This is a genomic window from Amycolatopsis sp. 3B14 (genome assembly GCF_050958625.1).
Lineage (GTDB): Bacteria > Actinomycetota > Actinomycetes > Mycobacteriales > Pseudonocardiaceae > Amycolatopsis_E > Amycolatopsis_E thermoflava.
This window is the reverse complement of record NZ_JBHZEN010000057.1, coordinates 1-56,041: the sequence shown is the minus strand read 5'-3', so window position 1 is coordinate 56,041 and position 56,041 is coordinate 1. Positions and strand designations below refer to the sequence as shown.

General features: G+C 71.1%; 53 protein-coding genes, 1 tRNA gene and 2 pseudogenes (1 of these 56 cut by a window edge). 30 read left to right on the top strand and 26 right to left on the bottom strand.

Going from position 1 to position 56,041, the window contains the following annotated elements:
* The 4 genes in view from paaB to paaE are tightly spaced (at most 7 nt apart) and all read left to right on the top strand, a layout consistent with a single transcriptional unit that may run on beyond the window.
* Positions 1-57, top strand: the final stretch of a protein-coding gene (gene paaB, locus ACCP09_RS30035) for a 1,2-phenylacetyl-CoA epoxidase subunit PaaB (RefSeq protein WP_017984160.1). It extends 231 nt beyond the left edge of the window; 57 of the gene's 288 nt are visible here — the last part of the coding sequence; its start codon lies beyond the left edge, outside the window; it ends in the stop codon at positions 55-57.
* Positions 58-64: 7 nt separating this feature from the next.
* Positions 65-949: a 1,2-phenylacetyl-CoA epoxidase subunit PaaC gene (paaC, locus tag ACCP09_RS30030; protein ID WP_433752014.1), complete on the top strand. Its 885-nt coding sequence runs from the start codon at positions 65-67 to the stop codon at positions 947-949.
* Complete coding sequence (gene paaD / locus ACCP09_RS30025; RefSeq protein WP_123685294.1) at positions 943-1,434, top strand: 1,2-phenylacetyl-CoA epoxidase subunit PaaD; 492 nt, start codon at positions 943-945, stop codon at positions 1,432-1,434. Before paaC ends, paaD begins: the two co-directional genes overlap by 7 nt.
* Position 1,435: 1 nt before the next feature.
* The gene (paaE, locus tag ACCP09_RS30020; RefSeq protein WP_123685295.1) at positions 1,436-2,518 is read left to right on the top strand and encodes a 1,2-phenylacetyl-CoA epoxidase subunit PaaE; all 1,083 of its coding nucleotides are present in this window, start codon (positions 1,436-1,438) and stop codon (positions 2,516-2,518) included.
* On the opposite strand, the gene ACCP09_RS30015 is transcribed toward paaE, so the two are convergent.
* On the bottom strand, positions 2,496-2,714 hold the full coding sequence (locus ACCP09_RS30015) for a hypothetical protein (RefSeq protein WP_020486725.1): 219 nt from the start codon (positions 2,712-2,714) through the stop codon (positions 2,496-2,498). The two genes, paaE and ACCP09_RS30015, sit on opposite strands and share 23 nt — an antisense overlap.
* 242 nt (positions 2,715-2,956) lie before the next feature.
* Here ACCP09_RS30015 and ACCP09_RS30010 point away from each other — a divergent pair, with 242 nt between their 5' ends.
* Both ACCP09_RS30010 and ACCP09_RS30005 read left to right on the top strand, forming a co-directional pair.
* Entirely contained in the window at positions 2,957-4,246 is a 1,290-nt protein-coding gene (locus ACCP09_RS30010) for an MFS transporter (RefSeq protein WP_433751998.1), read from the top strand.
* A 2-nt stretch (positions 4,247-4,248) separates the two neighbouring features.
* Positions 4,249-4,611, top strand: coding sequence for an RNA-binding S4 domain-containing protein (locus ACCP09_RS30005; RefSeq protein WP_027934700.1), 363 nt, complete (start codon positions 4,249-4,251; stop codon positions 4,609-4,611).
* Between the two features lie 181 nt (positions 4,612-4,792).
* On the opposite strand, the gene ACCP09_RS30000 is transcribed toward ACCP09_RS30005, so the two are convergent.
* From ACCP09_RS30000 to ACCP09_RS29990, 3 genes are read right to left on the bottom strand one after another with little or no spacing between them, the layout of a single operon-like run.
* Positions 4,793-5,029 (bottom strand): hypothetical protein, encoded by a 237-nt coding sequence (locus tag ACCP09_RS30000; protein ID WP_433751995.1) that lies wholly within the window; start codon positions 5,027-5,029, stop codon positions 4,793-4,795.
* A gap of 51 nt (positions 5,030-5,080) precedes the next feature.
* Complete coding sequence (locus ACCP09_RS29995) at positions 5,081-6,202, bottom strand: amidohydrolase family protein (RefSeq protein WP_433751993.1); 1,122 nt, start codon at positions 6,200-6,202, stop codon at positions 5,081-5,083.
* Positions 6,199-7,488 (bottom strand): glutamine synthetase family protein, encoded by a 1,290-nt coding sequence (locus tag ACCP09_RS29990; protein WP_433751991.1) that lies wholly within the window; start codon positions 7,486-7,488, stop codon positions 6,199-6,201. The genes ACCP09_RS29995 and ACCP09_RS29990 overlap by 4 nt, the downstream gene beginning before the upstream one ends.
* Positions 7,489-7,582: 94 nt before the next feature.
* Between ACCP09_RS29990 and ACCP09_RS29985 the strand changes: the two genes are divergently transcribed.
* From ACCP09_RS29985 to ACCP09_RS29975, 3 genes are all read left to right on the top strand, one after another.
* Positions 7,583-8,428 carry an SGNH/GDSL hydrolase family protein gene (locus ACCP09_RS29985; RefSeq protein WP_433751989.1) on the top strand — a complete coding sequence of 282 codons (846 nt, stop codon included), beginning with the start codon at positions 7,583-7,585 and terminating at the stop codon, positions 8,426-8,428.
* Positions 8,429-8,535: 107 nt separating this feature from the next.
* Positions 8,536-9,339 carry an acyl-CoA thioesterase gene (locus tag ACCP09_RS29980; RefSeq protein WP_027934703.1) on the top strand — a complete coding sequence of 268 codons (804 nt, stop codon included), beginning with the start codon at positions 8,536-8,538 and terminating at the stop codon, positions 9,337-9,339.
* A gap of 10 nt (positions 9,340-9,349) precedes the next feature.
* Positions 9,350-10,348, top strand: coding sequence for a TIGR03617 family F420-dependent LLM class oxidoreductase (locus ACCP09_RS29975; protein ID WP_433751986.1), 999 nt, complete (start codon positions 9,350-9,352; stop codon positions 10,346-10,348).
* 11 nt (positions 10,349-10,359) lie between these two features.
* On the opposite strand, the gene ACCP09_RS29970 is transcribed toward ACCP09_RS29975, so the two are convergent.
* The 4 genes from ACCP09_RS29970 to ACCP09_RS29955 all read right to left on the bottom strand — a co-directional run bounded on the left by ACCP09_RS29970 (position 10,360) and on the right by ACCP09_RS29955 (position 13,766).
* Positions 10,360-10,533 carry a hypothetical protein gene (locus ACCP09_RS29970; RefSeq protein WP_157360735.1) on the bottom strand — a complete coding sequence of 58 codons (174 nt, stop codon included), beginning with the start codon at positions 10,531-10,533 and terminating at the stop codon, positions 10,360-10,362.
* Between the two features lie 123 nt (positions 10,534-10,656).
* Positions 10,657-10,989, bottom strand: coding sequence for a YnfA family protein (locus tag ACCP09_RS29965; RefSeq protein WP_378365243.1), 333 nt, complete (start codon positions 10,987-10,989; stop codon positions 10,657-10,659).
* A 277-nt stretch (positions 10,990-11,266) separates the two neighbouring features.
* Positions 11,267-13,000, bottom strand: a complete 1,734-nt coding sequence (locus ACCP09_RS29960; protein WP_027934706.1) for a pyruvate dehydrogenase — start codon at positions 12,998-13,000, stop codon at positions 11,267-11,269.
* 100 nt (positions 13,001-13,100) lie between these two features.
* The gene (locus ACCP09_RS29955) at positions 13,101-13,766 is read right to left on the bottom strand and encodes a FadR/GntR family transcriptional regulator (RefSeq protein ID WP_027934707.1); all 666 of its coding nucleotides are present in this window, start codon (positions 13,764-13,766) and stop codon (positions 13,101-13,103) included.
* Between the two features lie 92 nt (positions 13,767-13,858).
* Here ACCP09_RS29955 and ACCP09_RS29950 point away from each other — a divergent pair, with 92 nt between their 5' ends.
* Positions 13,859-15,253 carry a sialate:H+ symport family MFS transporter gene (locus tag ACCP09_RS29950; protein ID WP_433751983.1) on the top strand — a complete coding sequence of 465 codons (1,395 nt, stop codon included), beginning with the start codon at positions 13,859-13,861 and terminating at the stop codon, positions 15,251-15,253.
* A 718-nt stretch (positions 15,254-15,971) separates the two neighbouring features.
* On the opposite strand, the gene ACCP09_RS29945 is transcribed toward ACCP09_RS29950, so the two are convergent.
* Positions 15,972-18,257, bottom strand: coding sequence for an ATP-binding protein (locus ACCP09_RS29945; RefSeq protein WP_433751981.1), 2,286 nt, complete (start codon positions 18,255-18,257; stop codon positions 15,972-15,974).
* Between the two features lie 103 nt (positions 18,258-18,360).
* Here ACCP09_RS29945 and ACCP09_RS29940 point away from each other — a divergent pair, with 103 nt between their 5' ends.
* From ACCP09_RS29940 to ACCP09_RS29930, 3 genes are all read left to right on the top strand, one after another.
* The gene (locus ACCP09_RS29940) at positions 18,361-19,314 is read left to right on the top strand and encodes a helix-turn-helix transcriptional regulator (protein ID WP_433751979.1); all 954 of its coding nucleotides are present in this window, start codon (positions 18,361-18,363) and stop codon (positions 19,312-19,314) included.
* A 96-nt stretch (positions 19,315-19,410) separates the two neighbouring features.
* Positions 19,411-20,268, top strand: a complete 858-nt coding sequence (locus tag ACCP09_RS29935; RefSeq protein ID WP_027934710.1) for a Ku protein — start codon at positions 19,411-19,413, stop codon at positions 20,266-20,268.
* A 93-nt stretch (positions 20,269-20,361) separates the two neighbouring features.
* Positions 20,362-20,565, top strand: a complete 204-nt coding sequence (locus ACCP09_RS29930) for a hypothetical protein (RefSeq protein ID WP_027934711.1) — start codon at positions 20,362-20,364, stop codon at positions 20,563-20,565.
* Here the strand turns inward: ACCP09_RS29930 and ACCP09_RS29925 are convergent, their stop codons facing one another.
* Entirely contained in the window at positions 20,566-21,456 is an 891-nt protein-coding gene (locus tag ACCP09_RS29925; protein WP_027934712.1) for a 2-hydroxyacid dehydrogenase, read from the bottom strand.
* Positions 21,453-22,751 carry an MFS transporter gene (locus ACCP09_RS29920; protein ID WP_433751975.1) on the bottom strand — a complete coding sequence of 433 codons (1,299 nt, stop codon included), beginning with the start codon at positions 22,749-22,751 and terminating at the stop codon, positions 21,453-21,455. The genes ACCP09_RS29925 and ACCP09_RS29920 overlap by 4 nt, the downstream gene beginning before the upstream one ends.
* Before the next feature lie 110 nt (positions 22,752-22,861).
* On the opposite strand from ACCP09_RS29920, the gene ACCP09_RS29915 reads away from it, so the two are divergent.
* On the top strand, positions 22,862-23,593 hold the full coding sequence (locus ACCP09_RS29915; protein ID WP_433752012.1) for an IclR family transcriptional regulator: 732 nt from the start codon (positions 22,862-22,864) through the stop codon (positions 23,591-23,593).
* A 500-nt stretch (positions 23,594-24,093) separates the two neighbouring features.
* On the opposite strand, the gene ACCP09_RS29910 is transcribed toward ACCP09_RS29915, so the two are convergent.
* The gene (locus tag ACCP09_RS29910) at positions 24,094-24,444 is read right to left on the bottom strand and encodes a VOC family protein (protein WP_027934715.1); all 351 of its coding nucleotides are present in this window, start codon (positions 24,442-24,444) and stop codon (positions 24,094-24,096) included.
* A 106-nt stretch (positions 24,445-24,550) separates the two neighbouring features.
* On the opposite strand from ACCP09_RS29910, the gene ACCP09_RS29905 reads away from it, so the two are divergent.
* Positions 24,551-26,302 carry a proline--tRNA ligase gene (locus ACCP09_RS29905; protein ID WP_027934716.1) on the top strand — a complete coding sequence of 584 codons (1,752 nt, stop codon included), beginning with the start codon at positions 24,551-24,553 and terminating at the stop codon, positions 26,300-26,302.
* A gap of 155 nt (positions 26,303-26,457) precedes the next feature.
* Here the strand turns inward: ACCP09_RS29905 and ACCP09_RS29900 are convergent.
* Positions 26,458-26,695, bottom strand: a pseudogene (locus ACCP09_RS29900) (IS481 family transposase); the annotation flags it as partial.
* A 166-nt stretch (positions 26,696-26,861) separates the two neighbouring features.
* Positions 26,862-27,569, bottom strand: coding sequence for an HAD family hydrolase (locus ACCP09_RS29895; protein ID WP_123685308.1), 708 nt, complete (start codon positions 27,567-27,569; stop codon positions 26,862-26,864).
* Between the two features lie 109 nt (positions 27,570-27,678).
* Between ACCP09_RS29895 and ACCP09_RS29890 the strand changes: the two are divergent.
* Positions 27,679-28,760 (top strand): annotated as a pseudogene (locus ACCP09_RS29890) (YhgE/Pip domain-containing protein); the annotation flags it as partial.
* Here the strand turns inward: ACCP09_RS29890 and ACCP09_RS29885 are convergent.
* Positions 28,701-29,111 (bottom strand): secondary thiamine-phosphate synthase enzyme YjbQ, encoded by a 411-nt coding sequence (locus ACCP09_RS29885; RefSeq protein WP_433752010.1) that lies wholly within the window; start codon positions 29,109-29,111, stop codon positions 28,701-28,703. The pseudogene ACCP09_RS29890 and the gene ACCP09_RS29885 sit on opposite strands and share 60 nt — an antisense overlap.
* Before the next feature lie 89 nt (positions 29,112-29,200).
* Here ACCP09_RS29885 and ACCP09_RS29880 point away from each other — a divergent pair, with 89 nt between their 5' ends.
* Positions 29,201-30,310, top strand: a complete 1,110-nt coding sequence (locus ACCP09_RS29880; protein WP_027934720.1) for an LLM class flavin-dependent oxidoreductase — start codon at positions 29,201-29,203, stop codon at positions 30,308-30,310.
* Complete coding sequence (locus ACCP09_RS29875) at positions 30,307-31,635, top strand: NtaA/DmoA family FMN-dependent monooxygenase (protein WP_027934721.1); 1,329 nt, start codon at positions 30,307-30,309, stop codon at positions 31,633-31,635. The genes ACCP09_RS29880 and ACCP09_RS29875 overlap by 4 nt, the downstream gene beginning before the upstream one ends.
* 184 nt (positions 31,636-31,819) lie before the next feature.
* Here ACCP09_RS29875 and ACCP09_RS29870 read toward each other — a convergent pair whose 3' ends face one another.
* Positions 31,820-32,674, bottom strand: coding sequence for an Lsr2 dimerization domain-containing protein (locus tag ACCP09_RS29870; RefSeq protein ID WP_433751971.1), 855 nt, complete (start codon positions 32,672-32,674; stop codon positions 31,820-31,822).
* An 84-nt stretch (positions 32,675-32,758) separates the two neighbouring features.
* Here ACCP09_RS29870 and ACCP09_RS29865 point away from each other — a divergent pair, with 84 nt between their 5' ends.
* Together ACCP09_RS29865 and ACCP09_RS29860 are read left to right on the top strand one after the other, a co-directional pair.
* Positions 32,759-34,153, top strand: coding sequence for a dihydrolipoyl dehydrogenase family protein (locus ACCP09_RS29865; RefSeq protein WP_400988185.1), 1,395 nt, complete (start codon positions 32,759-32,761; stop codon positions 34,151-34,153).
* A gap of 41 nt (positions 34,154-34,194) precedes the next feature.
* Complete coding sequence (locus ACCP09_RS29860) at positions 34,195-35,016, top strand: alpha/beta fold hydrolase (RefSeq protein ID WP_433751969.1); 822 nt, start codon at positions 34,195-34,197, stop codon at positions 35,014-35,016.
* Here ACCP09_RS29860 and ACCP09_RS29855 read toward each other — a convergent pair.
* Positions 35,013-36,356, bottom strand: coding sequence for a hypothetical protein (locus ACCP09_RS29855; RefSeq protein WP_433751967.1), 1,344 nt, complete (start codon positions 36,354-36,356; stop codon positions 35,013-35,015). The two genes, ACCP09_RS29860 and ACCP09_RS29855, sit on opposite strands and share 4 nt — an antisense overlap.
* A gap of 210 nt (positions 36,357-36,566) precedes the next feature.
* Here ACCP09_RS29855 and ACCP09_RS29850 point away from each other — a divergent pair, with 210 nt between their 5' ends.
* From ACCP09_RS29850 to ACCP09_RS29840, 3 genes are all read left to right on the top strand, one after another.
* Positions 36,567-38,021: a S8 family serine peptidase gene (locus tag ACCP09_RS29850; protein ID WP_433751965.1), complete on the top strand. Its 1,455-nt coding sequence runs from the start codon at positions 36,567-36,569 to the stop codon at positions 38,019-38,021.
* Positions 38,022-38,186: 165 nt separating this feature from the next.
* Complete coding sequence (locus ACCP09_RS29845) at positions 38,187-38,678, top strand: DUF3145 domain-containing protein (protein WP_027934727.1); 492 nt, start codon at positions 38,187-38,189, stop codon at positions 38,676-38,678.
* Positions 38,679-39,201: 523 nt separating this feature from the next.
* Positions 39,202-39,750 carry a hypothetical protein gene (locus ACCP09_RS29840; protein WP_037323019.1) on the top strand — a complete coding sequence of 183 codons (549 nt, stop codon included), beginning with the start codon at positions 39,202-39,204 and terminating at the stop codon, positions 39,748-39,750.
* Positions 39,751-39,810: 60 nt separating this feature from the next.
* Here the strand turns inward: ACCP09_RS29840 and ACCP09_RS29835 are convergent, their stop codons facing one another.
* From ACCP09_RS29835 to ACCP09_RS29815, 5 genes are all read right to left on the bottom strand, one after another.
* Positions 39,811-41,058, bottom strand: coding sequence for a beta-ketoacyl-[acyl-carrier-protein] synthase family protein (locus ACCP09_RS29835; protein ID WP_017984122.1), 1,248 nt, complete (start codon positions 41,056-41,058; stop codon positions 39,811-39,813).
* Positions 41,059-41,100: 42 nt separating this feature from the next.
* Entirely contained in the window at positions 41,101-41,346 is a 246-nt protein-coding gene (locus ACCP09_RS29830; RefSeq protein ID WP_017984121.1) for an acyl carrier protein, read from the bottom strand.
* 61 nt (positions 41,347-41,407) lie between these two features.
* Positions 41,408-42,385 (bottom strand): beta-ketoacyl-ACP synthase III, encoded by a 978-nt coding sequence (locus tag ACCP09_RS29825; RefSeq protein ID WP_020422496.1) that lies wholly within the window; start codon positions 42,383-42,385, stop codon positions 41,408-41,410.
* Positions 42,382-43,302: an ACP S-malonyltransferase gene (locus tag ACCP09_RS29820; RefSeq protein ID WP_433751961.1), complete on the bottom strand. Its 921-nt coding sequence runs from the start codon at positions 43,300-43,302 to the stop codon at positions 42,382-42,384. Before ACCP09_RS29820 ends, ACCP09_RS29825 begins: the two co-directional genes overlap by 4 nt.
* A gap of 140 nt (positions 43,303-43,442) precedes the next feature.
* Positions 43,443-44,684: a PucR family transcriptional regulator gene (locus ACCP09_RS29815; RefSeq protein WP_027934731.1), complete on the bottom strand. Its 1,242-nt coding sequence runs from the start codon at positions 44,682-44,684 to the stop codon at positions 43,443-43,445.
* A 248-nt stretch (positions 44,685-44,932) separates the two neighbouring features.
* Between ACCP09_RS29815 and ACCP09_RS29810 the strand changes: the two genes are divergently transcribed.
* Positions 44,933-45,562, top strand: coding sequence for a nicotinamide mononucleotide transporter family protein (locus ACCP09_RS29810; RefSeq protein WP_433751959.1), 630 nt, complete (start codon positions 44,933-44,935; stop codon positions 45,560-45,562).
* Here the strand turns inward: ACCP09_RS29810 and ACCP09_RS29805 are convergent.
* Together ACCP09_RS29805 and ACCP09_RS29800 are read right to left on the bottom strand one after the other, a co-directional pair.
* On the bottom strand, positions 45,543-47,156 hold the full coding sequence (locus tag ACCP09_RS29805; protein ID WP_433751957.1) for an L-lactate permease: 1,614 nt from the start codon (positions 47,154-47,156) through the stop codon (positions 45,543-45,545). The genes ACCP09_RS29810 and ACCP09_RS29805 overlap by 20 nt on opposite strands.
* Positions 47,157-47,248: 92 nt before the next feature.
* The gene (locus tag ACCP09_RS29800) at positions 47,249-47,623 is read right to left on the bottom strand and encodes a hypothetical protein (RefSeq protein ID WP_433751955.1); all 375 of its coding nucleotides are present in this window, start codon (positions 47,621-47,623) and stop codon (positions 47,249-47,251) included.
* Between the two features lie 24 nt (positions 47,624-47,647).
* On the opposite strand from ACCP09_RS29800, the gene ACCP09_RS29795 reads away from it, so the two are divergent.
* Positions 47,648-48,949 carry a restriction endonuclease gene (locus ACCP09_RS29795; protein ID WP_433751953.1) on the top strand — a complete coding sequence of 434 codons (1,302 nt, stop codon included), beginning with the start codon at positions 47,648-47,650 and terminating at the stop codon, positions 48,947-48,949.
* A gap of 272 nt (positions 48,950-49,221) precedes the next feature.
* On the opposite strand, the gene ACCP09_RS29790 is transcribed toward ACCP09_RS29795, so the two are convergent.
* Positions 49,222-50,433 (bottom strand): alpha-hydroxy acid oxidase, encoded by a 1,212-nt coding sequence (locus tag ACCP09_RS29790; protein WP_027934733.1) that lies wholly within the window; start codon positions 50,431-50,433, stop codon positions 49,222-49,224.
* A 75-nt stretch (positions 50,434-50,508) separates the two neighbouring features.
* Complete coding sequence (aceE, locus tag ACCP09_RS29785; RefSeq protein ID WP_433751950.1) at positions 50,509-53,316, bottom strand: pyruvate dehydrogenase (acetyl-transferring), homodimeric type; 2,808 nt, start codon at positions 53,314-53,316, stop codon at positions 50,509-50,511.
* Between the two features lie 368 nt (positions 53,317-53,684).
* On the opposite strand from aceE, the gene ACCP09_RS29780 reads away from it, so the two are divergent.
* From ACCP09_RS29780 to ACCP09_RS29760, 5 genes are all read left to right on the top strand, one after another.
* Positions 53,685-54,116 (top strand): DUF3052 domain-containing protein, encoded by a 432-nt coding sequence (locus tag ACCP09_RS29780; RefSeq protein ID WP_017984111.1) that lies wholly within the window; start codon positions 53,685-53,687, stop codon positions 54,114-54,116.
* A 62-nt stretch (positions 54,117-54,178) separates the two neighbouring features.
* A complete protein-coding gene (locus ACCP09_RS29775) occupies positions 54,179-54,643 on the top strand; it encodes a peroxiredoxin (RefSeq protein ID WP_017984110.1) in 465 nt (154 codons plus the stop codon).
* A gap of 43 nt (positions 54,644-54,686) precedes the next feature.
* Positions 54,687-54,758, top strand: a tRNA-Val gene (locus ACCP09_RS29770).
* Positions 54,759-54,912: 154 nt separating this feature from the next.
* A complete protein-coding gene (locus ACCP09_RS29765) occupies positions 54,913-55,122 on the top strand; it encodes a hypothetical protein (RefSeq protein WP_027934735.1) in 210 nt (69 codons plus the stop codon).
* A gap of 80 nt (positions 55,123-55,202) precedes the next feature.
* A complete protein-coding gene (locus ACCP09_RS29760) occupies positions 55,203-55,919 on the top strand; it encodes an SAM-dependent methyltransferase (protein ID WP_433751947.1) in 717 nt (238 codons plus the stop codon).
* Positions 55,920-56,041 lie beyond the last annotated feature (122 nt).

The following is a 56,041-nucleotide window of genomic DNA, read 5'->3' as shown; positions in this document are numbered from 1 at the left end:
AAGGTGTACCGGCACCCGACGTTCTACGACATCCCCGACAACGTTCCCCACATGTGAGCTGATGATGTCCTTTGACAACGCCTACGAGGCTTTGATCGACGCTCACGACGACTCGCGGTGGGCGTTCGGCACCGGGTTCGAGGACCCGCTCGCCGGGGTCGACACCTCGGTGCCGTCCGGTGTGGACGGTGATGACCTGGCGCGGTACTGCCTGATGCTGGGCGACGACGCCCTGGTGTTCTCGCACCGGCTGCAGCAGTGGTGCACCCGCGCGCCCGAGCTGGAGGACGAGGTCGCGATCGCCAACATCGGCCTCGACCTGCTCGGCCAGGCGCGGCTGCTGCTGGCGCGCGCGGGCAAGGCCGATGGTTCAGACCGCGGCGAGGACGACTACGCGTTCTTCCGCGACGAGCACGAGTTCCGCAACGTCCGGCTCGCGGAGCTGGAGCGCGGCGACTTCGGGCAGCTGATCGCGGTGCTGCTGGTGTTCTCGACCTGGCGGCTGGCGCTGTTCCAGCGGCTGCGGTCGTCGGTGGACCCGGTGCTCGCCGCGATCGCCGACAAGGGCGTCAAGGAGCTGACCTACCACCGCGACTACGCGGCGCAGTGGGCCGTGCGGCTCGGTGACGGCACCGCGTTCTCGCACGAGCGGATGCAGGCCGGGCTGGACGGGATCTGGCCGTTCGTGGACGAGCTGTTCGTGCCGCACGAGACCGAGTCGCGGCTGGCCGCGGCCGGTGTCGCGGTCGACCCGGCGTCGGTGCGCGAGGAGTTCGACGACGTGCTGGCGCAGGTGTTCGCCGCCGGTTCCCTGTCCCGCCCGGAGATCGCGGGCAAGGCCGGGGTCAACGGGCAGACCGGACGGGGCGGCCGGCACACCGAGGCGATGGGCTACCTGCTGGCCGAGCTGCAGAGCGTCGCCCGCGCCCATCCGGAGGCGACATGGTGAGCGCCCGCGCCGTCGCGGAAACGGTCCGCGATCCCGAGCTGCCCATGCTGACGCTGGCCGACCTCGGCGTGCTGCGCGAGGTGTCCGAACAGGACGGTGCGGTGACGGTGTCGATCACGCCCACCTACACCGGGTGCCCGGCGATGGACACCATGCGCGACGACCTGGTGCACGCGCTGCAGGGCGCCGGCTACTCGCGCGTCGAGGTCCGCACGGTGCTGCAGCCGGCCTGGAGCACCGACTGGATCAGCGAGCGAGGGCGCCGGGCGCTGGCCGAGGCGGGTATCGCGCCGCCGGGCAGCGCGCCGCGACGGCCGTCCGGGCCGGTCCCGCTGACGCTGAGCCCGCCGGTGCGCCGGGTGTCCTGCCCGCGGTGCGGGTCGGCGGACACCGAGCTGGTGTCGGAGTTCGGCGCCACCGCCTGCAAGTCGTTGCTGCGCTGCCGGTCCTGCGACGAACCCTTCGAGCACGTCAAGGAGATCTGAGGTGACCGCGAGCACCAAATCGAGGCTGCGGGGCGACTTCCACACGCTGACCGTGGCCGAGGTGACGCCCCTGTGCGACGACGCCGTCGCGGTCACCTTCGACGTGCCGGAGGAGCTGGCGGAGGCCTACGCGTTCCGCGCCGGGCAGTCGCTCACGCTGCGGCGGACGATCGACGGGCGCGAGGAGCGCCGGTCGTACTCGATCTGCTCACCCGAGGGCAGCAAGCCGCGCATCGGGGTGCGCGAGGTGCCGGACGGGCTGTTCTCGACGTGGCTGGTGCACCAGGTGCGGCCGGGCGACGAGATCGAGGTCGGCACGCCGACCGGGAACTTCACGCCCGACCTGTCGGTGCCGGAGCACCACGTGCTCATCGCGGCCGGCTCGGGCATCACGCCGGTGCTGTCGATCGCGGCGACGGTGCTGCGTGACCCGGCGGCGACGGTCACGGTGCTGTACGGCAACCGCCGCACGGACACGGTGATGTTCGCCGACGAGCTGGCCGACCTGAAGGACCGCTACCCGGACCGGCTCGAGCTGGTGCACGTGCTGTCCCGCGAGCCGCGCGAGGCGGAGCTGTTCACCGGACGGCTCGACGGCGAGAAGCTGTCCGCGTTGCTGGCGCTGTTCCCGGACGTGTCGGCGGTCGGGCACTGGTGGCTGTGCGGGCCGTTCGGGATGGTCACGGTGGCGCAAGAACGGTTGCGTGCCGCCGGAGTGCCGTCATCGCGGATCCACCAGGAACTGTTCTATGTGGACGACGTGCCGCCGGAGCCGGTGCGGCACGAGGAGAAGCCGCTCGACGGAGTCGTCACCCAGGCGACGATCATCCTCGACGGCCGCGCCACGACGCTCGCTGTGCCGCGGGACGTGCCGGTGCTGGACAGCGCTCAGCGCGCGCGGCCGGATCTGCCGTTCGCGTGCAAGGGCGGCGTGTGCGGCACGTGCCGGGCGAAGGTGACCGCCGGGGCGGTGGACATGCGCCGCAACTTCGCGCTCGAGGAGAGCGAGGTCGCCGACGGGTTCGTACTGACCTGCCAGTCGCTGCCGGTGTCCGACGCGCTCACGGTCGACTTCGACGTGTGATCGGCACCGCCTTCGCCGCGGCGGCCAGTGACCCCGCCGCGGCGAAGGCGAGCACGATCGCCAGAACGCCGGACAACCACACCGACATGGCGAGTGCCAGGTAGACCTGCACCGCCGCGGTCGCCGCGAACACCGCCGTCAGGACAAGCCAGACCGGACGGTCGGTGACCGGAGTCTTGGACTGGCCCAAACTCACTGCGAAACCCCTCCCGCGATCTTTCGGATACCCCTGGTATCGCCAATTGGGCCGTCCGGGTTACCGCTGGGCACCATCCGTGACGTTGTCAACATTTGCCAGTCGGCGCGCTTCCCGCGGCGGACTTGCTGCGTGGAGTGGCCGAGCCATTGCCGAGAGTGCGCAGCCCCAGCCCCGTCACCGCGTGACGCCGTTCACCCGGCCGGGCGGAGCGGTTCATCCGGCTCGTGGACAATCATGCCGTGACCGTCACCGCCAAGGCCTCGCCGGGCGCGCGCAAAGCCGTGCTGAGCTGGGCGTTCTGGGACTGGGGAGCGTCCGCGTTCAGCGCCGTCATCCTCACGTTCGTCTTCTCCGTCTACCTCACCGACGGTGTCGCCGCCGACACGGAAAGCGGGTCGCAAGCGCTTGGCGTCGCGCTGACGATCGCCGGTGTGGCGGTGGCCCTGCTGGCTCCGGTCACCGGGCAGCGCAGCGACGTCGGCGGCAGGCGCAAGCTCTGGCTCGGGATCCACAGCGCCATCGCGATCGCCTGCACGGCCGGGCTGTTCTTCGTCCAGGACGAGCCGTCCTACCTGCTGGCCGGGCTGCTCCTGCTCGCGGTCGGCAGCGTGTTCTTCGAGTTCGCCGAGGTCAACTACAACGCGATGCTCGTGCAGGTGTCCACGCCGAAGACGATGGGCCGCGTGTCCGGCTTCGGCTGGGGCATGGGCTACTTCGGCAGCGTCATCGCCCTCGCGATCGTGTTGTTCGCGTTCGTGCAGCCGGACGTCGGGCTGTTCGGCGTGACCTCCGAGGACGGCCTGAACATCCGCGCGGTGGCCCTGTTCGTCGCGGTGTGGTTCTTGGTGTTCGCCCTGCCGGTGCTGCTGTTCGTGCCGGAGAACCCGCCGTCCCGCGAACAGGCCAGGGGCAACTTCTTCGCCGGCTACAAGGTGCTCGTCAAGCGGCTGGCGCACCTGTGGCGGACCGACCGGCGGACGCTGTGGTTCCTCGCCGCGAGCGCGATCTACCGCGACGGCCTGACCGCGATCTTCACGTTCGGCGGCGTGGTCGCGGCCGGGACGTTCGGGTTCAGCCAGACCGAGGTCGTGATGTTCGCGATCGTGGCGAACGTGACCGCCGGGATCGGCGCGGTCAGCGGTGGCAGGCTGGACGACCGCCTCGGGCCCAAGACCGTGATCGTGACGTCGCTGATCGCGCTGGTGATCATCGGTGTCGCGCTGACCGTGCTGCCCGGCAAGGCGACGTTCTGGGTGTGCGGGCTGGCGCTGTCGGTGTTCCTGGGCCCGGCGCAGGCCGCGAGCCGGACGTTCCTGGCGCGGATCGTCGAGCCGGAGCGGGAGGGCGAGGCGTTCGGCCTGTACGCGACCACCGGGCGGGCGGTGAGCTTCCTGGGGCCGCTGGCGTTCAGCGGGTTCATCGCGATCTTCGACAGCCAGCGCGCCGGGATGGCGGGGATCGTGCTGATCCTCGCAGCCGGGCTGGCGGCGATCCTGCCGGTCAAGGCGCCGGCGAGGCAAGATGGATGACCATGGAGTCCACGCGCGTGGACCGCTGGCTGTGGGCGGTCCGTCTGACGAAGACCCGATCCGACGCGGCCGCGGCCTGTCGCGGCGGGCACGTGCGGGTCAACGACCGCCCGGCGAAGCCCGCGACGGGCGTACACCCCGGCGACACGGTGCGGGCGCGCGTCCATGACCGGACGCGGATCGTCGAGGTCGTGCGGGTCATCGAAAAACGGGTGGGCGCCCCCGACGCGGCCACGTGCTACATCGACCGCACCCCGGCGCCCCCGCCGGAGGCCCTGACGCCGGTCGCCCGCCGCGAGCGCGGAGCGGGCCGCCCGACGAAGCGGGACCGCCGCCTGCTCGACCGGCTGCGCGGCCAGGGCTGATGAGCTGCAGGGCTGGTGCTGGCCGCACAGGGTCTGCTCAGCTCGACTTAATGGCTCTTTCCGAGCCCTGGCAAGCCGCCGGAGATCGTCCGAACCGAACTGCCGTCCTGGCGGGTGGCTCGATCGAGTTCGATCGCGGCCCGACGACGTGCTTGTGGCGAAATTTCGGCGGTACGTTTGTTCACGCGAGCGGCACGCCGTTTCGGCGGGCCTGCTTGGAGCCGTCGAGATCGGTGAGCAACTCGTCGATCACGTCCTCGATCCTTCTCAGGCGGTGGACGACGATGCCAGCGGTCTGTGACGGGACTTCAGCGCCACGGACGACGCTCCCAGCGGAGATGGCAACTGTTGGTTCCTCGGGCGTTTGGCGTTCAGGCACCCGTCCCGCCAAAGTGATCCCTTCGGCTGGTTCGATCACGCTGACGGGAAGGCCGCGGCAAGCGTGAGTCCAGTTACAGCACCGCGCCGCTCAAAGCCGGTACACGCGCCGCGCGTTGTCGCGCGCGATCATGGTCACCACGCGCCGCGCGTCGGCTTCCGGCCAGTCGCCGTCGGTGACCCACCGGCCGAACGTCGTGGTCACCGCGCGGCGCCACAGCAGCGCGCCGAGGTAGTGCAGCTCCGGCGGCCCCCACGCGTCCGACGAGTACAGCTGCTTCGCGAACGGCGCCAGCTCGAAGGACTCCGCCACCACCGCCACGCTGCGCACCCCCGTGTGGTTGATGCCCAGCCCCACGTCGAAGTGCACGTTCGGGAACGCCTGCGCCAGGTACCCGGCCTCCCGGTGGTACGGGTAGCAGTGCAGCAGCAGAACCGGCACGTCCGGCGTCGCGCGCAGGAAGTCCAGCAGGTGCAACGGGTTGACGCGACGCAGGTCGAGGTCCCGGTCGCCGATGCCGGTGTGCAGCTGCAGCGGCAGGCCCCGCTCGATCGCCGCGTGCAGGCCGAACCGGATCAGCACCTCGTCGTCCATCCGCGGCTCGTCGCCCGCCGTGTCCAGCCACCGGTCCGCCGCCGCCGTCACCTCGGCCGGTGACGGCGGGGTCAGGTCGATGTCGAATCCGGTGCGGTAGGCCAGGATCGACTTGGCCCCCACCGCGTTCTCGGCGCGCGCGGCCAGCCGGGCGGTGAACGCGTCGGCGTAGTCGCGCCCGGACACGTTCTCCAGCGCAAGCTCCTCGGCCAGCGCCTCGAGCCGCACCACCTCGTGCGCCCGCGCGCCGGAGGCCGACTCCATGCCCTCCAGCCCGAGCAGCGAACTGGTGGCGTACCCGGTGTCGACGATCCAGTCGCTCACGCCGGCGCCGCCGAGGAACCGCCGCGTCACCTCGGCCACGCCGAGCTCCGTGCGGCGCTTCCAGTACTCGTCGGCCGGGGCGTGCTCGGGCAGGTCGAGCACCGGCGCGCACCACCGCCGCACCGCGAACCCGAGCTGCGAGTCGAACTGCGTCATCCACGGCGGGATCGGGTCGGGCGAACCCTCGTTGAGGTGCCCCTCGAACTCGGCCCGCTCCAGCTCGACCGTGAAGGCGCCGTGCACGTGGTGGTCCACGAGCGGCGCGGCGGCGACGTGCTCGGCGAGCGCGCTCACCACGTGAACCTGAACTTCCCGGTCAGCACGTCGATCTCCGCCTTGCCGTAGGTGTCCAGTTCGTGGCGGCGCACCGCCGTCAGCGCACTGGCGATTTCCGGGCCGAGCAGCCGCCGCGCGAGCGGGGACGCCACGAACGCGTCCAGTGCGGTGGCCGGATCGGGCAGCCGGGGCACCTCCGGCAGTTCCGACGGGTTGCGGGTGACCTCCCGGGGCAACGGCAACCGCCGGGTGATGCCGTCGAGGGCGAGCCCGAGCAGCGTCGCCAGCGCGAGGTACGGGTTGGCCGACGGGTCCGCGCACTTCAGCTCGACGCTCGCGCCGTGCGGGTTGCCCGCGGTGGCGGCGCAGAACCGCACGGCCGCCTCCCGGTTCTCCCAGCCCCAGCACGCGTGGGCGCCGGACCAGGTGTCCGGCTGGAGCCGGTGTCCGGACAGGACGGATCCGGCGAACACCGCGAGGGTTTCCGGCAGACCGGTCACGATCCCCGCGATGGCGGCGCCACCGTCGGCGGTCAGGCCGTGCGGGCCGTCGCCGCCGGAGAGCAACGGAACGCCGTCGCGCGCGAGGGACACGTGCAGGTGCGCGCCGTTCCCGCTGCCGCCGGCGTAGGGCAGCGGCGAAAAGGAGACCGACAACCCGTGCCGGCGCGCGATGCGGCTGGTCAGCAACCGGGCGAGCACGACCTCGTCCGCGGCCTCGACCGGGCTCGCCGGCGCGAGGGAGAACTCGAACTGCCCGTCGCCGTACTCGCTGTGGATCTGCTCGACGGGCAGGCCGGCGTCGGCCAGGTCGGCGAGGAACGGCTCGGCGGCGAGGTTGAGGCCGTAGGCGTTCCAGTGCGGGAAGGCGTCGGTGACCACGAACTCCAGCTCGCACCCGGCGCGCGCGACGATGCCGTGGTCGGCGAGCGCGTTTTCCACCTCGCGCAGGGCTTTCCGGGCGCACAGTCCGCTCGGCTCACCGTCCTGTGTGGACACCTCGGCAGGCGCCCAGGCCAACCCGTCGCCGAGGAGCCGGAGCGCGTCCAGGTCGGCACGCAGCCGCAGGTCGCCGACCACGCCCAGCTCTGGGGTGAACGCGATCGCGTTGTCGATGCAGAACACGTGCCAGCTGGGGGAGGCGCCCAGACCCGCGCGGTGGAAGTCTCGCGCCCGGTGCGGCGGCACGAACTTCGCCCGCGTCACCCCCGCGGGATCCACCAGGGTGCCCGCGAGCAGACGGCAACCGGCGTCGGCCAGGCGGCGCTCGACCGCGGCCAGCTGGGCGTCGTCGAGCTGCCGCATGAGGATCAGTGTCCCACCGAGCGCGATGCCCTGCGCGACTCGGCGAGGTGAGCGAAAATGGAGGGCCATCGCAACGCGGCGAGGAGGTTTCGTGATGCGACGCTTCGGGTGGATCGGCGCGGCGCTCCTGCTGGTCCTGTTCTCGGTCACGCCCGCCTCGGCCGCGCAGCACGACTACCTCGCCCTCGGCGACTCGGTCGCGTTCGGTTACCGTCCGCCGGCGGTGACTCCACCCGCCGACTACTTCGACGCCTCGAACTTCGCCGGCTACCCGGAGCGGTACTCGCCCAATGTGACGAACGCGTCCTGCCCGGGTGAGACGACCGCCAGCATGATCATCCCCGGTGCGCAGAGCAACGGCTGCGAGAACTCGGTCGGGTCCCCGTTCGGCTACCGGACGATCTACCCGTTGCACGTCAGCTACTCCGGCACCCAGCTGGAGTACGCCGTGTGGTTCCTCAAGACGCACCCGCGCACCCGGCTCGTCACGATCGACATCGGCGCGAACGACCTGCTCGTGTGCCAGCAGACCACGCCCGACCAGTGCACCGGGGCCAGTTTCCCGGTCGCGCTGCAGCGGATCAGCCGCAACCTGACCACCATCTTCGCGGCTCTGCGCGGTGCGGCCCGGTACCGGCACGACCTGGTGCTGGTGTCCTACTACGCGCTCGACTACCGCGATCCGGTCGCGGTCGCGCAGGTCCAGGCCCTCAACGCCGCACTCGCCGGGCCCACCCTCCGGTTCGGTGGCGTAGTGGCTGACGGCTTCGGCGCGTTCCAGGAGGCGTCCCGGGCCACCGGCGGCGACCCGTGCGCGGCCGGCCTGCTGATCGCACTGCCCACCGGCGGCTGCGACGTCCACCCCACCGCCAAGGGCCACGCCGTGCTGGCCGGCGCCGTCGAGGACGCCGTCGCGAAGGGACAGCGTCACGCCGCCTGACCCAGGTTCAGCAGCGGCCGCGCCGCCCCGCGCTCGGCCGCCACTTCCGTTGTGATGCCTGTCTACCAGCGCCTGGCCGCGTGTGCCTCCTGTATTACCGTGCGGTAATGCACGCCGTCAGTGAGAAAGCGGTGGACGAGCCCACCCTGGCCGACCTGCTCGACCTCGAGGAGATCGACCGCGACCTCTACCGCGCCAACCTCGTGTTCGACGACCCCCTGCCGCTCTACGGGGGCCAGGTCGCCGCGCAGGCGCTCGCCGCGGCCGGGCGCACGGTGCCGGAGGACCGGCTGCCGCACTCGCTGCACGGCTACTTCCTCCGCCCGGGTGACGCGACGCGCCCGACGATCTTCCACGTCGACCGGGACCGCGACGGCGGCTCCTACTCCGCCCGCCGGGTGGTCGCCGTGCAGAACGGCGAGGTCATCTTCAACATGTCGGCGTCCTTCCACCGCCGCGAGGAGGGCGTCGACCGCGAGGCCCACCCCGAGCGTCCCGAAGGCGACCCGGAGCAGCTGCCCGGTGGCGGCATGCCGCGGCTCTTCTCGATGCAGGGCGCGCTGCCGCCGCAGCCCTATCCGGACGGCCAGTGGCCGACCCGCTTCTGGGCACGCTGCGAGCTCGACCTGCCCGACAACCCGCTCATCCACGCCTGCGTCCTGACCTACCTCTCGGACATCTCGTCCGGCGTCGCGGCCTTCGGCAACGACGAGGCGTCCGCGTCGTCGAGCCTGGACCACGCGGTGTGGTTCCACCGGCCGGGCCGCCTCGACGAGTGGGTGCACATGGACCTGGTGCCGCAGAGCGTCGCGGGCGGCCGCGGCTGGTACACCGGCACCGTCCGCACCCGGGACGGCGTGCTGCTGGCGAGCCTCGCGCAGGAGTGCCTGTTCCGGAACCGCAGGCGGTAGCGTTCGTAGGGTGAAGGTCGATTTCGCGGTCCCGTTCGAAAGTCCGGCCGACTGCCGGGAGACGATGCGGCGGGCCGAGCGCGACGGTTTCGACGGCGTGTGGACCACCGAGGTCAGGCACGACCCGTTCCTGCCGCTCGCGCTCGGCGCGACGGTCACCGAGCACGTCACGCTCGGCACGGCGATCGCGGTGGCGTTCGCGCGCAACCCGATGACGGTCGCGCAGACCGCGAACGACCTGCAGGAACTCTCCGGTGGACGGCTGCTGCTCGGCCTCGGCACGCAGATCAAGACGCACGTCACCCGGCGGTTCTCGATGCCGTGGTCGCAACCGGCCGCCCGGATGCGCGAGTTCGTGCTGGCGCTGCGGGCGATCTGGGACAGCTGGCAGACCGGTGGGCGCCTCAACTTTCGGGGCGAGTTCTACACCCACACGGTGATGACCCCGATGTTCACGCCGCCGCCGCACCCGTACGGTCCGCCGAAGGTGCTGCTCGCCGGTGTGGGGGAGGGCATGACACGTGCGGCGGGCGAGGTCGCGGACGGCTTCCTGTGCCACGGGTTCACCACCGAGCGGTACCTGCGCGAGGTGACGGTGCCTGCGCTGCGGTCCGGGCGGAGCTCACTGGACGGCTTCGAACTGGTCGGCTCGCCCATGGTGGTGACCGGCCGGACGGACGCCGAGATCGCCGCCGCGCTCGCGGGCACGCGGCGGCAGATCGCGTTCTACGGATCGACGCCGGCCTACCGCGGGGTGCTGGAGCTGCACGACCGCGGCGAGCTGGGTGACGAGCTGCACCGGCTGTCCCGTCGTGGCGAGTGGGAGCGGATGGGCACGCTCGTCGACGACGAGCTGCTGGCCGCGATCGCGGTGGTGGGCAAGCCCGACGAGGTCGCGGCCGAGGTGCGGCGCCGCTACGGCGATCTGTTCACGCGCGCGACGCTCTACCTGCCGTACGAGGCGGAGCCGGGCCTGGTGGCCGAGGTCGCGGCGGCGGTGCGCTCGTAGGCCGCGGGCCCTCAGGAGGGGGAGAAGTGGTCGTCGTCCTCCTGGTGGGGCGGGTGTTCGGCCGGGGCGCCCTCCTGCTCGGCCTGCTCGTGGGGCCGCGTGAGCTTCGCGTCCCGCGCCGCTTCCTTCGCCTCGGCCAGCGCCTGCCTCGACTCGGCCAGCTCGTCGTGCTTCTCGTCCGGCACGATCGCCTCCCTTCGTCCGCTCCCGGCTACCACTTCCGCCGTCCCGCAAACCAGTAGCGTGACGGGCCGAACACCGTGACCGACGGGGTGCCGAAGGCGTAGGCGAGGTGCACGAAACGATGTTCAGCCGCGCGGGGCGTACATGATGACCGCGACGCCCGCGAGGCAGATGAGCGCGCCGATCACGTCGAACCGGTCGGGCCGGTACCCGTCGGCGACCACGCCCCAGGCCAGCGAGCCGGCGACGAACACACCGCCGTAGGCGGCGAGGATGCGGCCGAAGTTGGCGTCCGGCTGCAGCGTGGCGACGAAGCCGTACAACCCGAGCGCGATCACGCCCGCGCCGATCCAGATCCACCCGCGGTGCTCGCGGACGCCCTGCCAGACGAGCCAGGCGCCACCGATCTCGGCGAGCGCCGCCAGCACGAACAGACCGATCGAACGCAGAACCAGCACGAGCCGACCCTAGCTGCGGGCTGCCAGTCCCACATGCGGCACTTCGGTCAACCGGCGGCCCGCGCTCGCCCACTCGGTGGAAGTTGTTGCGAACGGTCCGACGGGCAGGGTAGCGGCAGCCGTTCTTGGCGGGTGATTTGTGCGACCCCGCCGCCCCGGGCGGTTGCGACCAGGGTGGTCCCAGACCCACCCGATCGACTCGGCCCGTCGGAACCAAGCCGGGCCTGGTGAACCATCCCTCGGCCCGGTGGCCCGGATCCGGCTTCGGACAGGGGCTTCAGGGACGCGGGATGTTCCGCAGGTTGCTGCGCGCCAGCTCGACCATCTTGCCCACCCCGCCGTTCAGCACCGTCTTGCTCGCGGCCAGCGCGAAGCCCCGCAGCATCTCGCTCGTGATCTTGGGTGGGATGGACATCGCGTTGGGGTCGGTGGTCAGCTCGACCAGCGCGGGCCCCTGGTGCTCGAACGCCTTCGTCAGCGCCGACCGCACCTCGCCCGGGTGGTCGACGCGCGTGGACCAGATCCCGCACGCCGCGGCGATCGCGCTGAAGTCGACCGGCGTGTGGTCGGTGCCGTAGGACGGGAGGCCGTCCACGAGCATCTCCAGTTTCACCATGCCCAGCGACGCGTTGTTGAACAGCACCACCTTCACCGGCACGTCGTACAGCGACAGCGTCAGCAGGTCGCCCATCAGCATCGCCAGCCCGCCGTCGCCCGAGATGGACACCACCTGGCGGCCAGGCGAGGACAGCGCGGCGCCGATGGCGTGCGGCAACGCGTTCGCCATGCTGCCGTGGCGGAACGAGCCGATCACCCGGCGCCGCCCGTTCGGCGTCAGGTACCGCGCCGCCCACACGTTGCCCATCCCGGTGTCCACAGTGAACACCGCGTCGTCGGCGGCGACCTCGTCCAGCACCGCGGCCGCGTACTCGGGGTGGATCGGCGTGTGGTGCTCGATGTCCTTCGTGTACGCGTCGACCACCTTCTCCAGCCGCCGCGCGTGTTCGTGCAGCATGCGGTCCAGGAAGGACCGGTCGGTGCGCTGCCGCAGGCGGGGAAGCACCGCCGCGAGCGTCTCCTTCACCGAGCCGTGCACGGCCAGGTCCAGCGGCGTGCGGCGGCCGAGGTGCGCGGGGTTCGTGTCGATCTGCACCGTGTGCGCCTGCGGCAGGAACCCGTCGTACGGGAAGTCCGTGCCCAGCAACACCACGCGGTCCGCCTCGTGCATCGCGTCGTAGCACGCGCCGTACCCGAGCAGCCCGCTCATGCCGACGTCGTACGGGTTGTCGAACTGGATCCACTCCTTGCCGCCGAGCGAATGGCCCACCGGCGCGAGCAGGCGGCCGGCCAGCGCCATCACCTCGTCGTGCGCGTCCCGGCAGCCGGCGCCGGCGAACAGCATCACCTTCTCGCCACTGTCGAGCACCTCGGCCAGCTCGGCGATGGCCGCCTCCCGCGGCACCACGGGCGACGGCTCGACCAGGTGCACCGACTCGGCCGCGGAGCCGGTCGCCCGCCGCTCCGACACGTCACCCGGGATGCTCAGCACCGACACCCCGCCGCGCCCGACCGCGGTCTGCATCGCGATCCGCAACAGCCGCGGCATCTGGTCCGCCTGCGACACCAGCTCGCTGAAGTGGCTGCACTCGGCGAACAACTGCTCCGGGTGGGTCTCCTGGAAGAACCCGGTGCCGATCTGGTTGGACGGGATGTGCGAGGCGATCGCCAGCACCGGTGCGCCGCTGCGGTGCGCGTCGTAGAGACCGTTGATCAGGTGCAGGTTCCCCGGGCCGCAACTACCCGCGCACACGGTGAGCCGCCCGGTGATCTGCGCTTCCGCGGCCGCGGCGAACGCCGCCGTCTCCTCGTGCCGGACGTGCACCCACTCGATGCCCGGCGTGCGGCGCACCGCGTCCACGACCGGGTTCAGGCTGTCGCCGACGATCCCGTAGATGCGGCGCACACCGCTGTCCCGCAGGATCCGCACCATCTGCTCGGCCACTGTCGCCATCGCCCCACCCCTTCTGCTCCTGGGACCCAGGGTCCTCTCGCAGCGGTGCGGACGTCCACCCGACTTCACTCGTTACGGGCGAAAATCGAATACGCCACAATCAGGTGAGCCGGCTCCGGACCTCGTCGAAGTGGTGGCGCACGGCGTCGTCGATCGCCTCCGGGTCGCCCCCGGCGATGGCGTCGACGATCCGCTGGTGCTTGGCGACCAGCGCGTCCGACGGCGTGCGCGGCGCGCCGATGAGCGCCTCGGTCTGCCGGTAGACGCTCCAGAACAGGCGGATCAGCTCGGCGGCCAGCTCGTTGCCCGCGGCGGTGCAGATCAGCTCGTGGAACTCGCCGTCGGCGGCCGTGGCGGTGGCCGGGTCGGACATCCGGCGCACCCGCTCGGCGAGCTGTTCGAGCAGTTCGTCGTCGCGCTGCCGGGCGAGCTTGCGGGTCAGCTCGGTCTCCAGGATCTGCCGGACCTCCAGCAGATCGCGCAGCCCGCTCAGGTCGTCGCGCGAGCGGGCGCGCGTGCGGAACAGCAGCGACGGGCTCAGCGCGGTCATGCTCGCCGCGCCGACGAACGTGCCGTAGCCGTGGCGGATTTCGACGATGCCCAGCGCCTGCAAGGTGCGCAGCGCCTCGCGGACCGAGTTGCGGGCCGCGCCGAACTCCTCCATCAGCCGCGGTTCCGGCGGCAGGGGATCGCCGGGCCCGAGGCGCCGCCGGTCGATCAGCTCGACGATCGAATCGGCCAGTTCCTGGCTGCGCAGTGTCCGCACTCTTGCCACCATCCGGAATCGTCGGCTAACGTCCGCAGCATCATACGACGTCCAACGTCCCACGACTAGCCCTCGATGAAGAGGTACGGAACATGAACCCGTGGTACCGCCGGCTCGGTCCGGGCCAGTGGAAGGCGTTCGGCGCAGCGTGGCTCGGCTACCTGCTCGACGGCTTCGACTTCGTGATCATCACGCTGGTGCTCACCGAGCTGCGCGACGAGTTCGACCTGTCGCTGGCCACCGCGTCCACGCTGGTGTCGGCCGCCTTCGTGTCCCGCTGGCTGGGCGGGCTCGCGCTGGGCGCGCTCGGCGACCGCTTCGGCCGCCGCCCGGCGATGATCGCGTCCATCGTGCTCTACGCGGTCGGCACGGCGCTGTGCGGGTTCGCCTGGGACTACTGGTCGTTGTTCATCTTCCGGGTCGTCGTCGGCCTCGGCATGGCGGGCGAGTACGGCTCCAGCAGCACGTATGTGATGGAGAGCTGGCCGAAGGGCCTGCGCAACCGGGCGACGGGGTTCCTGCTGTCGGCGTACCCGATCGGCACGGTGCTCGCTGCGCGTGCCTACGACCTGATCGTGCCGAGCTTCGGCTGGCGGTGGCTGTTCTGGCTGGGGATCCTGCCGGTGTTCGTGGCGCTGTGGCTGCGGCGCACGTTGCCCGAGGCGAAGGACTGGACCGAGGAGGTCGGGTCTGGCGGCGGCTCGACGAGCGCGACGGCGTTGTTGAACCGGCGGTGGGCGCCGCTCAACATGGTCGTGGCGGTGGTGCTGGCGACCTGCCTGGTGCTGATCTTCTCGGGGCACGCGGGGAGCCTGTATCCGCTGTACATCGCGCTGTGCGTGGTGGGGTTCGTGGTGTTCGGGGTGCAGATCAGCGGCCGAGCCTGGCCGGTGGCGGTGGGGTTGATGCTGACCGTGTTCTGCGCGTTTCTGTACTCGTGGCCGATCCAGTCGCTCCTGCCCACGTACCTGAAGACGGAGCTGCACTACAACGCCGGGCAGGTGGCCAATGCGCTGACCTGGGCCGGGCTCGGGTATGCGGCCGGTTCGTGCCTGGCCGGGGTGGTCGGCGACCGGTTCGGCACGCGCGCGACGTACGTGGGCGGGCTGCTGCTGTCGCTGGTGTTCATGTTCCCGGCGTTCGCGCTCGGCCCGGGCAGCATCGTGCTGGTCTGGTTGCTGCTGTTCGTGTTGCAGGGCACCAGTTCCGGGATATCCGGGCTGCTGCCGAAGTACATCGGGGACCACTTCCCGACCCGCCTCCGCGCGGCGAGCCTCGGGTTCACCTACAACGTCGGCGCACTCGGCGGCGCGGTCGCCCCGCTGCTCGGCGCGCAGGTGGCCGGGCACATCGGGCTGGGGCCGGCGCTGGGGTGGTTCGCGGCCGGGCTGACGGTGCTCACGGCGCTGCTGGTCGGTTTCGACGTGCCGGCGCGGCTCGGGCGGATCGGGCGCAGGGGCCGGCGGGAGGGGGTGGAGGTCGGTTGAATCCGCGGTGGGGTTCGGGTGGCCCGCGCGAGGGGGGCGGTGGTGTGGGGGTGAATGGTCCGTTCATGGCTTGGGGCGAGCGAGGTGCCCTGTCGTGTAGCGGTGAATGGTCCGTTCATGAGTTTGGTGGTGCGAGGTGTCCGGCCGCGCGCCGGTGAACGGTCCGGTTCGTGAGCTCGGGCGGCACGAGTGCCGTGTGGTGTGGCGATGAATGGTCCGTTCATGGCTTGCGACGCGCGAGATGCCCTGTCGTGTAGCGGTGAATGGTCCGTTCATGAGTTTGGTGGTGCGAGGTGTCCAGCCACGCGCCGGTGAACGGTCCATTCATGGCTTGCACGTGGCGACATGGCCAGCCGTGCGGCGATGAATGGTCCGTTCACGGCTTGAGGCTGCGCGAGATGCCCAGTGGTGCGGCGATGAATGGCCCATTCATGGCTTCCCTGCCGCGAGATGCCCAACCGTGCCTCGGTGAATGGTCCATTCATACCGGCAACACCTCGGGTCCCGCGGAGAAGGGCCCGACCTACCGCGCACACGAAACGTCCAGTCACGCGCGGATGAACGGTCCGTTCATGCCTTCACCCTGCAGCCCAAGCCGCCCACCCCGTCCGAAGCCATCCACCGACAATCGGCACCGAACCACCAAGCACCAAACTCTGGCAACAAGCAGCACCAACAACCAGCATCGCCAAGCCAACACCAACCCCCGCCACAAAAATCACGCCTCATTGGCCGTGACCCAAGCAGCGATCTGGCTGCGTGAAGTGAACCCCAGTTTGGCGAGGATGTGCTCGACGTGCGTTTCGGCCGTGCGCTGGGAAATGACGAGCTGCCCGGCGATCTGCCGGTTGCTCAGTCCCTTCGCGACCAGCGCGGCGATTTCCGATTCGCGGGCGGTCAGCGGGTTGCGCGAAGGGCTGGCCGGCGTCGCCGACATCCGCCGCTCGTCCAGGGCGAACGCCACCGCCTTGTCGAACGTCATCGACGCCCCGCGCGCGTACTCCTGCTCGAACACCTGCCGTCCCAGGGCCTCCCGCGCCGGGAGCGCGGCGTGCGTCTGCGAAACCTGCTGCAGCGCCGGTTCGATCCGCCCGGCGCCGGACAAGCGCCACGCGGTCGCGGCCGCGCCGAGTAGCCGCGCCGCCCGGTTGAACCGCCGGTCGGACGCCGCGCACCAGGCCAGCGACTCCAGGCTCAGCGCGATCCCGGAATGATCACCCGCCGGTTCGCGCAGGCGGATCGCGTCGCGCTGGAGGCGTTCCGCGCGCTGCAGGTCGCCGCGCCGCCACAGCGCCAGCCCCAGCACCCACACCGCCAGGGCGGTGTACCAGGGCGGGTTCCCGTGCGCCGCGCACAGATCGACCGCCTGCTCCCCGGCCTCCTCGGCGTTCGGCTCGCTGAGCACGAACCGCGCCAGCGCCAGGTACGGCAGGATCTGCAACGCCAGCCCGTCGTGCCCGGCCGCCCGGCACACCTCGTGCGCCTCCTCCAGCAACTCGCACGCCCGCCGCGGATCGCCCAGGAAGTAGCGGCTCACCCCCTCGCACACGAGCAACTCGACGCTGATCACCGGGTCGTCCAGTTCCGCCGCGATCGACCGGTACTCGCGCAGCCGCCCGGCGAACCCCCGCCGCACCCCCAGCCACGTGCAGGTGAGCAGCGACGCGTGCAACGCGCGGGCCCGCTCCCGCGACGGGCCGCCGTCGAGTTGGAGCACGCGGTCCAGCCATCGGCTGCCCTCCAGCAGGTGCCCGCCCGCGATCCAGAACGTCGACAGGTTCCCCGCCATTTCCAGCGCCGGCCGCGGATCCGGCTCCTCAAGCCACGACTCCAGCGCCGCCCGCAGGTTCGCGTGCTCGCTCTGCATGCGGGAGATCCACTCCTGCTGCCGCGAGGTGATCTTCTCCTCGGTGAACCGGCGGGCCAGCTCCCGGTAGAAATCGCGGTGCCGCCGCGTGGAACCGGCCGGATCACCGTTCTCGGCGAGCCGCGCCGCGCCGAACTCGGCGAGCGTTTCCAGCATCCGGTAGCGCGCGTTGTGCCCGTAGGTCTCCCGCACCCGCACCAGAACCGATTTGTCGACCAGCCCGGCGAGCAGTCCGAGGACCGAATCGCCGCCGATCTCGTCGCCCGCGCACACGAACTCGGCCGCGGGCAGGTCGAACCCGCCGCGGAACACCGACAGCCGCTCCCACGCCCGCTGCTCGGCGGGCAGGCACAGCCGGTAGCTCCAGTCGACGAGCGCCTCCAGGCCCTGCTGGCGCGGCGGCGCCGTGCGGGAGGCCTCGCTCAGCAGCGCGAACCGGTCGGCCAGGCGGTCGTTCAACTCGGTCAGCGACAGCGTGCGCAACCACACCGCGGCCAGCTCGATGGCCAGCGGCAGCCCCTCGACGTGCCGGCAGATCATCGCGATCAGCGCCTCGTTCTCGGCGGTGAGCGCGAACCCCGGCGACACGGCGGCGGCGCGGTCGGCGAACAGCGCCATCGCGTCCCAGCCGCTGGTGCCCTCGGTCGTGCCGCTGCGGTCGGGCAGGCTCAGCGGTTCCACCGGCAGCAGGTGCTCGCCCTCGACCGAGAGCCGCTGACGGCTGGTCGCCAGGATGCGCAGCCCGCTGGTCGCCGCGAGCAGCTTGCCGATCAGCGTCGCGCACGCGTCGGTCAGGTGCTCGCAGTTGTCCAGCACCAGCAGCACCTGGCGGTCGCCGAGGAACTGGGCGAGCCGGTCCGCGGGCTCGACGGCCTCGTCCCGCAGGCCGAGCGCGGTGGCGACGGTCTGCGGCAGCAACGCCGGGTCGTCCAGGTCCGCGAGTTCGGCGAGGTGCACCCCGTCCGGGAACGCGCGTTTCAATCCGACCGCGGCCCGCACCGCGAGCCTGGTCTTGCCGACCCCGCCGAGTCCCGTCAGCGTCACCAGGCGCGCGGCCGACAGCAGCCGCCGGATGTCCGCGAGCTCCTGCCGCCGGCCGACGAAACTGGTGAGCTCGCTCGGAAGGGTGCCCGCCACCGCAACAGCCTAGTTCGCCCGGACGGTGATCGGTGGGGTCGTGTTGCTGAGGGAATGATGAACTAGGTCAGTTTCCGTCACCGTTCGGTCGCATTCTGGAGCCATGACGGACACCCCGGCGCGGCTGCTGACACTGCTGTCCCTGCTGCAGACACCGCGCGAATGGCCGGGCACCGAGCTGGCCGCGCGGCTCACGGTCAGCACCCGGACGATCCGCAGGGACATCGACCGGCTGCGCGGGCTCGGGTACCCGGTGGAGTCCACGATGGGCGCCGAGGGCGGCTACCGGCTGGTGGCGGGCGCGGCGATGCCGCCGCTGCTGCTCGACGACGAGGAGGCCGTCGCGATCGCGGTCGGCCTGCGCACCGCCACGCGCCAGGCCGTGGCGGGAATCGACGAGGCCTCCGCCAGGGCGCTGGCGAAACTCGAGCAGGTGCTGCCCTCGCGGCTGCGCCGCCGGGTGCGCACGCTCGGCGCGGCGACCGTGCCGATGCCCGATCCCGGCCCGCCGGTCGTCCCCGAGGACCTCGCCGCACTGGCCGCCGCGATCGTCAACCACGAGCGCGTCCGGTTCGGCTACCACGACGCCGAGGGCCGCGAATCCCGCCGGCTGGCCGAACCGCACCGCCTGGTCGCCGCGGGACGCCGCTGGTACCTGGTGGCGTGGGACGTCGACCGTGACGACTGGCGCCTGTTCCGTGTCGACCGCGTCCGCCGCCCCCACAGCACCGGCGCCCGCACCACCCCGCGCGAGCTGCCCGCAGACGACGCGGCGGCCTTCGTCACGGCGAAGCTCTACCGCACCGCGCCGACGCACCGGGCGGTGGTGACCCTGCACGCGCCGCTGGAGGTGATGCGCCCGCGGGTGGAGAACGCCGGCGAGCTGACGGCGACCGGCCCGGCCGAGTGCCGGTTGGCGACCCACGCCGACACGCTCGACTGGCTGGCGTTCCGGCTGCTGGCCCTCGGCTGCGAGTTCGAGGTGCGCGAACCGCCGGAACTGGCCGCGCACCTGCGCGCGCTGGCCGGCCGCATCACCCGTGCCACCAGCGGCTGAGCCCCCGGTGCGACCGGCTGGCCGCCTGGTGGCGCGACCGGTTCTCGCGTAACGTCCGACCTGCGGTTATGTCGGCAGGGAGCGGAGGGCCCGGCGATGCGATCGATGTGGAAGGGCTCGGTGTCGTTCGGGCTGGTCACGATCCCGATCAACCTCTACGCGGCCACCGAGAACAAGAACGTGTCCCTGCGCCAGGTGCACGTCAGCGACGGCGGGCGCATCCAGTACAAGCGCTTCTGCACCATCGACGGTGAAGAGGTGCCCTACGCCGACATCGCCAAGGGCTACGAGACCGACGACGGCGAGATGGTGGTCATCACCGACGAGGACCTCAAGGAGCTGCCGCTGTCCAGCTCCAACGTCATCGACGTGCTGGAGTTCGTGCCGCTCGAGGCCATCGACCCGCTGCACTTCGACCGCCACTACTACCTGGAGCCGCAGAAGGCCGCGGTCAAGCCGTACGTGCTGCTGCGCGACGCGCTGCACAAGTCCGGCAACGTCGCCATCGCCAAGGTCGCCCTGCGCCAGCGCGAGACCCTCGCGCTGCTGCGCGTGCACGCCGACGTGATGGTCATGACCACGATGCTGTGGCCGGACGAGGTGCGCACCCCGGACTTCGGGTTCCTGCGTGACGAGCTGCCCCAGGTCCGCCCGCAGGAGCTGAGCATGGCCGGCTCGCTCATCGAGTCGCTGTCCGAGCCGGTTTTCGACCCCGACAAGTACACCGACCAGTACCGGGAGGCGCTGGAGTCGGTGATCGAGGCGAAGATCGCGGGCAAGAAGACCACCCGGCCGAAGGGGCGCTCGCCCAAGACCGACGTGGTCGACCTGATGGCGGCGCTGGAGGCCAGCGTCAGCGAGGCGAAGAAGGCACGCAAACCGGCCAAGCGCACGGCCGCGAAGAAGCCGGCCGCGACCCCGGCGCGCAGCCGCCGCTCGCCGAAGAGCGCCTGACGTCACGCCGACACGCCGGGACCTCCTCCCACCTTCCGGTGAAGCGCGGTGGTACCAAGGTGCCGCAACACGAACCGGCGGAAGGTGTCAGACATGGAGTGCCCCAGCTGCGCACGGGACCTCGACCACTGCCACGGCACCCTCGTCCTGCACGTGGACGCCCTGGTGGAGTGCACCGAACCGGACTGCACCGACACCGACCTGGTGCGGCACAGCCTGACGGTCCGGTGCGACGAGGTCGACGGCGGCTGTGTCTGCACGGCCGACTACGTGGTGGAGTACGCGCAGGCGTCCTGATCACCGCACCACGTTGACCAGCGGTTCGCCCCGCGCGAACCGCTGCAGCTGCTGCTCCACCAGCCGCTTCGCGCGGGGATAGAACGAGTCCGAACCACCCGCCACGTGCGGGGTGATGATCGCGCCCGGCGCCCGCCACAGCGGGTGGTCCGAGGGCAGCGGCTCCGGATCGACCACGTCCAGCGCGGCCCGCAACCGGCCCGACACGACCTCCTTCGTCAGCGCCGCAGTGTCGATCGCGGTGCCGCGGCCGACGTTGACCACCAGCGCGCCGTCCGGCAGGGCCGCCAGCTCGGGCGCCCCGATCAGGCCGCGGGTGGCGGGGGTGTCCGGCAGGATCAGCACCAGGATGTCCGCGGACGGCAGAAGTTCCGGCAGCTCGTCGATGCCGTGCACACCCTCACGCGCGGTGCTCGCGACACGCACGACATCGGCTTCCCCGGCTACGAGGTACCGCTCGATCGCCTTGCCGATGGAGCCGTACCCGACGAGCAGGACACGCTCGTCCGCCAGCGACCGGGTGTGCTCGCGGTCCCACGAGCCGGTGCCCTGCTGCCGGAACCAGCGCGGCAGGTTCCGCTGCGCGGCGAGGATCAGGGCGAGCGTGTGCTCGGCGACGCTGAGGTCGTGCAGGCCGCGGCCGTTGGCGAGGGTGACGCCGTCCGGGATCAGCGGCAGGAGGCTGTCGACACCGGCGGACAGCGACTGCACCGCCTTCAGCGACGGCATCTTCGCGATCAGCTTCGGCGGCTCGGGGCCGCTGTCGTAGGGCAGCACGTAGAACTCGACGCCGTCCAGGGCGGGTGGCGTGCCGGTGCCGTCGTAGCAGGCGGTTTCCAGGCCGTCCGGAACGGTGAGATCGGACCAGGGCAGCAGAACTCGGGGCGTCATGCGACCTTCCTCTTCGGGGTGCGGACGGCGAGCAGGACCAGCGCGGACGCGGCCATCGTGCCGGCCAGCATCAGGAACGCGGCGGCGTCGGTGCCGGTCGCGGTGCGCAACCAGCCCACCAGGTACGTGCCGAGAAAGCCACCGAGCGCGCCGGCGGCGTTGACCAGCGCCACGGCGACACCGGCGGTGCGGCGCGGCAGCAGCTCCGGGATCATCGCGAAGAACGGGCCGTAGGGCGCGTACATCGCGATCCCGGCGAGGACCAGCAGCGGGAACGACAGCCAGAACGCGTCGTGGCCCGCCAGGTAGGAACCGTAGAACGTGACCGCGCCGCCGAGCAGCCACGGCCACACGTAGCGGATGCGCTGGGTGGTGCGGTCGGAGCGGCGTGAGTTGAGCAGCATCGCGACGACAGCGAAGGCGTAGGGGACCGCCGAGAGGAGGCCGGTGGCGCCGATGCCGGCAGACGATCCGGCCTTCACGATCGACGGCAACCAGAACACGAACCCGTACACGCCGATGCTCCACAGGAGGTACTGCGCGGACAGGACCAGCACGGCAGGGGTGCGCAGGGCTTCGCGGAGCGGGTGCACTCCCGAGTTGTCGGCGGCGGTGCTCGCGAGCTCGGCTTGCTCGGCGGCGATCGCGGTGTCCACGGCCTCGCGTTCGGCCGGGGCGAGCCACGGCGCGTCGGCAGGCCGGTCGCGGACCTGCGCGCGGAAGTAGAACGCCCAGATCAGGGCGGGCACGCCTTCGATGATGAACATGCCGCGCCAGCTCGTGGCCTCGATGAGGTAGCCGGAGGCGGCGGACAGCCACATCACGGTGACCGGGTTGCCCAGGATGAGGAAGGCGTTGGCGCGGCCGCGTTCGGCCTTGGTGAACCAGCGGGCGAGCAGGACGACCAGCGCGGGCAGCACGGCGGCCTCGACCGCGCCGAGCAGGAAGCGGACGACGATCAGCAGCGGGACCGAGCTGAGCAGGCCCTGGAGCGTGGCGAGCGCGCCCCAAGCCAGGACCGACCAGAAGATCAGGTCGCGGACGCTGCGGCGGTCGGCGTAGAGCACGCCCGGGACCTGCAGCAGGAAGTAGCCGGCGAAGAACGACGCGGCGATGAGGCCGGACGTCGAACTCGTGATGCCCAGGTCCTCGGACATGCCACCGGCCGCGGCGATCGAGAAGTTCGAGCGGTCCAGGTAGGCGAGGCTGTAGGTGACGAACACGATCGGGATCAGGCGCAGCCAGCGCTGCCTGCCCGGTTGGGTGGCCGTGCCGGTCAGTGGCGGGCTCTCCAAGGCGGCCTCCTTGCCGTTCTTTCCATGATGTGGAAAGCTCTTCCGTATTGTGGTGCTCGATGAGTGTGGAACTTCGACCGGGAGACGTCAAGGGGTGGTGTGTGGCTGACATGGTGGGCAAGGCCCTGCGGGTGCTGTCGCTGCTCGGCGAGTACCCCGACGGGGTCGGGTTGTCCGAGCTGGCGCGGCGGGCCGGCTACCCGGTGAGCACGACGCACCGGCTGCTGGGTTCGTTGCAGGAACAGGGTTTCGCGCGCAGCGACCCGGCGTCGAAGCGGTACGCGCTGGGGTTGCGGCTGTTCGAGCTGGGGCAGCGGGTGTCGCACGCGCGGGGGTTCGCCGGGGTGGCGTTGCCGGTGCTGCGGTCGCTGACGGAGCAGACCGGCGAGCCGACGCTGATGGCGGTGCTGGACGGGCACCAGCAGGTCTACGTGCATTCCGTGCAGGGGCCGCGGCAGATCCAGATCCGCGGCGAGCCGGGACAGCGGGGGCCGCTGCACTGCACGGCGATGGGGAAGTGCCTGGTGGCGTTCGCGCCGGACCGGGAGGTGCTGGTGGAGTCGCTGGAGCTGACGGGACTGGCGCCGCGGACGATCACCTCGCGGGCGGAGTTCGCGCGGGAGATCGCCGCGGTGCGGTCCCAGGGTTACGCGATCGCCGACGAGGAGCACGAGCCGGGGATAAGGGCCGTCGGGGTGCCGATTCTGGGGCCCGACGGGCACGCCATCGCCGCGATCTCCACCGCGGCGCCCGCCTACCGGATGTCGGTGGCCGAGCTGGAGGCCTTCGTACCCGCCCTCCGCGCAGCGGCGCGGGAGCTGGGTGCGGTGCTACCGCGCTGACGGTGGCCCGCCGCGGTGACGGTGGCCCGCGTGGCCCGCGTGGCGAGTTGGCGTGGGGGTTGGGGGCGGTGCTGACGGTGGCCCGCGTGGCGAGGTGGCGTGGGAGTTGGGGGCGGTGCCGCCGAGCTGAGCGCGTGTTGCGACGCCACCAGCCCGAGTCGAGGCGCCGTGCGGGTGTGGTGCGCGTGCTGCGGGGCGAGGTGGGGGAGTTGTTGTCTTCCCGGGCTCAGCCCGGGAAACATCGCCTCATGGAGTGTGGAGCTCCGCCCGTCGAGCGCACAACAACCCACCTCCCCAAGGGCAGCACTCGCCCCCTGAGCGTCGAACAAGCCGCCTTGCGCATGGACTCGCTCCCTGGTCGTGGGACTCGTCGCCGTGCGGACTCGCGTGACCAGTCACCCGGTGGGTGACCTCGCGCCGCCAAGGAAACCCACCGCCCTGCGCACGGAACTTGCCGCCCCACCACGGAGCCCAACACCTCGATCCGGAACCGCGAAAACTCAGTGGGGTTCGCCCACGCAGAACTGGTTCCCCTCCGGGTCCGTGAGCACCGTCCAGGTCAGGCCGGGCACCTCGTGCTCCGCGAGCTTCGCCGCGCCGAGGCCCACCAGCCGGGCCACCTCGCCGTCCCGGTCGGTGGTCGCCAGGTCCAGGTGCAGCCGGTTCTTCCCGGCCCGCTCCTCCGGCACCTGCTGGAACCCCAGCCGCACACCGCCCTCGCGCGCGGGCGTCAGCACCAGGTACTCGCCCCAGTCCTGGTCCACCCGCACGCCCAGCGCCGCGCACCAGAACGCCGCCATCTGCCGTGGATCCGCGCAGTCCACGGTCACCATCCCCAGTTCGAGAGTCATCTCAGCACGGTAGCGCGCCCCACCGACAATTCCGGCCCGCCCGATAACCGCTGGACGCCCCTGACTACCCTGTTCACACCGTGTTTCGACGCCGAGGAGCAGCCCAGTGATCACCAGGATGTCGTCGTTGTTCCTGCGCACGCTGCGCGAGGATCCGGCCGACGCCGAGGTTCCCAGCCACAAGCTGCTGACGCGGGCGGGCTATGTCCGCCGGGTCGCGCCGGGCGGGTACTCGTGGCTGCCGCTGGGCCTGCGGGTGCTGCGCAAGATCGAGGAGGTCGTCCGCGAGGAGATGGCCGCGATCGGCGCGCAGGAGATCCTGTTCCCCGCGCTGCTGCCCCGCGAGCCCTACGAGGCGACCGGCCGCTGGACCGAGTACGGCGACGCCCTGTTCCGCCTCAAGGACCGCAAGGGCGCCGACTACCTCCTCGGCCCGACGCACGAGGAGCTGTTCGCCCTCACCGTGAAGGGCGAGTACAGCTCGTACAAGGACTACCCGGTCATCCTGTACCAAATCCAGACCAAGTACCGCGACGAGGCGCGCCCCCGCGCCGGCATCCTGCGCGGCCGCGAGTTCGTCATGAAGGACTCCTACTCCTTCGACCTCGACGACGACGGCCTGTCCCGCTCCTACCAGCTGCACCGCGACGCCTACATCCGGATCTTCGACCGGCTGGGCCTGGAGTACGTGATCGTCGCGGCGACGTCCGGCGCGATGGGCGGCTCGGCGTCCGAGGAGTTCCTCGCCGTCGCCGAGACGGGTGAGGACACCTACGTCCGCAGCAACGCGTCCGGTTACGCGGCCAACGTCGAGGCCGTCGTCACGCCCCCGCCGCCCGCGCAGTCCATCGAGGACAAGCCGCAGGCGCAGGTCCACCACACGCCGAACACGCCGACCATCCAGACGCTGGTCGACTACCTCAACGACAAGACCGACCTGGGCCGCACCTTCACCGCCGCGGACACGCTGAAGAACGTGATGGTGAAGATCCGCCAGCCGGGCGAGAAGGACTGGCAGATCCTCGGCATCGGCGTCCCCGGTGACCGCGAGGTCGACCAGAAGCGGCTCGAAGCGTCGCTGGAGCCGGCCGAGGTCGCGCTCCTCGACGAAGCCGACTTCGCGGCCAACCCCTTCCTCGTCAAGGGCTACATCGGCCCGAAGGCGTTGCAGGACAACGGTGTCCGGTACCTGGTCGACCCGCGCGTCGTCACCGGCACGGCGTGGGTGACCGGCGCCGACAAGGCCGACCACCACGTCGTCGACCTCGTCGTGGGCCGCGACTTCCAGCCGGACGGCACGATCGAGGCCGCCGAGGTGCGCGAGGGCGACGCCTCGCCCGACGGGCAGGGCACGCTGGTCGCGGCGCGCGGCATCGAGATCGGGCACATCTTCCAGCTGGGCCGCAAGTACACCGACGCGTTCCAGGTGGACGCGCTCGGCGCGGACTCGAAGCCGATCCGCATCACGATGGGTTCCTACGGCGTCGGCGTGTCGCGCCTGGTCGCGGTGATCGCCGAGCAGAGCCACGACGAGCTGGGCCTGGTGTGGCCGCGTGAGGTCGCGCCGTACGACGTGCACGTGGTGATCGCGGGCAAGGACGAGTCGATCGCCGCGGGTGCGGAGAAGCTGGCCGCCGACCTCGACGCGGCCGGTGTGGAGGTCCTGCTGGACGACCGGAAGGCCACGCCGGGCGTCAAGTTCGCCGACGCGGAACTGGTCGGGGTGCCGACGATCCTCGTCGTCGGGCGCGGACTGGCGAAGGGTGTCGTCGAGGTGAAGGACCGCAAGACGGGCGACCGCGAGGAGATCGCGGTGGACGCGGTGGTCGACCACCTGGTCAAGCTCGTCCGCGGCTGAACCACCTTTTCCGGCAACGGGCCCGTCGCTTTTCGCGGCGGGCCCGTAGCTGTCTTCGCCGCTAGCTGTAGTGCCTGGTGAGGTTGTCGACGCGGGTGAAGCGCTGGCTGCCCGGATTTCGGCCAGCGCGGTGCGGAAGGCGTGCGAGCGCCCTGTGCGGCGCGGCGGAGGAAGGCAGCGCAGGTGGTGGCGGTTTCGTCGGGGTATTTCGGCGTAGGCCAGCCGGGAGTGATCATCGACGGCGAAATGCGCGAACTCAAACCCGACCGGTGGTGCGCGGCGGGCGGCCTTCTGCTGATCACTGCCGCGACCGTGCGCCCACCACCCGCCACCTTCGCGGAGCCGTCCGAGTTTTTTCACATCGACATGCACCAGCTCGCCCGGCCGGTCCCGCACGGTGAGACACGAAGACCTCCGTTTGTGCGGGAAAGGCGTCAAGCACCTTCACCCCTCACGGAGGTCTTCGCCTTGATCAACCCGACGCGCCGACCGCACCGTCAACAACGTCCATGATCCCTACAGCTAGCCGAACCCGGCGGCGAAGTGCGGGCCGAGACGCTCAGCCCTCCCCGAAGACCGCAGCCAGCACCAGCTTCGTGTCGCTGAGGTCGCGCAGCACCACCTGCGCCCCGGCCTCCCGGAGCGCGGCGGCGTCGAACCGGCCGGTCGCCACCCCCACGGCCACCGCTCCGTGTTCGCGCGCCGCGTCGATGTCGTGCGGCGTGTCGCCCACCACGACGACCGACGCGGGCTCGAACGGTCGCCCGAGCGTCGCATGGGCGCGGTCGACCGCGTACGCCACCAGGTCCGGCCGGTGCGCGGACAGGTTCCCGTAGCCGCCGATCTCGAAGTCCAGGTGCGTGTGCAGCCCGAACGCGGACAGCTTGTGCCACGCGATCTCCCGCAGGTTCCCGGTCACCAGCGACTGCACGGCCCCGCCCGCCGCGGCCACCCCCGCCAGCGCGGTCGACGCGCCCGGCAATGCGAGGCCGCGCTTCGCCAGCTCCGGCAGCGCCAGCTCGGACACCGCGGTCAGCGCCGCCCACATCCGCTGGATCAGCTCTTCGGTCGGCTCGATCCCGTGCAGCGTCAGCACTTCCGCGGTGATCGCGCGCTCCGTCCGCCCGAAGAAGTCCGGCATCGCGGTCATCGGGACGCCGGTCACCTCCTCGAGCACCTGCCGGTACCAGCCGCGGCCCGCCCCGCGCAGGTCGATGAGGGTCTGGTCGATGTCCCACAGCACCAGCCGGTGCGCACTGCTCGTCACGTCCGCCGACGCTACCAAGGCCGTTATTCATCGAGCGTTGACTTCGCTCGAAGGCCGGGCTACCGTTCCCGTTGAATTCAACAGTCGAAGAAATTTAGGGGAGGTCCCCATGGCTGGCACATCCCGGAGGCCGGTGGCCGGGCTCGCGGCCCTGGCCGGTGCGGTGGTCGCGGTGGTGCTGGGATTCCTGACCGTCGGGGTCCAGGCGTCGGTCGAACCCGACGGGCTGCCGGTGGCGGTCGCGGTGCCCGACAACGCCCCGCCGCAGCTGCGCGCCGCGGCCGGGCAGCTCACGAGCCAGGGCGGCGAGGCCCTCAACTGGCAGGTCACCACACCCGCCGAAGCGAGGACGCTGCTCGACGACAAGGACGTCTACGGCGTCCTGGAACTCGCGCCCGGGCAGGTGGGCGTGGTCGTGTCCGGCGCGGTCAACCCGAGCGGCACGCAGGTCGTGCAACAGGCGCTCACCGGCGCCGGGCAGGCGCTGTCGACGGCGATGAGCCAGGCGACCGGCACCCCGACCGCCCCGGTGCGGGTGGAGACCGTGCACCCGGCGAGCCCCGCGGGCCGCACGGCACCGCTCGCGGTGAGCATCCTCGCGTGGGTCGGCAGCCTGGCCGCGGGCGCCATCCTGGTCGTCGTCGCCGAGCGGACCGGGCGGCGAATCGGCGTCGCGGCGCGCCTCACCCAGGTCGGGGCCACGGCCGTGCTGATCACCGGCGTCGCGGCCGGGTTCCTCGCGTTGTGGGACTCGTCGCTGCCGCTGGGTTGGGACGTCCTCGGCTACATCCTGCTGGTCGCGGCGGCGTTCGCGGCCGTGCAGACCGCGTTACTGCGGCTGCTGGGCATCCGCGCCATGGCGATCCTCGGGCCGCTCTACCTGCTCGCGCCGAACGTCGCCGGGCAGGTGCCGGAGCTGCTCAACCCGGCCTACCGGGTCCTGCTGTGGTCGTGGACGCCGTTCCGCTTCTCCACCGAGGGCACCCGCAGCCTGCTGCAGGGCACCCCGGGCGCGCCGGACGTGACCACCGGCATCTGGGTGCTCGGGGCGATGCTGGTCGCCGGCCTGGTGGTCATCCTCTGGCCGGGCCGGGTGAAGTCGCCGGCGCCGGTGGAGGCGGCGCCGGAGCTTCAGCCGGCGAGGTAGCTGAACCGGACGTGCCGGACCGGGTTGTCGACGTTGGTGTCCACCAGGCAGATCGACTGCCAGGTGCCCAGCGCCGGCGACCCGCCCAGCACGGGCACGCTCGCGTACGGCGGCACCAGCGCGGGCAGCACGTGGTCCCGGCCGTGGCCCTTGCTGCCGTGCTGGTGCCGCCACCGGTTGTCCCTGGGCAGCAGCTCGTCCAGCGCGGCGAGCAGGTCGTCGTCGCTGCCCGCGCCGGTCTCCAGGATCGCCAGGCCCGCGGTGGCGTGCGGCACGAACACGTGCAGCAGGCCGTCCGAGGCGTCCGCTTCGGCCAGGAACGCGTCGGCGTCCCTGGTCAGGTCGTGCACCACGGCGCGGCCGCCGGTCTTCACCTCGATCTCCTTGGAGTACATGCCTCCCACCGTAGGCGTCCCAACGGGTGGTACGCGAAATAGCGCGGGCCGCCCGATCGCTGGACCGGGGGAGGCGAAAGGAGCGAGGCATGGTTCATCTCGCGGTGGCACTGGAGGGCGCGGGCTGGCACCCGGCCGCGTGGCGGGAGCCGGACGCGCGCCCGGACGAGCTGTTCCGCCCGCGGTACTGGGCCGATCTGGTGCTCGAGGCCGAACACGGCCTGCTGGACTTCGTCACGATCGAGGACTCGCTGGGCGCGCCGCGGGACGGGCGCACCGACCGGGTGGACGGCAGGCTGGACGCCGTGCTGATCGCCGCCCGCGTCGCACCACTGACCCGGCACATCGGGTTCCTGCCGACGGCGATCGCCACGCACACCGAACCGTTCCACCTGTCCAAGGCGATCGCGACGCTCGACTACGTGTCCACGGGGCGCGGCGGCGTGCGCGTCCGGATCGCGAGCAGCGCCGACGACGCCGCGCACTTCGGCCGCCGCGAGTTCCCGGTCCCGCTGCCCGACCTGGCCGAGGAGGCCGGTGACTGGGTCGAGGTCGTGCGGCGGCTGTGGGACAGCTGGGAGGACGACGCCGAGATCCGCGACACCGCCACCGGCCGGTTCATCGACCGGGACAAGCTGCACTACATCGACTTCACCGGGCGGTTCTTCAGCGTCAAGGGCCCGTCGATCACGCCGCGCCCGCCGCAGGGCCAGCCGCCCGTCGCGGTGCTCTCGCACGTCACCGAGATCCACCGGCTCGCGGCCCGCTCGGCCGACCTCGTGTTCCTCACCCCGCAGGACACCGACGAGGCGCGCGCTCTGGGGCAGGAGGTGCGCGGGCTGCGCGCGGACCTGCTGGTGTTCGGCGACGTCGTGGTGTTCCTCGACGAGACCGAGCAAGCGGCCCGGGACCGCAAGGCCCGCCTGGACGACCTCGCCGAGTTCACCTCCGACGCGCTGGTCTTCACCGGCACGCCAGCCCAGCTCGCCGACCAGCTGCTGGCCTGGCGCGACGCAGGCCTGTCCGGTTTCCGGCTGCGCCCGGGCGCCCTGCCGCACGATCTGTCCGCCATCACCCGCGGGCTCGTCCCCGAACTGCAGCAGCGCGGCGCGTTCCGCCGCGAGTACGAGGCCACCACGCTGCGGGGCCTGCTCGGCCTGGAGCGTCCCGCCAACCGGTACGCAGGAGCGACGCGATGAAGCAGATCCACCTCGCCGCGCACTTCCCCGGCGTCAACAACACCACGGTGTGGAGCGACCCGGAGGCGGGCAGCCACATCGAGTTCTCCTCGTTCACACACCTCGCGCGCACCGCCGAGCGGGCCAAGTTCGACTTCTTCTTCCTCGCCGAAGGGCTGCGGCTGCGCGAGCACGCGGGCAAGATCTACGACCTGGACGTGGTCGGCCGGCCGGACACGTTCACGGTGCTGGCCGCGCTCGCCGCGGTCACCGACCGGCTCGGCCTGACCGGGACGATCAACTCGACGTTCAACGAGCCGTACGAGGTGGCCCGCCAGTTCGCCAGCCTTGACCACCTGTCCGAAGGCCGCGCCGGGTGGAACGTGGTCACCTCGTGGGACGCGTTCACCGGCGAGAACTTCCGCCGCGGCGGCTACCTGCCGGAGGAACAGCGTTACCAGCGCGCGAAGTTGTTCCTGCAGACGGCGTTCGAGCTGTTCGACTCCTGGGGCGCGGACGACATCGCCGCGGACAAGGCGTCCGGGGTGTTCCTGCGCAACGCCCGCGCGGGCGCGTTCGAGCACCACGACGCGCAGTTCGACATCGCGGGCCGGTTCAACGTGCCGCGCGGTCCGCAGGGCAGGCCGGTGATCCTGCAGGCAGGCGACTCGGACGAGGGCCGCGAGTTCGCCGCGGCGACGGCCGACGCGATCTTCACACGGCACGGGACGCTGGAGGCGGGGCAGAAGTTCTACGCCGACGTCAAGCGCCGGTTGCCCGCCTACGGGCGCGAGCCGCACCAGTTGCTGGTGCTCCCCGCGGCGACCTTCGTGCTCGGTGACACCGACGCGGAGGCCGAGGAGCTGGCGAACGTCGTGCGGTACCAGCAGGTGAGCGGCCAGACGGCGATCAAGTTCCTGGAGCAGGTGTGGAACCGCGACCTGTCCGGCTACGACCCGGAGGGGCCGCTGCCCGAGGTCGAGCCGGCAGTCGGCGCGGAGGCGGTCGCCAAGGGGCGCGCGCAGACCCGGATGTACCGCGACCCGGTGGCGACGGTGCGGCAGTGGCGGGAGCTGGCGGAGGCGAAGAACCTGTCGATCCGGGACCTGGTGGTCGAGGTCAGCGGACGGCAGACGTTCGTCGGCTCCCCGGAGACGGTCGCCGAGGCGATCAACACGTACGTGCAGGAGGACGCGAGCGACGGGTTCATCCTGGTGCCGCACGTGACCCCCGGCGGGCTGGACCCGTTCGCGGACAAGGTGGTGCCGTTGTTGCAGGAGCGGGGCGTCTTCCGCGCCGACTACAGCGGCACCACGCTGCGGGAGCACCTCGGCATCGACCGCTGATCCCGATCTTGGGAAACACGCCGGGGCGCTTCGCTGAAGTGCCCCGGCGTCGCTCGCCGAGTGCGACCTGGCACCGGGCGTCCCCGTCAGTGGCCGGGGCGATCGGGGCCGGCGGCGGGAATGCTCGGTGGCAGTAGGGAACTACGGCACTTCACCGAGTGCGCTCCCGCGCCGGATGCCGCACTCAGTTCGTGGCCGCGGAGAACACTACGGGCGGCGCCTTGCGCACGGTCTTGCGAGGAGCCTTCTCCGCCGGCGCGACCTTCTTCATGGCCGGCTTCTTGGCGGTCGCGTTCTCCTTCGCGGGCGCGGCCTCGGCGGGCTTCGCCTTCGCCTTCGCGCGCGACGGCTTCGCGGCGGGCTTGGTCTTCTTGTCCTCCGCCGCGGCCTTCGTCGCGATGGTCTTCGGCGCGGTGGTCTTCGGCGCGGTGGTCTTCGGCGCGGTGGTCTTCGGCGCGGAAACCGTGGTGGCCCTGCGCCGGGTGGCCGGCTTGGGCGTGGTGGCCTCAGCAGGCTTCGCCGCCGTGGTCTTCTTGCCCTTGGTCGTCTTGGTGTCGGTGGCCTTCGGTGCCGCCGGCGTGGCCTTGCGCCGGGTGGCCGGCTTCGGGCTGGTGGCGTCAGCGGGCTTCGCCGCCGCCGTGGTCTTCTTGCCCTTGGCAGCGGCCTCCGCCTTCGCGGTCTTGCTCGCTGCCGCCGTACGAGCGGTCGCGCGCTTGCCCGCCGCGGCGGGAGCCTTCGCCACCCCGGTGGCGCCCGTCTTCTTCGCCGGCGAGTCCGTGGCCTTCCGGGACGTCGTGGCTGTGGAGTTCGCCGTGCGGCGCGTGCGCTTCACCGGGGCGAGGCGGCGCGGCGGGCGCTTGCGGCCGCCCGTGCGGCGGCCCGCCTGCACGTAGGTGGCCAGCAGCTCGCGCAGGCTGCCCGCGTTCGAGTCCGAGAGGTCGATGTCGTACTCGACGCCGTCCAGGCCGAACCGCACCGTCTCCGCGGCCGGTTCGCCGTTCAGGTCGTCCAGTAGTTGCACCGCGGTGTTCTTCGCCACCGATAACCTCCAGTACTTACGATTTGCCGCTGAGAATACCCGCCCCACTTGCGCCGGGCGCCGGGCTGGTGTGCGCTGTGACCCATGTCCGAGGAGACTTTTGACGTCATCGTGATCGGTGGCGGACCGGTGGGGGAGAACGCGGCGGACCGGGCGGTCAAGGGCGGCCTGTCCACCGCGCTGGTGGAGCGGGAACGGTTCGGGGGCGAGTGCTCCTACTGGGCCTGCATCCCGAGCAAAGCCTTGCTGCGACCGGGAAACGCGCTCGCCGCAGCCCGGCGGCTGCCCGGCGTTCCGGTGGGCGAGGCGCTCGACCCGGCGGCGGTGTTCGAACGCCGCGACTACTTCACCAGCAAGGGCGACGACACCGGTCAGGTCGAGTGGGCCCGCGGCGCGGGCATCACGACGATCCGCGGGCGCGGCCGCATCACCGGTGAGCGCGAGATCACTGTGGACGGCGGCCGGGTACTGCGGGCTCGGCACGCCGTGGTGGTCTGTACCGGCAGCGTGCCGAAGACGCCGCCGATCCCGGGCCTGGACGAGGTGCCGGTGTGGGGTTCCCGCGAAGCCACGTCCAGCAGCACGGTGCCGGGCAGGCTGGCCGTCGTCGGCGGCGGGGTGGTCGGCGTCGAGATGGCGCAGGCCTGGGCACGGCTCGGCGCGCAGGTGGACCTGATCGTCACCGGCCCGCGCCCGCTGCCGCGGTACCCGGACTTCGCCGGCGACGCCGTCGCGGAGGGCCTGCGGGCCGACGGCGTGCGTGTGCACACCGACTCCGGCCTGGAGCGAGCCTCCCGAGTGGACGGTGCCGCCCGGCTGGAACTCAAGGGCGGCGCGGTCGTCACGGCCGATCAGGTGCTCGTCGCGACCGGGCGGCGACCCGCGACCGACGACCTCGGCCTCGAGGTCATCGGGCTCGCGCCGGGCAAGCCGCTCACTGTCGACGACAGCGGCCTGGTGTCCGAAGTGGACGGCGAGTGGCTGTACGCAGCTGGTGACGTCACCGGCCGCGCGTTGCTGACGCACCAGGGCAAGTACGCCGCCCGCGTGGTCGGCGACGTGATCTCCGCACGCGCCACGGGCAAGCCGGTGGACACCCGGCCGTGGGGCAAGCACAGTGCCACCGCCGACCACCACGCGGTGCCGCAGGTCGTGTTCACCGACCCGGAGGTCGCCTCGGTGGGCCTGACCGAGCCCGAACCGGGCGCACCGCACCGGGTGGTCGACATCGACATCGCCGTCGCGGGGTCGTCGCTGCACGCGGACGGCTACGCGGGCAAGGCCAGGATGATCGTCGACACCGACCGCGAGGTGCTGGTCGGCGTCACGTTCGTCGGGCAGGACGTCGCGGAGCTGCTGCACTCGGCGACCGTCGCCATCGCGGGCGAGGTGCCGCTGGGCAGGCTGTGGCACGCGGTCCCGTCGTTCCCCACGATCAGCGAGGTGTGGCTGCGGCTGCTGGAGGAGTACGGGCTCTGAAACCGGTTGCGTGAGGGGCAGCCGTGGCCGACGCTTCGCGAGTGCGCTTCGATCATGAGCTGCTGCTCCCCGGCGGCCGGGTCCTCGCCTGGTCCGAGACCGGGCCCGGGGACGGCACGCCGGTCCTGTTCCTGGCCGGCGCCGCGACCGGCCGGTCCATGGTCTTCGGCGGCAGGCGCCGGGTCCGGTTGGTGACCGTGGACCGCCCCGGCATCGGCGCTTCGACACACGACCCACGCCGGTCGGCGGCGTCCACGGCCGCCGACCTCGCCGCACTCGTGACACGCCTCGGCGGGCCGGTGCCGGTCGTGGCGAACTCGCAGGCCGCGGTCTTCGGGCTCGCGGCCGCCGAGCGCGGGATCGCGTCCCGGCTGCTGCTGGTGTCCCCGGCCGACGAGGTCGCCGATCCCCGGGTGTTCGCGCGGTTGCCCGGCCCGGTGCGGGACGTCGTCACGCGGGTGCGGGTGGACCCGGCGGCCGCGCGGGAGTTCTTCGCCCGGCTCGGCCCCGGCGGGATGGAACGGATGGTGCTGGACAGCGCGGATCCGGCGGACCGCGAGGTGTACCAGGATCCGGTGTTCCTGGCCCGGTACCGCGCGGCTCTGCGGGAGGGGTTCGCGAACGACGGCGCGGGCTACGCCGCTGACTCGATCATCGCGATGTCGCCGTGGCAGCTGGACTGGGCCGCGATCCGGGTGCCGGTGCAGGTGTGGTTCGGCGAACGGGACCGGGTGCACTCACCAGACCTCGGCGCGCTGCTCACCTCCCGGATTCCGGGCGCGCGACGCCATGTGGTGCCCGGGGCGGGCGGCGCTCTGCTGTGGACCCACGCCGAGGAGATCCTCGCCGCGGCGGCCGGCTAACTGATCCGCACGCCCAGCGCGGCGCCCGCCGCGCGCAGCAGGGCCGGGTCGTCCGGTGACGACTGGCCGTCGACGTAGGCGGCCAGCACCAGCCGGACGGCCGGGCCCGAGATCGCGCTCTGGTACGCCGCGCCCGCGGTGTCCGGCTCGCGCGGCCACTGGTGCGTCTCGGTGGCGAGATCGGCGATCCCGCCGCTGCCCGGGGTGTCGGCGAGCTGCTTGAAGGCCGCGGCCTGTTCGTCGCTGCCGAAGGTGAGCACCGCGACCGACACGGCGACCGCCCGCCCGTCCACGGTGGCTTCGAAGCTGCCGCGTTCCATGCCCGCGCAACCGCTTGCCTGCAACCGCGCCTGCAGGTCCCCGTAGGCGCGGGCGGCGCAGGTGCGTTCCGTGCCGGAGGCCCGTTTGGTGAACTCGATGCCCGCGACGGCCTGCGGCGCCGGCGTGATTGCGGTGGTCGTCGGGGGCGCGGTGACCGTTTCGCCGTCCCCGCCGGTCGTCACCACCACGAGTACGACGGCCAGCAGCACCAGCGCCACGGCGATCGCCGCGACCGGCCGCCACGGCACGGGCGCGGAAGCCGGGACCGCGCGCGCGGGCGCGGCCGCGGCGATCCGGGGCACCGGCATCGTCACCTCGGCGGGCGGGACGATCGGCGGCACGGCGGCGGGCGCGGCCGGGCGGTGCCGCCGGGGGCGGGGTTTGACCGGCGCCAGCTTCACCGTCGCCGACTCCTCGGTGACGGTGAAGCCTTCCGCCGCCAGTTCGTCGCCGGTGAGACCGGTGTCCGGAGCGAGCGTGTCGATCAGGGCGCGGGCCTGCGCCGGCGTGCACGGCCAGGGCGCGGGGGTCAGCGACGCGATGGCCGCGAGCAGGCTGTTCTGCGTCGGGAACAGGACGCGGACGTTCCCGGCGAGGTCGGCGGGCGGCTGCTCGATCTCCTCCACGAACGGCCCGACGGCGAGGATTGTGGCGATCGGCAGGTGCTCCGGGACGTCCGGGCGCAGCCGCTCGATGACCGCGTCGGCGAGCGCGAGCGCGTCCGCCGCGGGGTTGACCACGTCCCCGTCGGCGACGAGCGGCCAGCCGTCGGCCTTCCACTGGCCGGTCAGGGGCGCTTCGAGGCGGATCGCCGGGTCCGGCAGATCGACGCCGATCACGACCAGGACGACGGTCGGCATGATGACGATCGCCTCGGCCGGCGGCCGGTCCGGCAGCGGCCGTGCCCCGGCCAGCGCGATGCCGCCGGCGAAGTAGTCACCGCGGCCGAGCGCGGCGAGCGCGGCCCGGACGTCGTCGGCGACGCGCGAGGGCTGTCGTTCCAGGCGGATCAGCCGCACCTCGCACCTCCCCGGTCCCGTCCACGTGCGCGCTTACGCTAGCGCGCTGTGCAGTTGCTGACCCTCGATGGTGTGAAAATCACTCGCGGAAGGTGTCTGCTTCCGGGCACACCCGTGCGGGTAAGTGATCGTTGACAGTGATCGGAGTCACCCTATTGAGTGCTACTCGTTGGTAGATCGTAGGGCCGGCTGGAGAGATAGGGGACCCCGATGCGATGGCGCTCCACGCGCGCGGTGGCGATCGCCGCCGCCGCGCTCGTCCTCCCGTTCACCGGCGCCGTCCCCGCGGCGAACGCCCAGACCCCGCTCGCGCCCGTGTCGGACACGCTCGACCGGGTGCTGGCCACCGCGACCGCGCTCACCCCGGTCACGACCCTCGTGCACGCCGCGGACGCGGGCACCGCCGCGCAGGCCGTGCGAACGGCCGGGATGCGGGAGATCACCCGGTTCCCGCGCATCGGCGTCGTCGCCGCGGCGGGCACGGCCGCGCAGGTCGCCGCGGTGCGCAAGGCGGCCGGCGTCACCTACGTCGAGAACAACGACCCGCTCGCCGCGTTCGGTTCGTCCGGCACGACCGCGACCCGCAGCGCCGAAGCACGCACCACTCTCACCGGCGCGGACGGCGCTCCGCTGGACGGGCGCGGGGTGTCGGTGGCGATCATCGACACCGGGATCGACCCGACGCATCCGGCGTTCCGCGGCGCCGACGGATCGACCCGCGTGGTGCGCAACCTGAAGAGCCTGTGCCTCGACGGCACCACCACCTCGTGCATCGTCGACGTGCCCACCTCGGTCGACACCGACGCGACCGCGCTCGGCGGGCACGGCACCCACGTCGCCGGCATCGCGGCGGGTGCGCCGTACACGCTGGCCGACGGTTCGTCCGTCGGCGGTTCGGCGCCGGGCGCGAAGATCGTGTCGATCTCGACCGGCCTGGCGATCCTGGTGCTGGGCACGGACGCCGCGCTGAACTGGGTGCTGGAGAACCACGCCGCGCCGTGCGGGGCCGGGGTGCCGGCAACGGTGTGCCCGCCGATCAAGGTGATCAACAACTCGTACGGCCCGAGCGGCGGCGGCGAGTTCGACCCGGAGTCGGCGACGGTCAAGCTGCAGCGCGCGCTCGCGGCCGAAGGGGTCGTGACGGTGTGGGCGAACGGCAACGACGGCGGGGACGGTTCGGCGGATCTGTCGAACCCGCCGGGCAAGGACCCGACGCCCGGGGTCATCTCGGTGGCTTCCTACAACGACCAGGGCACCGGGACGCGCGACGGGACCGTGTCGGACTTCTCCTCGCGCGGGCTCGCGTCGGACCCGTCGACGTGGCCGGACGTGTCCGCGCCGGGCGAGAACATCCTGTCCGCGTGCCGGCCGTACCTGGTGATCTGCGCGACCGGGTTGCAGCCGTCGAACGGGCCGGGGATGCTCGACCTCGGCACCTACAACGTGATCAGCGGCACCTCGATGGCGACGCCGCAGATCACCGGCATCGTGGCGCAGCTGTTCCAGTCCCGGCCGGGCGCCACGCCGGGCGAGATCGAGGCCGCGATCAAGTCGACGGCGTACAAGTACAGTGACGGCGCCGCGTACCAGGGTGGTTCGAGCTTCGACAAGGGCGCCGGACTCGTCGACACCGTCGCCGCCGTGGGGGCTCTCGCCGGGACCTGACGGCTTCCGGCCAGTGGTGGTGCTGCGACATCTGAGGTTCCTGTGGCGAAATGCCATCGTCCGGGTGCACAATATGGGCAGTCACGGCAGGGATGCTTGTCAGCAGGCTCCGAGCTCGCGAGGTCGTAGGGGAAGACGCCCCTCGTCGAGTAGCGGAGGTCAGCAGTGAGCACCCGTGGCGTGGTTTACGTCCACTCGTCGCCGTCTGCGGTGTGCCCGCACGTCGAGTGGGCGATTTCGGGCACCCTGGGTACCCGAGTGGATCTGAAGTGGACGGCGCAACCCGCCGCTCCAGGGCAGCTTCGCGCCGAGTGCACGTGGAGCGCGCCCGCCGGAACCGGCGCCAAGCTGGCGGCCGGTCTCAAGGCGTGGCCGATGCTGCGCTTCGAGGTGACCGAGGAGCCGAGCGCCGGCGTCGACGGCGAGCGGTTCTGCTACGTGCCCGGGCTGGGACTGTGGCGCGGCCGGACGAGCGCCAACGGAGACATCGTCGTCGGGGAAGACCAGCTGCGCACACTCGTGGCGACCTGCCGCGCGGGGGAACAGCTGGCGCACAAACTCGATGAGCTGCTCGCTTCGAGCTGGGATGAGGCGCTGGAGCCGTTCCGCCACGCCGGGGACGGGGCTCCGGTCACCTGGCTGCACCGGGTGGGGTGAGTTTTCGGGCGAGCCGGTTGGGCGGCTGTGCTCGGTGCTCGGTGCTCGGTGCCCGGTGCCCGGTGAGGTGCCCACTCATGTGGCGATGAACGGACCGTTCATGCCTTCAGCCCGCACGAGGTGTCCAGTCGCGCGGCGATGAATGGTCCGTTCATTGCTTCAGGCCGCGCGAGGTGCCCACTCCTGTGGCCATGAACGGACCATTCAGTGCTTCCCCCGGCGATGTGTCCGCTCGCGCGCCGATGAATGGGCCGTTCATGGCTTCCGTCCGCGCGAGGTGCCCGGTCGCGCGCCGATGAACGGACCATTCATCGACCCAACCCCCCGAACCAACCCCCCGGCCGCCGTAACCACCCGCACCCACCCCAGCCACCAGAACCCCGGATCAGCCGAGCCCCTTCACCTGCCCGGCCCAACCACACCAACCCGCTCCGCACAAAAGACAGCACTCGGTAACGATCACCACTACGCTGCCGATGTGACAGCCATGTCGGCGCCTCCCGCAGCACCGCCGCGATGGTTGGTGCCCGTCGTCATCGTCGTGGTGTCGATCATGGTCGGCGGCGGTCTCCTGGCCCGCGAGCTGTACCGCCTGCCCGAAGCGACCCCGGACGCGATCCTCGCCCAGTCGTCGACCGCCCGGCCGCTCGCGCAGCAGCCTGGGCCGGGCACCGTCGAGCTCACCCCGGACGCCGCGGCGCACCCGCAGAACACCACGGTCCGCACGCTGCTCCAGACGTACTTCGACTCGATCAACAACCGCGACTACGAGCTGTGGAAATCGGCCGTCACCCGCGAGCGCGTCCAGGCCAAGTCGAAGAGCACCTGGCTCAACGACTACCGCACGACGCGGGACGGCAGCATCCTCGTCTACCGCATCGACCCGGTCGCCGACGACGAGCTCCGCGCCCTCGTCGGCTTCACCAGCACGCAGGACGTCAAGGACGCCCCGGCCGAACTTCCGGAACCCTGCGTGCACTGGCGCCTCGTGCTCCCGCTGACCCTGGAATCCGGCGCCTGGAAGGTGGACACCGTCACCGGCTCCACCACCCCCGAACTGTCCCGCTGCTGACCGCACACACGAGAAAACCCCGGCCACCAACGGCCGGGGTTCTCCCAACAGAAGCGGAACTCAGGCGCCGGTGAACAGCAGCGCCGTGTTGTGACCGCCGAAGCCGAACGAGTTGCTCAGCGCCGCGGTCAGCTCGACCTTCCGCGGCTCGCCCGCGACGACGTCGAGCCCGACCTTCGGGTCCAGGTTCTCCAGGTTCAGCGTCGGCGGCACCAGACCGTGGTAGATCGAGAGCAGCGTGAGGATGCCCTCGACCGCCCCGGCGCCACCGACCAGGTGACCCAGCGCGGACTTCGGCGCCGTCACCACCGGGTGCTCACCAACGGCCTTGCGGATCGCCGCGGCCTCGCCGATGTCGCCGACCACCGTGGACGTCGCGTGGGCGTTCACGTGCCCCACGTCCGCCGACGTCAGCCCCGCCATGGTCATCGCGTTCGCCATCGCGGCGATCTGGCCGATGCCCTCCGGGTGGTTGCCGGTGATGTGGTGCGCGTCCGAGGTGATGCCGTACCCGGCCAGCCGCCCGTAGATCCGCGCGCCGCGGGCCTTCGCCCGGTCCGCCCGCTCCAGGACGACCACACCGGCGCCCTCACCGAGCACGAACCCGTCCCGGTCGGTGTCGAACGGGCGCGACGCGCGCTCGGGCTCGTCGTTGCGCGTCGACACCGTCCGGGCCTGCGCGAAACCGGCCACGGTGATCGGGTGGATGCAGGACTCCGCACCACCCGCCACCACGACGTCGGCCCGCCCGTTCTGGATCATCTGGTAACCGTTGGCGATGCCCTCGGCGCCGGAGGCGCACGCCGAAGCCGGCGAGTGCACCCCGGCCCTGGCCTTGAGGTCGATGCCGACGTGCGCGGCAGGCCCGTTCGGCATCAGCATCGGCACGGTCAGCGGCGAGACCTTCCGGATGCCCTCCTGCTCGAGCAGGTCGTCCATCGCCAGCAGCGTCAGCGGCCCGCCGATGCCGGTGCCGATGGACACGCCGAGCCGGTCCGGGTCGACGTCCGTGCGCTCGTCGCTGGGCTGCTCGAAACCGGCGTCGGCCCACGCCTGCCGGGCGGCGATGAGCGCGATCTGCTCACACCGGTCCAGCCGGCGCGCCTGCACGCGCGGCAGCTTCTCCGCCGGATCCTCGGCGAGCGTGGCGCCGATCTTGACCGGCAGGTCGAACTTCTCGACCCAGTCGGCCTCGATCCGCCGGATGCCGCTGCGGCCGGCGAGCAAGCCCTCCCACGTGGACGCGACGTCCCCGCCGAGTGGCGTCGTCGCGCCGATCCCGGTGATCACGACGTCGATGTTGCTCATGAGGAGTCTCCCCGAGGTTCAGACGAAGAATTCAGCTCGTGCTTACTTGGCGTTCGCGGCGACGTAGTCCACCGCGTCGCCGACGGTCTTCAGGTTGGCCAGCTCGTCGTCCGGGATCTTGACCCCGAACTTGTCCTCGGCCTGCACCGCGATCTCCACCATCGACAGCGAGTCGATGTCCAGGTCGTCGACGAAGGACTTCTCCAGGCTCACGTCGTCCTGCGCGACACCCGCGACCTCCTCGACGATCTCCGCGAGGCCGCTGAGGATCTCCTGCTTGTCCGCCACGATGGTGTTTCCTTTCTGGGGTTCGACACCGGCAGGCCCGCGCCTGCCGGCGATAGTGGTATCACGGGCAGATGACGACCTGTCCGGCGTAGGACAGGCCCGCGCCGAATCCAACCATCAGCACCACGTCACCCGTTTTGACGGTGCCCGCTTTCCGCATGTGGTCCAGCGCCATGGGAATCGACGCGGACGAGGTGTTGCCGGAGAACTTGATGTCGTCGGCCACGACCAGGTCCTCCCGCGCGCCCTTGGCCTTGAGCCGCTTGGCGATGGCGTCCACGATCCGCAGGTTCGCCTGGTGCGGGATGAGCACGTCGATGTCCGACGGCTCCAGCCCGGCCAGCTCGACCGCCTTCAACGCGATCGGCGCGATCTGCGTGGTCGCCCACCGGAAGACCGACTGGCCCTCCTGGTAGATGTACTTGTGGTCGCGCATGTAGATCGTGTCGACCAGGTCGCCCGCGCTGCCCCAGGACACCGGCCCGATGCCCGGCTCGTCGGACGGACCGACCACCGCGGCGCCCGCGCCGTCGGCGAAGATGATCGCGTTGGCCCGGTCCACCGGGTCGACCACGTCGGTCAGCTTCTCCGCGCCGATCACCAGCACCTTGCCCGCCGAGCCGGCGCGGATCAGGTCGGAGGCGACGCCGAGGCCGTAGCAGAACCCGGCGCACGCGGCGTTGAGGTCGAACGCGCCGGCCGCCTTCACACCGATCCGGTCGGCGACCTGGCCGGCCGCGTTCGGGATGGGCGCGGGCATCGTGCAGTTCGGCACGATCACGGTGTCCACATCGGACGGCTGCAGGCCCGCGTCGGTGAGCGCGGCGTTGCCCGCCTTGACCGCCATGTCGACCAGCAGCTCGTCCTTCTCGGCGAAGCGGCGCTCGATGATGCCGACCCGCTCACGGATCCACTGGTCGTTGGTCTCCATGATCTGGGACAGGTCGTCGTTGGTGACGACGCGGTCCGGCTGGTAGCTGCCGACGCCCAGGATCCGGGTGGCGGCGGGCCCCTGCTTCTGGCGCAACACCGGGCTCACAGGATCTCCTTCGCGGCGGGCAGGTCGGTGGGGGTCTTGAGCGCGACGGTCTGCGTGACCGTGCCCTTGAGCTGGCGCTTGACCAGACCGGTCAGGGTGCCTGCCGGCGGCAGCTCGACCGTGGCGGTGACGCCCAGCTCGACGAGGCCGTCCATCGTCAGGTCCCAGCGGACCGGGCGGGTGACCTGCTTGACCAGCCGCTCCAGGTACTCGGCGCCGCTGGTGACCACGGTGCCGTCGGCGTTGGACAGCAGCGGGCGGACCGGGTCCTTCGGCGTGATCGACGCGGCGTGCGCGCGCAGGGCCTCCTCGGCGGGGGCCATGTAAGAGGTGTGGAAGGCGCCGGCGACCTTCAGCGGCCGGACCTTCGTGCCTTCGAGGGGCTCGGCGACGATCCGCTCGATGGCGTCCTTCGCGCCGGAGGCGACGATCTGGCCGGCGCCGTTGCGGTTCGCTGCGGTGAGGCCGTGGCCGTCCAGCCAGGCGACGACCTCGTCCGGGTCGCCGAGCATGACGGCGGCCATGGACGTCGGCTCGATCGCGCACGCCTTGGCCATTTCCGCGCCGCGCACGGCCGCCAGCGCGACCGCGTCCTCGGCCGTGAGCACACCCGCCACGGCGGCTGCCGCGAGCTCGCCGACGGAGTGGCCGGCGACCGGCGTGTCGTCCGGGACGTCGCCGAGGGCGTCGAAGGCCAGCAGCGAGAGCGCGACGATCAGCGGCTGCGTGATCGCGGTGTCCTGGATGGTCTCGGCGTCGGCCTCGGTCCCGAGGTGGACCAGGTCGAGCCCGGTTCGCTCGGACCAGCGCGCGAGCTTCTCGCGGGTGCCGTCGAGTTCGAGCCAGGGGGAGAACATGCCGGGCGCTTGGGAGCCCTGTCCGGGAGCGAGCACTGCTGTCACGCCTCTAGGGAACATGCTTCCCCGGCGGGCCCGGGATGCCGCTGTTCACCAAGTCGGAGCGGTGATCTTGTAGAGAGCCTACAAAAATGGCGCCCGCAGGCCCGCATCCAGCGCTGATGTGTTGTCGGTTCCGGGCAGCCCGGAAGTGAGACCGGTCACCAGAGGCCGCGAGCCCTGGCCAGCCGTCCCACGGTCAGGGCCACGCGCAGCACCAGCGCGTCCCGCGGCTCGGTGGCGTTGCGGCCGGTCAGCTCGGCCGCCCGCCGCAGCCGGTAGCGCACGGTGTTGGGGTGCACGAACAGCTTCTTCGCGCACGTCTCCAGCACCCCGCCGGACTCCAGGTACTCGTCCACCGTCTGCAGCATCGTCGGCCCGGCCGCCTCCAACGGCTGCGCGATCTCCTCGATCAGCAGCCGCTCGGCCTCGGCGTCGCCGGACAGCGCTCGTTCCGGCAGCAGGTCCGACGACCGCACCGGGCGCGGCGCACCCGGCCAGCCGACCACCGCGCGCAACCCGGACAGCGCCTCGGCGGCGCTGCGGTGCGCCTCGGCCAGGCTGTCCACCGTCGGCCCGGCCACCACCGGCCCGTCGCCGAACGCGCCTGCCAGCTTGCCGAGCACCTCCTTCTGCTTGGCGTCGCCGTCAGTCGGCCCGCCTGCCACCACGATCAGCCGCGAGCCCTGGACGCTCAACAGCACCGGCCGTCCCAGCCGCGCGGCCAGGCGGCGCACCTCGAACACCACGCTCGGCGGGTCGTCCGAGGGCGGCCTGCCGGCCAGCACGGTCGCCATCGCCGACGGCTCCCAGCCCAGCGCCGCGGCCCGCGAAAGCACCGCCTCCTCGGCGTCGCCGCGGACGATGCCGTCCACGACCAGCGCCTCGAGCCGGGCGTCCCACGCGCCGCGGGCCTCCGCGGCCGCGGCGTAGGAGTTGGCCGTCGCGAAGGCGATCTCGCGGCCGTAGCGGAGGATGCCCTCGGTGAGCGCGGCGTCCTCGGCCTCGGTGGCGGCGAACTCCGGCAGCTGCTCCTCGAACACCTCGATCGCCAGCCGCACCAGACCCACCGCCTGCCGCAGGCTGATCCAGCGCGACAGGTCTTCGGGCGCGCCGCGGAAGGCGTCGGTGGTGAGCTTGAGCGCCTCCTGCGAATCACGCAGCCAGTCGACGAACCCGGCCGCGCCGGTCTGGGTGATCAGCAGGATGCTCGCCCGCTGCTCGGCGGGCAATCGTCCGAACCACGGCAGCCGCTGCTCCATGGCGGCGACGCTGGCCGAGGCGAGGCGCCCGGAGGCGCGCTCCAGCCTGCGCAGCGTCTTCGCCGAGAGGCCGTGGTGCTTGGCCGGCCGCCTGCCGCTGGTCTGGCTGCCGTTGGTCTGGCTGCCATTGGTCTGGGTCATGGTGAAACCGACTTTAACCGGCCGTCCGGTAAACGCGAGGCCGCCCGGCGCATCGCGGTTCTCGCAGCGCCGGGCGGCCTCATCTCCCCGGTCCCCACCGGTAGGTCCACTATGGACCTTGTGGATATTTTTCCGCCAGTCTTCTCACTCGATCGTGCAAGTAATTTTCGAGAGGTGTAGCGGGGCTCACTGGCGGTGAGGGAATCAGTGCCGGATGTGGCGGGTTGATCGGGCAGACGGGAGGCGCCATGCACGTTCTGTTGCAGCACGGTTTGTCCGTTTTCGGGCAGTGGATCTCCATCGCGGAGCTGGTCGGCCAGCTGTGCGCGCTCGCCGTGGTCTTCCTGGCGCAGCGGCGCACGCTCTGGACCTGGCCCGTGCAGGTCGGCGCGACGGTGCTGCTCTTCGCCGTCTACGCCTCCGCGCACCTGGGCGGGCTCGCGGCCCGGCAGGTCGCGATCCTGCTGATCTCGGTCTACGGCTGGTGGGCCTGGACCCGTCGCCGCGACCCGGTGTACGGGGTGGTCGTGCGCAGCGGCCGGACCGTCGAGCGGCTGGTGATGGCGGGTGCGTTCGTGGCCGGCACCGTGGTGATGGCGCTGGTGCTCGACGCGCTGGACGCCTCCTGGGCGCCGTGGCCGGACGCGGCGATCTTCATCGGCACGCTCGTCGCCTTCGCCGCCCAGGGGCGTGGCCTGGTCGAGTTCTGGCTGGTGTGGCTGGTCGTCGACGCGATCGGTGTGCCGCTGCAGATCTCCTCGGGCCTGTACTTCTCCGCGGCGGTCTACCTCGTGTTCGCCGCGCTGGTCGTGCACGGCTGGTGGAGCTGGCACCGCGCCGCGGTGAGGCGCCCGGAGCTCACGGCAGCATCCCGCTGAGGAAGCTCGCCTGCGCCACCACGATCAGGCACATCACGAACAGCAGTCCCACGCTCCACGGCAGCACCTTGCGCAACAGCGTGCCCTCTTCGCCCGGCAGCATCGCCGCCGCGCACGCGATGCTCAGGTTCTGCGGGGAGATCATCTTGCCGAGCACGCCGCCCGAGGAGTTGGCCGCGGCGAGCAGTTCGGGCGACAGCCCGGCCTGGTGTGCCGCGGTCACCTGGAGGGCGCCGAACAGGGCGTTGGCCGAGGTGTCGGAACCGGAGACCGCCACGCCGAACCACCCGAGCACCGGGGACAGGAACGCCAGGCCGGCGCCCGCGCCCGCGATGAAGTAGCCGATCGTGGTGGCCTGGCCGGACAGGTTCATCACGTACGCCAGCGCGAGCACGCTCGTCACGGTCAGGATGGCGAACCGCAGCTCGTGCACCGTGCCGCCCCATTCGCGCACCGCGTCCCGGGCGCGGACCCGCAGGAACACCGCGGTCAGGACGCCCGCGATCAACACGAGCGTGCCGCCGGTGCTCAGGAACGGCACCGAGAACGTGTTGCCGGACACCGGTTTGCCCGCCGAGTTCGCCACCGACAGCGCCGGCCAGTCGAACTTCCACGTCGCCGCGTCGAGCAGCCGCTTGACCGGCGGCAGCTGGCCGATCGAGAAGATCACGATGATCAGCGCGTACGGCAGGTAGGCGCGGACGACCTCGCCGCGGTCCTCGGGCCGGTCCAGCGTTTCGGTGGCCACGCCGGTGAGCACCGCGGTCCGGACATCTTCGCGGGCCGGCTTGCGGGCGGCGGGCAACGCGACCAGTGCGGCCGCGCCGGCGAGCGCGGCGCCGATGTCGGCGAGCTGCGCGGAGACGTAGTTGGCGGCGGCGAACTGCACCACCCCGAACGCCGCGCCGCACACCAGCGCGGGCAGCCAGGTTTCCCGCAGCCCGCGACGGCCGTCGACGATGAAGACCAGCAGCAGCGGCACGAACAACGCGAGGATCGGCGTCTGGCGGCCCACGATCGACGACACGGTGTCCAGTGGCAGCCCGGTGACCTGCGCGAGGGTGACGACCGGCGTGCCCATGGCGCCGAACGCGACCGGCGCGGTGTTGGCGACCAGCGCGACGACCGCCGCCCGCACCGGGGTGAACCCGAGCGCCACGAGCATCACCGAGCTGATCGCGACCGGCGCGCCGAAGCCGGCCAGCGCCTCCATCAGGGCGCCGAAGCAGAACGCGATGATCAGCGCCTGGATGCGGGGATCGTCGGAGACCCGGCCGAACGACCGGCGGAGGACGTCGAAATGCCCGGTGCGCACGGTGATCCGGTAGATCCACAGCGCGTTGACGACGATCCACATGATGGGGAAGAGCCCGAACGCGGCGCCCTGGAACCCGCTCGAGATCGCCTGCCCGATCGGCATGCCGAAGATCGTGACGGCGACGATGAGGGCGACGGCCAGGCCGATCAGGCCGGCCTGGTGGGCCTTCATCCGGACCACGCCCAGCAGGACGAGGACGGTGGCCAGTGGGAGTGCCGCGACCAGCGCGGACAGGCCGAGTGAACCGGCTAGCGGGGCGAGCTCCTGCACAAACATGCCGACCTCGATTCCACATCGCGGAAGTGGGGTTCCGCTTTTGGTGGGGAGGTATGGTCCAGGGTCGCCGGTGGGGCGTCAAGGGGAGCGTTTCACTGATCGAGATGGTTCAGGACGTGCGTGGAAGGATCGCCGGTTCGGCGCATCGCCAATGAACCAGAGCCTGAGCTACGGTCGCTTGTCGGGTCCTTTCCTGGGGGTGCGCGGTGGCACGCAAACGTGGTTTCTTCGCCGAACTTCAGCATCAACAGATGGTGCAGGAACGGGAACGGCAGCGGCAGCGGCAGCAAGCACAAAGGGAAGCCGAACGTGCTGCCCGTGCCCGTGAACGAGCCTTGGCGAAGGAAGCTCGCGAACAGCGAGAATTGCATGTCAAGCAGCAACAGAACGAAGCTGTAGTGATGACCACAGCTGCGCAGGAGCGGTTGGATGAACTGGGCAGGGTCCTGGTCGACGGACTCCGTCATCGAAGTGTCTTTTCCTTCGCTCAGATGCGCAGGTCTTTCAAGGCGCAGCGATTTGAAGCGCCGCCGGCTCTAGTCACCCCTGCGACGCAGCCGCAATGGGAGAGATACGCTCCGCCGCCTCCGTCTGGGGTGGGGCGACTCTTCAAGGGGGCGCACAACAAGACCGTCGACCAAGCCAAAGCCAGGTTCGCGCACGCCACGGCGCTGTATGAACAGGTCGAACACGAGCGACTTGCCGCACTGGCGGCTGCGGAAGCGCGACATCGACAGGCTGAGGAATCTCGCCGACAAGAAGTAGAACAACACAACGCTCAGGTGGCAGATCTCGAAAGCCGCGTCCTGGCGAGAGCGCCAGAGGCGGTCGAAGACTATTTCGAGCTACTCATCGAGCAGTCACCTCTGCCGGCCGATCTGCCGGTCGATGTCGAGGTTGCCTACCAGCCCGACTCGAAGAAGTTGCTCATGATCCGGGAGTTGCCCGGGGTTGATGTGATTCCGCCCAACCGCGAGTACACGTATGTCAAGTCACGAGATGAGATCGTAGCCAGGCCCCGACTGGCGAAAGAAGTCAAGCAGGCTTACGCGAATCTGGTGGCGCAGATCGTTCTGAGGACGATGCGTGACGTGTTCGAAGTCCGCCCGAGCGACCTCGTCGACGAAGTGGCTGTGAACGCGCACGTGTCGACGCGCAACAGGGCCACCGGCAAACCGGAACGCCCTTGTCTGGTCAGTGTCTCAGCGACGCGGAAACAGTTCGAGGAACTGGTGCTCACCGAACTGGATCCTGCTGAATGTCTGAAGTACTTCAACGCGCTCGTGTCCCCCCATCCGTGGGACCTCGAAGCAGTGCGTCCGATCTTCGATCCGGACTTGTCGAAGTACCGTCTCGTGGATGCTCACGATGTGGCGGCGGTTCTGGACGGCCGTGTGGTGCTCCTGGAGATGAAGCCTTTCGAGTTCGAGGTTCTGGTCAAGCAACTCTTCGAAGCCATGGGGATGAAGTCCTGGGTCACACAGGCTTCTCGCGATGACGGCCTTGACGCGCTCGCCGTCAATGAAGACCCAATCATGGGCGGGGTGTGCGTGATTCAGGCAAAGCGGTACAAGGGGACCGTCGAACCGGATGCGGTTCGTGCGCTCGCGGGCGTGATGGATGACAAGCGCGCGAGTCGTGGCGTGTTGGTGACCACCTCGCGCTTTGGCAAGGCCTCATGGGATTTCGTCGCGCGTCACGGCCGAATCCAACTCATCGAAGGTCCGCACCTCAAACACCTGCTGGCGGAATACCTGAACCTCGACGTGCTGCTCGGGCCGCAAACCAGGTGAAGAGAGTTCGTCTGGCTACCGACAGGCGCCGGCTTCGCTTCGCTACGCCCCGATTGAGCCCCTTCCGAACCCGATCTTTCAGTGTTCGGTTGCCGAGACACCGCGTCAAGGCGGGAAAGCGTGCCTTGACCCGGTGGCTCGGCAACCGATTTGGCTGGGGATCGGGTTGCGGGAGGGGAGTGGTTCGTGGGGTGGGTGCGTTTCGTTGCCGGACGGCGGTTCGTTGCCGGGCGGCGGTTTGGTGGTTGGCGGGTGGCGGGTGGCGGTTTTCTTTACCGCACGGTGGCGTGGGTTGGTTGTAGGGCGTCGATCGTTCGCACGCCCAGTAGCTGCATGGTGCGGATGATCTCCTGTCGCAGGATGTCCACGCAGCGCTGGACTCCCCGTTCGCCTCCGGCCATGAGGCCGTACAGGTACGCCCGGCCGATCAGGCACATCGACGCGCCCCTGGCCATCGCGGCCACGATGTCGCCGCCGGAGAGGATTCCGGTGTCCACCCACACTTCCGCGTCGCCGCCCACTGCGTCCAGCGTGGGGGTCAGCAGTTCCAGCGGGGTGGGCGCTCGATCGAGCTGGCGGCCGCCGTGGTTGGACAGCACCACCGCGTCCGCGCCGTGTTTCACCACGTCCCGTGCGTCGTCCGGGTTCTGGATCCCCTTGACGACCAGCTTGCCCTTCCAGGTTTCCCGCACCCACGCCAGGTCGTCGAAGCTGAGCGTCGGGTCGAAGAGGGCGTTGATCAGCTCCGCGACGGTGCCGTCCCACGAACCGAACGACGCGAACTCCAGCGGCTCCGTCGTGAGCAGGTTGAACCACCACGCGGGGTGCGTCGCGCCGTCCAGGAACGTGCGCAGCGTCAGCGTCGGCGGGATGGTCAGGCCGTTGCGCACGTCCCGCATCCGCGCGCCGGCCACCGGGGTGTCCACGGTCAGCAACAGCGTGTCGTAACCGCTTTCCTCCGCCCGCCGCATCAGCTCCGCGCCCGCCGCGTGGTCGCGCCACACGTAGAGCTGGAACCACTTCCGCGCGTGCGGGGCGGCCTTCGCGACGTCCTCGATCGACGTCGTCCCCATCGTCGACAACGCGTACGGGATGCGTTCCCGCTGCGCCACCCGGACCACCGCGCGTTCACCCTCGTGGTGCATCATCCGCGTGAAACCGGTCGGCGCGAACGCGAACGGCAACGCCGACTGCTCACCGAGCACCGCCACGCTGGTGTCCACATCGGACACCCCGCGGAGCACGTTGGGGTGGAACTCCACGCTGCGGAACGCCTGCCGGGCGCGGCGCAGGCTGTCTTCGAGCTCCGCGGCGCCGTCGGTGTAGTCGAACACCGCCCGCGGCGTCCGCCTGCGCGCGATGGTGCGCAGGTCGGCGATCGTGTGGGCGTTCGACAGGCGGCGATCGGTCGGGTTGAGCTTCACCGGTTTCGGTCGCAGGATCTGCTGTAGCTCACTGGGCCTCGGCAGGCGGCGTCGCGTCATAGATACATCATCGGTGATGACGCCGTGCGAAGGCCACCCGCGCGAAGCACGCGGGTGGCCTTCGAAAACCGGAGATCAGGCGTTCCCGGCGTCGGTCAGCTGCGGACCGGCGGCGGACACGTCGTGGATCCGGTACTTCCGGGCGGCCTCGACCACCTTCTCCTGCGCGACCTCACCGCGCTTGGCGAGCGCGGCCAGCGTGGCGACCGTGATCGACTCGGCGTCGACCAGGAAGTGCCGCCGCGCCGCCGGACGCGTGTCGGAGAAGCCGAACCCGTCGGTGCCCAGGGTGACCATGTCGGTCGGCACCCACGGGCGGATCAGGTCGGGCACCGCGCGCATCCAGTCCGACACCGCCACGACCGGGCCGGTCGCGTCGGACAGGGCCTCCGTCACGTACGGCACGCGCGGCGAGTCGCCCGGGTGCAGCAGGTTGTCCCGGTCGATCTCCACGGCCTCGCGCCGCAGCTCCGACCACGACGTCGCCGACCACACGGCCGCGCGCACGCCCCACTCCTCGGCCAGCATCGTCTGCGCCTTGAGCGCGTCCGGCATCGTCACGCCGGACACCAGGATCTGCGCCTCCGGACCGTCGCCCGACGGCGCCTCCGCGTACCGGTACAGGCCCTTGAGCAGCCCCTCGACGTCGAGGTTCTCCGGCTCGGCCGGCTGCCGGTACGGCTCGTTGTAGACCGTCATGTAGTAGAAGACGTTCTCGCCGTTGCCGTCCGGGCCGCCCTCGCCGTACATGCGGCGCAGGCCGTCCTTGACGATGTGGGCGATCTCGAACGACCACGCCGGGTCGTAGGCCACCACGGCCGGGTTGGTGTGCGCCAGCAGCAGCGAATGCCCGTCGGCGTGCTGCAGGCCCTCGCCGGTCAGGGTGGTGCGGCCCGCGGTGGCGCCCAGCACGAAACCACGCGCCATCTGGTCCGCCGCCGCGTACAGGCCGTCGCCGGTGCGCTGGAACCCGAACATCGAGTAGAAGATGTAGATCGGGATCATCGGCTCGCCGTGCGTGGCGTAGGACGTGCCCACCGCCGTGAACGACGACGTCGACCCGGCCTCGTTGATGCCCTCGTGCAGCAGCTGGCCGTGCTCGGACTCCTTGTACGCCAGCATCAGGTTGGCGTCCACCGACGTGTAGGTCTGCCCGTGCGGGTTGTAGATCTTCGCCGTCGGGAACATCGAGTCCAGGCCGAACGTGCGGGCCTCGTCCGGGATGATCGGCACGATCCGGTGGCCGATCTCGGCGTCCTTGGCCAGCTCGCGCACCAGCCGCACGAACGCCATCGTGGTGGCGACCTCCTGCTTGCCGGAGCCCTTCCGGATGGCCTCGTACACCTTGTCGCCCGGCAGCACCAGCGGCTTGGCCCGGTTGCGCCGCTCCGGCACGAACCCGCCGAGGGTCTTGCGGCGGCCGACCATGTACTCGATCTCGGGCGAGTTCGCGCCCGGGTGGTAGTACGGCGGCAGCTTCGGGTCGCGCTCCAGCTCCTCGTCGCTGATCGGGATGCGCTGGGCGTCCCGGAACAGCTTCAGGTCGTCCAGCGTGAGCTTCTTCATCTGGTGCGTGGCGTTGCGGCCCTCGAACGCCGGGCCGAGGCCGTAGCCCTTGATGGTGTGGGCCAGGATCACCGTCGGCTGGCCGTGGTGCTCCATCGCCGCCTTGTACGCCGCGTACACCTTGCGGTAGTCGTGGCCGCCGCGCTTGAGGTTCCAGATGTCGGCGTCGCTCATGTCCTTGACCAGGTCCTTCGTCCGCGGGTCGCGGCCGAAGAAGTGCTCCCGGACGTAGGCGCCGTCGTTGGCCTTGTAAGTCTGGTAGTCACCGTCCGGCGTCTGGTTCATCAGGTTGACCAGCGCGCCGTCGCGGTCGGCGTGCAGCAGCGCGTCCCACTCGCGGCCCCAGATGACCTTGATCACGTTCCAGCCCGCGCCGCGGAAGTACGCCTCGAGCTCCTGGATGATCTTGCCGTTGCCGCGCACCGGGCCGTCGAGCCGCTGCAGGTTGCAGTTGATGACGAAGGTCAGGTTGTCCAGGCCCTCGCCCGCGGCCACGTGGATGAGGCCCCGCGACTCCGGCTCGTCCATCTCGCCGTCGCCGAGGAACGCCCACACGTGCTGGTCGGAGGTGTCCTTGATGCCGCGGTCGCGCAGGTACCGGTTGAACCGGGCCTGGTAGATCGCGTTCATCGGGCCCAGGCCCATGGACACGGTCGGGTACTCCCAGAAGCCCGGCATCAGCCGCGGGTGCGGGTACGACGGCAGGCCGCCGCCCTCGCCGGCGTGTGACAGCTCCTGGCGGAAGCCGTCGAGCTGCTGCTCGTTGAGACGGCCCTCCAGGTAGGCGCGGGCGTAGATGCCCGGGGAGGCGTGACCCTGGATGAAGACGTGGTCACCGCCGCCGGAGTGGTCCTTGCCCCGGAAGAAGTGGTTGAAGCCGACCTCGTAGAGCGCCGCCGACGACGCGTATGTGGAGATGTGGCCGCCGACACTGACGCCGGGGCGCTGGGCGCGGTGCACCATGATCGCCGCGTTCCAGCGGATGTAGGCCCGGTAGCGGCGCTCGATCTCCTCGTCGCCGGGGAACCACGGCTCGTTCTCCGTGGGGATGGTGTTGACGTAGTCCGTCGCGGTCAGCGGCGGGACACCGACGTTGCGCTCGCGGGCGCGCTCCAGGATCCGCAGCATCAGGTAGCGAGCCCGCTGCTGGCCGCCCCGGGCGAGTGCCTCGTCGAACGAGTCCAGCCACTCGGCTGTCTCCTCGGGGTCGATGTCGGGCAGGTGGGCCGCCAATCCGTCACGGATGACGCGGACCCGGGCCGGGGCCCGATCGGTGCTGGCGCCGGTGCCTGCGGCCTGGTCGTTCTGGGGGGCCAAGGGATCTCCTCGCCGGTTGTCACTTCGCGTGCGGGGCACGGATGCCTCAGTTCGGCCGTGCCCTCTCTGTCATGGTCGTCTAGTCCGGGCTTCCCGTCATCGCTACTGAGCGGTAACGTTCACCTAAGTCCGCGCGCGCACGCGCGCGCGTTATGCCTACCCTAGGCCAGGTGTGCCCGGACGGGTGCCGCCGAGGGTCGTTTTGCGGTCGCGAACACGTCCCCCGGGGCCCTACGCTGCGCTACGAGTTGACAGAGATCCGGTGTGGACGGTTGCGCCGGAGGCTCCGGGCGTGTTCGCTACACCCATCCGTATGTCGAGTGGGCGGCGCCGTGCCGCCCGCGTCGTGAGTTGGAGGAGTGACAGCAGTGGTCGCCGCTGGAGACGCTGAGTACAGCAGCGTCGCCGAGAGGCTTGGCATCAAGCCGGACATGGTTGTTCAGGAGATCGGGTGGGACGAGGACGTCGACGACGACCTGCGTGCCGCGATCGAAGAACATATCGGCGGCGATCTCCTCGACGAGGACGCCGACGAGGTCATCGACGTGGTTCTGCTGTGGTGGCGGGAGGACGACGGGGACCTGGTCGACGCGATCATGGACGCCCGGTCGCCCCTCGACGAGAACGGCATCATCTGGGTCCTGACGCCCAAGACCGGGCAGCCGGGGCACGTGGAGCCGAGTGAGATCGCCGAGGCGGTGCCCACCGTCGGGCTCGCGCAGACCTCCAACATCAGCGTCGGCCCGAACTGGGCCGGGACCAAGCTGGTGCCGCCGAAGTCGAAGTCGAAGCAGCGCTGAGCGGCCGCACGCTAAGGTGAGCGTGCGGCAAGTGCAACGTTGGCGATGTGAGAGGTGCTTCGATGGCGGTCGAGGTCGGTTCAGCTGCTCCGGATTTCACCCTGAACGACTACAACAAGCAGCCGGTCACGCTGTCGTCGTTCCAGGGCGACAAGCCGGTCCTGCTGGTCTTCTACCCGTTCGCGTTCAGCGGGATCTGCCAGGGCGAGCTCTGCCAGCTGCGCGACGAGTTCGCCGAGTACGACGGCCAGGGCGTGCAGGTGCTCGGTGTGTCGGTGGACACACCCTTCTCGCTCAAGGCGTGGGCCGAGCAGCAGGGCTACCAGTTCCCGCTGCTGTCGGACTTCTGGCCGCACGGTGAGGTCGCCAAGCTCTACGGCGTGTTCAACGAGGGCGCCGGGCTGGCCAACCGGGGCACCTTCCTGATCGACAAGGGCGGCGTGGTGCGGTACGCCGAGGTCAACCAGCCGGGCGAGCCGCGCGACCAGCTCGCCTGGAAGCGAGCGGTGGCCGAGCTGCCCGAATGATGCTCGCACCGGCGGTGCCCGTGGGTTGGGCGCCGCCGGTCCGGGGCGCATAGCTCAGCGGAAGAGCACCTCCCTTACAAGGAGGGGGTCGCAGGTTCGAACCCTGCTGCGCCCACCGTTTTCGATGGCCGGTGGCCCGTTGTGGGGCAGGCGCCGGATGGGTCGGCCCACCCGTAGGGACTTCTTTCTCGGAGTGGCGCCGGACGGGCGCGCCCGTTGCGCCATCCGGCGGCGTTCCCCGGGCGGGGTTCTTCTGCCACCGTCATCGGGTGCCGCCCGAGCCTGATCCGTTCAACCCCCGCCCGGCGCGGAGCGCGATGCTCACCGCGATCGGGTGGACCGCGCTGGTCGCTTTCCAGGTGATCGTCTGGGGCATCTTCTCCGACTGGGAGCTGTGGATGCGGATCACGCTTCCCGCGCTCAACGCCGTGATCGCCGGCTACTGGTGGGTCCGGTTCGTCCGCCTGCGACGGGAGTGAGCCGAATGCGCGGGCTTCCGCGCTGACGATCACCGGAAATTGGCGTGCTCGTCCGTCCCGGCACCGGGCAGGCTGCCGTCGTGGAACGTGACTTGATCTCGCGCCTCGCGCATGCCGACCATCCCATTGCCGCGCCCCTCGGGGACGCCGCGGTGACCGCCCTGCTGGAGCGGGCCCTGCCGCGCGGGGACGAGCGCCTCCTCGACCTCGGGTGCGGTGGCGGGGAGTGGCTGCTGCGCGCCCTGGCGCTGGCGCCCAGCGCCACGGCGGAAGGCGTGGACGTCTCCGAAGCGGCCCTCGACCACGCCCGCCGGGAGGGCGCGCGCCGTGGTCTCGCCGAGCGGCTCACGCTCCACCAGACCGACGCGGCCAGCTTCCTCCCCGGACAACCCGCCGACGTCGTGTTCTGTGTCGGCGCCACCCACGCCTTCGGCGGCCTTCGGCAGGCCCTCGCGGCGGCCCGGACGGTCCTCGCGCCCGGCGGGCGGGTCGTCGTCGGTGAGGGATACTGGGAACGCGAACCGAGCGCGGCGGCCGTCGAGGTCCTCGGTGACCTCGCGGACCTCCCCACCACGGTCGACACGATCACCGCCGACGGCTGGGTGCCGCTCTACGGTCACCTCAGCACGCGCCACGAGCTGGACGACTACGAGTGGAACTGGACCGGCTCACTCGCCGCCCGCAGCCTCGACCAGCCCGACGTGCTCGCCATCGCCGCCGCCCACCGGGACGAGTGGCTGCGTGGCTACCGGGACTGCTTCGGCTTCGCCACCCTGCTCCTCGCGCCCCTCAACTGACCGACCCCTTTCCCGGAATCGGCGGCGCTGGTAGTTGTTGCCAGGGCTGGGCACCACACATCCACGCAAACGCAAGCCGGCAACGCAACAGAACTGACCGGCCCAACCAGACCTCCCCCGCC

Bases quoted from the DNA above. Each gene is read 5' to 3' on its own strand.
- ACCP09_RS29990 (WP_433751991.1), bottom strand. From the start codon at position 7,488: ATGCGGCAGCTCGACGACGCCCAGCTGGCCGCGGTCGAGCGCCGCCTG.
- ACCP09_RS29875 (WP_027934721.1), top strand. From the start codon at position 30,307: ATGAAGCAGATCCACCTCGCCGCGCACTTCCCCGGCGTCAACAACACC.
- ACCP09_RS29985 (WP_433751989.1), top strand. From the start codon at position 7,583: ATGCGACGCTTCGGGTGGATCGGCGCGGCGCTCCTGCTGGTCCTGTTC.
- paaC (WP_433752014.1), top strand. From the start codon at position 65: ATGTCCTTTGACAACGCCTACGAGGCTTTGATCGACGCTCACGACGAC.
- ACCP09_RS29800 (WP_433751955.1), bottom strand. From the start codon at position 47,623: ATGACGGAGTCCGTCGACCAGGACCCTGCCCAGTTCATCCAACCGCTC.
- ACCP09_RS29790 (WP_027934733.1), bottom strand. From the start codon at position 50,433: ATGACGCGACGCCGCCTGCCGAGGCCCAGTGAGCTACAGCAGATCCTG.
- ACCP09_RS29815 (WP_027934731.1), bottom strand. From the start codon at position 44,684: ATGACCCAGACCAATGGCAGCCAGACCAACGGCAGCCAGACCAGCGGC.
- ACCP09_RS29835 (WP_017984122.1), bottom strand. From the start codon at position 41,058: ATGAGCAACATCGACGTCGTGATCACCGGGATCGGCGCGACGACGCCA.
- ACCP09_RS29805 (WP_433751957.1), bottom strand. From the start codon at position 47,156: ATGTTTGTGCAGGAGCTCGCCCCGCTAGCCGGTTCACTCGGCCTGTCC.
- ACCP09_RS29795 (WP_433751953.1), top strand. From the start codon at position 47,648: ATGCGCAGGTCTTTCAAGGCGCAGCGATTTGAAGCGCCGCCGGCTCTA.
- ACCP09_RS29930 (WP_027934711.1), top strand. From the start codon at position 20,362: ATGGAGTGCCCCAGCTGCGCACGGGACCTCGACCACTGCCACGGCACC.
- ACCP09_RS29960 (WP_027934706.1), bottom strand. From the start codon at position 13,000: ATGGCGACAGTGGCCGAGCAGATGGTGCGGATCCTGCGGGACAGCGGT.
- ACCP09_RS29775 (WP_017984110.1), top strand. From the start codon at position 54,179: ATGGCGGTCGAGGTCGGTTCAGCTGCTCCGGATTTCACCCTGAACGAC.
- ACCP09_RS29880 (WP_027934720.1), top strand. From the start codon at position 29,201: ATGGTTCATCTCGCGGTGGCACTGGAGGGCGCGGGCTGGCACCCGGCC.
- ACCP09_RS29935 (WP_027934710.1), top strand. From the start codon at position 19,411: ATGCGATCGATGTGGAAGGGCTCGGTGTCGTTCGGGCTGGTCACGATC.
- ACCP09_RS30005 (WP_027934700.1), top strand. From the start codon at position 4,249: ATGGAGTCCACGCGCGTGGACCGCTGGCTGTGGGCGGTCCGTCTGACG.
- paaD (WP_123685294.1), top strand. From the start codon at position 943: ATGGTGAGCGCCCGCGCCGTCGCGGAAACGGTCCGCGATCCCGAGCTG.
- ACCP09_RS29810 (WP_433751959.1), top strand. From the start codon at position 44,933: ATGCACGTTCTGTTGCAGCACGGTTTGTCCGTTTTCGGGCAGTGGATC.
- ACCP09_RS29910 (WP_027934715.1), bottom strand. From the start codon at position 24,444: ATGACTCTCGAACTGGGGATGGTGACCGTGGACTGCGCGGATCCACGG.
- ACCP09_RS29940 (WP_433751979.1), top strand. From the start codon at position 18,361: ATGACGGACACCCCGGCGCGGCTGCTGACACTGCTGTCCCTGCTGCAG.
- ACCP09_RS29915 (WP_433752012.1), top strand. From the start codon at position 22,862: ATGGTGGGCAAGGCCCTGCGGGTGCTGTCGCTGCTCGGCGAGTACCCC.
- ACCP09_RS29850 (WP_433751965.1), top strand. From the start codon at position 36,567: ATGCGATGGCGCTCCACGCGCGCGGTGGCGATCGCCGCCGCCGCGCTC.
- ACCP09_RS29820 (WP_433751961.1), bottom strand. From the start codon at position 43,302: ATGTTCCCTAGAGGCGTGACAGCAGTGCTCGCTCCCGGACAGGGCTCC.
- ACCP09_RS29865 (WP_400988185.1), top strand. From the start codon at position 32,759: ATGTCCGAGGAGACTTTTGACGTCATCGTGATCGGTGGCGGACCGGTG.
- ACCP09_RS29885 (WP_433752010.1), bottom strand. From the start codon at position 29,111: ATGTACTCCAAGGAGATCGAGGTGAAGACCGGCGGCCGCGCCGTGGTG.
- ACCP09_RS29950 (WP_433751983.1), top strand. From the start codon at position 13,859: ATGAACCCGTGGTACCGCCGGCTCGGTCCGGGCCAGTGGAAGGCGTTC.
- ACCP09_RS29925 (WP_027934712.1), bottom strand. From the start codon at position 21,456: ATGACGCCCCGAGTTCTGCTGCCCTGGTCCGATCTCACCGTTCCGGAC.
- ACCP09_RS29980 (WP_027934703.1), top strand. From the start codon at position 8,536: ATGCACGCCGTCAGTGAGAAAGCGGTGGACGAGCCCACCCTGGCCGAC.